General features: G+C 43.4%; 28 protein-coding genes. 16 read left to right on the top strand and 12 right to left on the bottom strand.

The genetic code is table 11. The annotated features are described in order from the left end of the window. Positions 1–82 precede the first annotated feature (82 nt). The 6 genes from EO93_RS09390 to EO93_RS09415 all read right to left on the bottom strand — a co-directional run bounded on the left by EO93_RS09390 (position 83) and on the right by EO93_RS09415 (position 5,652). Entirely contained in the window at positions 83–1,042 is a 960-nt protein-coding gene (locus EO93_RS09390; RefSeq protein ID WP_235284186.1) for an LVIVD repeat-containing protein, read from the bottom strand. A 758-nt stretch (positions 1,043–1,800) separates the two neighbouring features. Next, positions 1,801–2,019 carry a hypothetical protein gene (locus tag EO93_RS17960; RefSeq protein ID WP_200898102.1) on the bottom strand — a complete coding sequence of 73 codons (219 nt, stop codon included), beginning with the start codon at positions 2,017–2,019 and terminating at the stop codon, positions 1,801–1,803. Between the two features lie 101 nt (positions 2,020–2,120). Then, positions 2,121–2,939, bottom strand: a complete 819-nt coding sequence (locus EO93_RS09400; RefSeq protein WP_048162203.1) for a nitroreductase family protein — start codon at positions 2,937–2,939, stop codon at positions 2,121–2,123. A gap of 154 nt (positions 2,940–3,093) precedes the next feature. Beyond that, a complete protein-coding gene (locus tag EO93_RS09405) occupies positions 3,094–3,813 on the bottom strand; it encodes a carboxylesterase (protein ID WP_048162205.1) in 720 nt (239 codons plus the stop codon). Positions 3,814–3,913: 100 nt separating this feature from the next. Further along, on the bottom strand, positions 3,914–4,732 hold the full coding sequence (locus EO93_RS09410) for a nitroreductase family protein (RefSeq protein WP_048162207.1): 819 nt from the start codon (positions 4,730–4,732) through the stop codon (positions 3,914–3,916). A gap of 245 nt (positions 4,733–4,977) precedes the next feature. After that, on the bottom strand, positions 4,978–5,652 hold the full coding sequence (locus tag EO93_RS09415) for a TetR/AcrR family transcriptional regulator (protein ID WP_048162208.1): 675 nt from the start codon (positions 5,650–5,652) through the stop codon (positions 4,978–4,980). Between the two features lie 602 nt (positions 5,653–6,254). On the opposite strand from EO93_RS09415, the gene EO93_RS17965 reads away from it, so the two are divergent. Both EO93_RS17965 and EO93_RS09425 read left to right on the top strand, forming a co-directional pair. Beyond that, positions 6,255–7,022, top strand: coding sequence for a hypothetical protein (locus EO93_RS17965; protein ID WP_200898103.1), 768 nt, complete (start codon positions 6,255–6,257; stop codon positions 7,020–7,022). Between the two features lie 239 nt (positions 7,023–7,261). Continuing rightward, positions 7,262–7,801: a RimK/LysX family protein gene (locus EO93_RS09425; protein WP_048162210.1), complete on the top strand. Its 540-nt coding sequence runs from the start codon at positions 7,262–7,264 to the stop codon at positions 7,799–7,801. A gap of 160 nt (positions 7,802–7,961) precedes the next feature. Here EO93_RS09425 and EO93_RS09430 read toward each other — a convergent pair whose 3' ends face one another. From EO93_RS09430 to EO93_RS09445, 4 genes are all read right to left on the bottom strand, one after another. After that, the gene (locus EO93_RS09430) at positions 7,962–10,166 is read right to left on the bottom strand and encodes a DEAD/DEAH box helicase (RefSeq protein WP_048162212.1); all 2,205 of its coding nucleotides are present in this window, start codon (positions 10,164–10,166) and stop codon (positions 7,962–7,964) included. Between the two features lie 534 nt (positions 10,167–10,700). Then, complete coding sequence (locus tag EO93_RS09435; RefSeq protein WP_048133348.1) at positions 10,701–12,608, bottom strand: threonine--tRNA ligase; 1,908 nt, start codon at positions 12,606–12,608, stop codon at positions 10,701–10,703. Between the two features lie 253 nt (positions 12,609–12,861). Beyond that, positions 12,862–13,959 carry an AI-2E family transporter gene (locus tag EO93_RS09440; RefSeq protein WP_048162213.1) on the bottom strand — a complete coding sequence of 366 codons (1,098 nt, stop codon included), beginning with the start codon at positions 13,957–13,959 and terminating at the stop codon, positions 12,862–12,864. A gap of 663 nt (positions 13,960–14,622) precedes the next feature. Next, positions 14,623–16,911, bottom strand: coding sequence for a phosphoadenosine phosphosulfate reductase family protein (locus EO93_RS09445; RefSeq protein WP_048162214.1), 2,289 nt, complete (start codon positions 16,909–16,911; stop codon positions 14,623–14,625). 340 nt (positions 16,912–17,251) lie between these two features. On the opposite strand from EO93_RS09445, the gene EO93_RS09455 reads away from it, so the two are divergent. After that, entirely contained in the window at positions 17,252–18,517 is a 1,266-nt protein-coding gene (locus EO93_RS09455) for an NAD(P)/FAD-dependent oxidoreductase (RefSeq protein ID WP_048162216.1), read from the top strand. Between the two features lie 139 nt (positions 18,518–18,656). Here the strand turns inward: EO93_RS09455 and EO93_RS09460 are convergent, their stop codons facing one another. Beyond that, positions 18,657–19,802, bottom strand: a complete 1,146-nt coding sequence (locus EO93_RS09460; protein WP_048162218.1) for a tyrosine/phenylalanine carboxypeptidase domain-containing protein — start codon at positions 19,800–19,802, stop codon at positions 18,657–18,659. Positions 19,803–20,400: 598 nt separating this feature from the next. Here EO93_RS09460 and EO93_RS18465 point away from each other — a divergent pair. Then, positions 20,401–20,535 carry a hypothetical protein gene (locus EO93_RS18465; RefSeq protein WP_255350211.1) on the top strand — a complete coding sequence of 45 codons (135 nt, stop codon included), beginning with the start codon at positions 20,401–20,403 and terminating at the stop codon, positions 20,533–20,535. A 37-nt stretch (positions 20,536–20,572) separates the two neighbouring features. On the opposite strand, the gene EO93_RS09465 is transcribed toward EO93_RS18465, so the two are convergent. After that, positions 20,573–20,758, bottom strand: coding sequence for a hypothetical protein (locus EO93_RS09465; protein WP_048162220.1), 186 nt, complete (start codon positions 20,756–20,758; stop codon positions 20,573–20,575). A 418-nt stretch (positions 20,759–21,176) separates the two neighbouring features. Between EO93_RS09465 and EO93_RS09470 the strand changes: the two genes are divergently transcribed. The 12 genes from EO93_RS09470 (at position 21,177) to EO93_RS16535 (ending at position 46,152) form a co-directional block, all read left to right on the top strand. After that, a complete protein-coding gene (locus tag EO93_RS09470) occupies positions 21,177–23,870 on the top strand; it encodes a PAS domain S-box protein (protein ID WP_082107617.1) in 2,694 nt (897 codons plus the stop codon). A gap of 465 nt (positions 23,871–24,335) precedes the next feature. Then, on the top strand, positions 24,336–26,048 hold the full coding sequence (locus EO93_RS09475; protein ID WP_048162224.1) for a hydantoinase/oxoprolinase family protein: 1,713 nt from the start codon (positions 24,336–24,338) through the stop codon (positions 26,046–26,048). Further along, entirely contained in the window at positions 26,045–27,661 is a 1,617-nt protein-coding gene (locus EO93_RS09480) for a histone deacetylase (protein WP_048162226.1), read from the top strand. The genes EO93_RS09475 and EO93_RS09480 overlap by 4 nt, the downstream gene beginning before the upstream one ends. 786 nt (positions 27,662–28,447) lie before the next feature. Continuing rightward, on the top strand, positions 28,448–31,765 hold the full coding sequence (locus EO93_RS09485; RefSeq protein WP_052735420.1) for a NosD domain-containing protein: 3,318 nt from the start codon (positions 28,448–28,450) through the stop codon (positions 31,763–31,765). Between the two features lie 630 nt (positions 31,766–32,395). Further along, entirely contained in the window at positions 32,396–34,435 is a 2,040-nt protein-coding gene (locus tag EO93_RS09495; protein ID WP_235284189.1) for a NosD domain-containing protein, read from the top strand. A gap of 785 nt (positions 34,436–35,220) precedes the next feature. Continuing rightward, positions 35,221–37,902 carry a PGF-pre-PGF domain-containing protein gene (locus tag EO93_RS09500; RefSeq protein WP_048162232.1) on the top strand — a complete coding sequence of 894 codons (2,682 nt, stop codon included), beginning with the start codon at positions 35,221–35,223 and terminating at the stop codon, positions 37,900–37,902. Positions 37,903–38,191: 289 nt separating this feature from the next. Continuing rightward, positions 38,192–39,646 carry a NosD domain-containing protein gene (locus EO93_RS09505; protein ID WP_235284187.1) on the top strand — a complete coding sequence of 485 codons (1,455 nt, stop codon included), beginning with the start codon at positions 38,192–38,194 and terminating at the stop codon, positions 39,644–39,646. 117 nt (positions 39,647–39,763) lie between these two features. Then, on the top strand, positions 39,764–40,417 hold the full coding sequence (locus EO93_RS09510; protein ID WP_255350213.1) for a class I SAM-dependent methyltransferase: 654 nt from the start codon (positions 39,764–39,766) through the stop codon (positions 40,415–40,417). A gap of 263 nt (positions 40,418–40,680) precedes the next feature. Next, positions 40,681–41,250 carry a hypothetical protein gene (locus tag EO93_RS09515; protein WP_235284188.1) on the top strand — a complete coding sequence of 190 codons (570 nt, stop codon included), beginning with the start codon at positions 40,681–40,683 and terminating at the stop codon, positions 41,248–41,250. A 367-nt stretch (positions 41,251–41,617) separates the two neighbouring features. Then, positions 41,618–41,992, top strand: a complete 375-nt coding sequence (locus EO93_RS09520) for a hypothetical protein (RefSeq protein ID WP_048134314.1) — start codon at positions 41,618–41,620, stop codon at positions 41,990–41,992. A gap of 134 nt (positions 41,993–42,126) precedes the next feature. Continuing rightward, positions 42,127–43,590: a C45 family autoproteolytic acyltransferase/hydolase gene (locus tag EO93_RS09525; protein WP_048162235.1), complete on the top strand. Its 1,464-nt coding sequence runs from the start codon at positions 42,127–42,129 to the stop codon at positions 43,588–43,590. A gap of 228 nt (positions 43,591–43,818) precedes the next feature. After that, positions 43,819–46,152: a M4 family metallopeptidase gene (locus tag EO93_RS16535; protein WP_052735421.1), complete on the top strand. Its 2,334-nt coding sequence runs from the start codon at positions 43,819–43,821 to the stop codon at positions 46,150–46,152. Positions 46,153–46,280 lie beyond the last annotated feature (128 nt).

Here is a 46,280-nt window from a genome sequence, read left to right on the forward strand (position 1 = left end):
ACCATAAATCAAGTATTCCTACCACTAATATAAAATTATTATTATATATATCGCGACAGGAAACTCTAATTATCTGCGGTAATTATCGGACAGCCTGTATAGTGTCGTAACTTCCTATGAGAGTGGGGGAAGAAGGACTGCTAATGTCAACAAGCACAAGGCCATTATCTTTATTGGCTACGCAGGCATAATTACCGAAAACCGCAACACTTTTAGCATATCCGGAAGTATCGCAGCTTCCTTTGGGAGCAGGAGAAGAAGGATTGCTGATATCAACGATAACGAGACCATTATCGTTATCGGCTAAATAGGCATAATTGCCGGATACTGCAACACCCAGAGCAATTCCGGGAGTATCGTAACTTCCTTTGAGAATAGGAGAAGAGGGATTGCTGATATCAACAATAACAAGACCGTTATTGCCATCTGCTACGCAGGCGTAATTACCGGAAACTGAAACGCTGTAAACATCTCCTGTAGTATTGTAGCTTCCTTTGGAAATCGGAGAAGCAGGATTGCTGATATCAACAATCATAAGCTCTTCATCAACATCGGTTACATAGGCGTAATTGCCGGAAACCGAAACATCATTAGCATATCCTGAAGTATCGCAGTTTCCTTTGAGAATCGGAGAAGAAGGATTACTAATATCAACAATCGTAAGACCATTATAACGGTCGAGTAAATAGGCGTAATTTCCGGAAACTGCGACATCGTAAACAGATCCTGCATAACGTCCCTTGAAAATCGGAGAAGAGGGATTGCTGATGTCAACAATTAAAAGACCATTATCGTTATCGGCTACATAGGCATAATTCCCGGCAACTTTTATGTCTACTACAAAACCTTTTGTCATAATCTTACCCACCAAAACAGGTGAAGAAGGGTTAGTGATATCCAATATCAAAAGGTCCTGCCCCTGTCCGACGTAGGCGTAATTGCCAGCGATATCAACAGCTTCCGTTGTCCCGCCAAAATGCCCTACCAATTCCATGCTAACATTAAGAGCAGATGCTGCCCCGGTAATCGGTCCTGTAATCATTACCAAAAAAACAATAAATATAAGCGGATGAATTATTTGCCTATTTATCTCCATTAATTATACATCCTGTCCTTCAGATTCTCGTTCTCATATTCTCAAAAATGTTAAACCCTTAACCACTGATATTTTTATAATTCCATTCAAATGAATCAGGATCTCCAATCAAACCTTGAGATAAATGATAAAGGGTTTAGAATTATATTGAAAGCATTTGAATGAAAATCCCGGCGTTTGATTGGCACTGATGCCGATTAACTTACATGGGTATAATTCATGTACTTTAAAAATCGAGAAGGTATACAATGTGTGGGAAAAGGTTGGAAGTGCATTTGAACTCTATGAATTCCTTAAAGTTGCCTCAATATAAATTTTCCGGCCATATCATCAAACTATCCGCTTTTCACACGAATCTCATGTTTGAATTTATTTTTTTAATTTTGATTGTTTGATACTGTGGCCGGAAAACTTATATGTCAATCCCTGCTGCTATTTTTATGAGAATCTCCAAAACATAGAGTAGAAGTGAATATAAGACAACCGGATTGTTTTGGCGATACACACATCCGATTTTTTATAAAATGTTCCCTGAATTTCAGATTTTTGGTTTCCCCGGAGCTGGAAGAGCCGGGTCTTTTCAGGCCACGGGGGGATAATATCGCTCTGGAGCAAATTTGCCCAAGGACCTGAAAAATGCCTCATGGTTGCCGAAAATCCAGGGCCTGTAATCTGTAGCAAAGAAATGTCCATTAATCCTCATGTTACTTTCTCAAACTGCCCTCCACTTGATTTTCTCCTTGTGCCGGGCGGCTGACGTGGAGGTTGTGGAAGAACGGATCGTAAGGGATGGAAATATCTAAACCTCGGCAGACATTTCTGCTGGCATTGATATGGCGCCTGCATTTGTTGAATTCATGACTGACGAAAAAACGGCGGGTAAAATTCAGCTTGGGGCCGGTATTACCCGTCAGGAAGGTCATACGGCATGATGCACAAAATTCCGCAGGCTCCTGAGTATTTGAGAAAGAGGAACTGAAAGTCCCTCAAAACCTCTCAAAACCTCTCAAAACCTTTTAAAGTCTTACTGCCACGTTACTTCAAGAGGTTTCCTGCGAGGGATTCCATACACTTTGTGCTGCGGGTTGCCAAACATCATTGCGTGAGCAATTTTCCTTCCTTCGGGCAGGTTTAGCTCCTTCTGGAGAGGTTCATAAAACATGGTAGCCGCCGCAACAAAGCCGGCCCAGCAGGTTCCGATGCCGAATGCAGGCGCAGCGATATCAAAATGTGTGAGGGCAATTATTGCATCTACAGGTGCAATTGGACTTTCTTCAGGAATATGGGCGAAAAGCAGGTGTGGAGCACCCTGACAGATTACATCGATTCCCTGCTCCCATGCAGAAATAAGTATCGGCACGTAGCCGCTCATGGGGTGGTCGGTGTTCAATAGGGTTTTCATCCATTCCATTGTGAGCTCGGCAATTTTCCTGACTTTCTTCGGGTCATGGATAACAAGCCACTGAACAGGCTGAAAATTGGCACCAGAAGCTGCATAGCGGGCAATATCAAGGACTTCGAGGATTTTCTCCCTTGGCACGGGTTCCCTGGTAAAATACCGAATAGACCTGCGTTTTTTGATGTAGAACTCCATATCTTCAGGAGAGATGTTGCCTGAACCGGCAGGAAGGAGAACTTTTTCCTCAGGACGGAGGTTCAGGATGAGTGCCTGAGACGGACAGAAAGCTTCACAATGCCCGCAGTAGAAACAGCTAAAAACGTTTTCTTCCTGCACCTGAGGGAGATTAGTTCCATCAGCCAGACCGATAACACCTGAAGAGCATATTTTTACACAAATGCCGCATCCTGTGCATCGATCCTGATCAACAATAATGTGAGTCATAATCATCAAATCCTGTTAAAGGTAAATATATAGACCAGTCCGCATTTATTACTTTTCTTTAGTTTTCTACCTGTGAAGCTTCATTAATTTTACAACGTCACAGGCAAAGAATAAAATGCCGGATGCTTCTCTGCTTGCAGTATGTTATCAAGTTTTACAGCAGGTTTTCATCTGCCCACCTATCAAATATCTTCAATTGCTCTTCCGTATGGAAGTAATGCTCCCCATGCTCCAGGACTTTAACTGTTGAGTGGTACCTCTCTGCAAATGCTGAGATCTCGTCCCATTCAGACAGATTATCTTCAGAACCATACAAAATGGCAGTAGGTACTTTCCATTCAAAACAAATTGGGTTTTCTCTCACATAGCAATAATAGTTCCATTCCAGTGTCTGTCCAATCGGCAACCGGATTTCATGCTCTGCTTTTAGCCTTTCTTCACTTACCTGGAAACCTTCCATCATATTGCTTATGATGCGTTCCATATTGACGACGGGAGAGAGAAATAAACTTTGATTTATGTTAAGGTCGTGATAGGCAAGCAGACTGAAATAGGCTCCCATGCTGCACGCAAACAAATGAATGTCAGGTGCAAGCGACTTTGCATATTCATAAACAGCCGCCAGATCACTTACACAATTTTCTGGAATGCAAGTATATTCCTCATTTACACGCTCACCGTGCATAGGCAGGTCAAAGCTTAATGCCTGGTAACCTTTTTCAACGGCCTTTTGTGCCATCATGGAAATAACGGTGTCCTCTTTATTAGAAAGGTTGCCATGAACTTCAATCAACAGCTTTTCACTCTGCTTTCCCCACAGGATGGCAGGAATACGAATTTTATTATTTGAGATATAAAAATGTCTTTTCTCCATTCTCTCACTTCTCTTTGAAGAAAAATAAATTTAATCCGCAACCTTTCGACTCAGTTCCAAAATCTGGTGATAAAGTCAGCGTAACATCACATCCATTCTTTCACATCCATTTGATCTTTACAGGATTGCGTCGCGGGGTACGATAACTTTTGAACTGTGGATAACCGAACATCATCGCATAAGAAATTACACGTCCCTGCGGCAGTGCAAGCTCCTTCTGCAGAGGTTTCCATGACTTTGCCGCTTCTGTCAAAAAACCCGCCCAGCAGGTCCCGATTCCGAACGCAGGTGCAGCAATATCGAAATGAGTGAGAGCGACGATGCCGTCAGTTGCACCGCTTCCGTGGTTCTCAGGGATATGAGCGACCAGGAGGTGGGGTGCATTCCAGCATACGGCATCAATTCTGCGGTCCCAGGCGGTGACCAGTGAGTATAAAGCCGTGCCCAGAGGCTCCTTGTTTTCATAGAGGTGGCGTATCCAGTCTATGGTCAGTCCTGCAAGCTTATGGGTCTCCTGCTCGTCATATACAACAATCCACTCTACGGGCTGAGTATTACAGCCCGATGCTGCATACCTGGAGATTTCAAGCATCTGCTCGATTTTTTCCTTTTCAACTTTTTGGGGCGTGAAACACCTGATGGAACGCCTGCTCTTTAGATAAGTGCCAAGAAGATCTGAGGATATATCATTCAGACCCACATCATCGTCACTTTTTTCATCAAGCGCAAAATTCAATGTGAGTGCCCCTGTCGGGCAGAACGCCTCACAGTGCCCGCATTTAAGACAAAAAGTTGCCGCTTTTTCCAGTGCCTGGGGGAGCCTGGTCTCTTCATCCTCAGACATAAACCCTAAAGGGCATACCGTTGTGCAAATGCCGCACTGTGTGCAGCGATCCTGATCAACAATAATGTAAGTCATAATTATCAAATCCTGCTAAGGGCAGGATATGCTGTCAGTTAACAATTATTTCCTGCTCTTTTTTCCTGCCTGTGAAGCCCTACTCATTGATTATCGCCCGGGCAAAGGCTAAAAAGCTGCATACTTTCCTGTCTTTGTTTACCCTATGGAAGTACATTTTTTAGACTCTTCTGGGATCACTTTCTGAGTTCTGGATAATTACATCGTTGAGTTTTCAGTTTTTCACTGATCTGGTGGCTTAGCGTTTACTGCTGGAAAGATCCGTCCTGATCACAACATTCCTTCCCCGGATCTCGAGCAACTGAGGGGCAGAGAAACTTTGGCAACATCTCAACATATGTGTCGTAGTTTACCCCCTGTAATGCAAAACTGTTTTTTATTGAAGGGTCCGGGGAGACAATATTGAGTGTAATCATCTGGATATACATCCCGAGCAACCTGGGGTCCAGGTCGTTCCTGACAGACCCGTCCTCAATTCCCTCCCTTACAGCGCTGTACACAAGGGGCACATATTTAGTGGAAATTTCCATCATTGTTTGTGCGTTTTCTGCGTCAATTCTCTGAAAGAGTTGCGGCCCGAATGTGGTGGCCATGTCATTATAGTCTGCGTTCTTCTGTGCATATTCAATGAACCACTGGATCAGGATTTGAATTTTTTCGAAGCCATTTTTCCCGTGGCTCATCCTCTCAGCCTGAATCTCACCAATGTCCGTCCATCTCCTGAAGACTATGGCAAAAAAAAGAGAATTTTTGCTTTTGAAATAAAAGTAAAGCGCGCCTTTGCTCAGTTCAACCTCCTGTGCGATTTCATCCATGGAGACTTTATCATAGCCCTTAGAGTAGAACAGTCTCTCGGCCGCGTCTATGATTTCGTTACGTCGCTTCTCTTTTTTGCGTTGTTGCCTGTCTGTAACTACCATAATCTTTCCGTCGTATTTCTACTCAGAGTCATTTTTTAATCATCAGTTGATTTTTGACTCAGAGTCAATATTTTACTTATGGTAGAATTAACTATATAATTAGTATCTTTTAATTGTCTGGCACTCTTCCAAACTGTTAAAAATGATGAAAAGGGCTCTCAAATTCCGATTTCCTGTGCTCTGATTCTCGGATTTTTCGTTTTCATTAAGAGCCAAAAGCATCTACTTCATAAAAAAAACGGTGTCAGGAAAAATTATTAAGAAAATACGAGCTACCTGCCGAATATAAGATGGATTTTGGTTATCTGGAAATTCTTTCGAACTCCACAAATTCCTTTTTATTAACTCCTTATAAGTTTTCCGACCATATCATCTAACAATCAAAGATCCTGGAATAATTATGGATTTGAAAAGGAGATTTGAAAAGGAGATTCAAAAAGTCAATATGAGAATTTGGTCGGAAAATCCTATAACTATTTATCTGGAAGTCGTTAATTTATGTTAAATGTATTAAGTCAAACCCAATTTTAACTCCATAAATCGGAAGCGAAACCGTGAGAACTATTATAAAATATGGGATTTTTTTGTTTGGGGCTCTTTCTTTGCTGACATTAAACGCTTTAGCACTGTCCAATCCTTCAAACGATAATACTGAACTCGAAAATAATAGTAATGAAGCCATTGGTATTGACATATGTATAGACTTCATACCATACACCCATGAAGAATTAAGAGACAAATCCGATACTATTGTAATAGGTACAGTTAAAGAAATACTTCCACCCAGCTGGAATACCATAGACGGAAAAAAGCCGAAGAAATTACTTAATAAACTTGAATATCCTGACGACATCATTTACACTGACATCGTCATAAGTGTTGATGAATACCTGAAAAACCCGTTATCGTCCAGAGAGCTTATTGTAAGAGTCACCGGGGGGACGGTTGGGGATTTTAGCATGACTACAGACGCCGATCCAAGCTTCAACGCTGGTGAAAAGGTTTTGGTCTATCTGAGAAAAGATGAAAGCCCCAGTACTAAGGATATTGGCCCTGAACACTTCATAGTTACAGATTTTTATCGCGGTAAATATACATTAACCGACGATGGGAAAGCTATAACCCCTGATGAAACTGTTACTCTGGAAGAATTGTTGAGTACAATAAATCAAACCGATAATAACACAAATGATACCGAAGTATCAGATAATAAAGAAACAGCAAATAAAGAAACAGCAAATAAAGAAACAGCAGGTAAGCAAGAAGGAGTCGGTTCTACTATTCAATCAAAAAGAATTCCTTTCATGAGCTCTTTCTGGATGCTTGCAGCGGTGTTCGGAGCAGTCATTTGTATAAGGAAAAGGGAGTAATAAATTGCATATGTTTGCTTTCCGCTTTATCAAATTGTTCGTATAAAAGATTATAGAACTGCATCCAAGTTATGCTCGCAAAAAATATTTACAAAAAATTCACAAACTTTGTGATATTAATTTCAGATTTTTGGTTTTCCCCGGGCTGGAAGGGCCCACCAAAAATTTCAAATTTGCTTTTTTGAAAAGAAAACTTAAATAGGCTTCGATATTCAAACTCTTAAGAAGGGGACATGAATATGGATGCTGAAGAAATTCGGGCGATCTTCAGGTTTTCAGCCCAGGAAAAAAGTATAATTTCCAGTTTTGAAATTCAAGAAGAGCTATTTCTTCCTTTTCTGCTTTCGCTAAAATCAGGAGGTTCATGGAGTTATGCCTCCGAAGACACAAAAAGCATTGCAGTAAAGGATGTGATCACTTATTACAATGAAGAGAGCAAGACCGGCTATACTCTGGAAAAGATATACCTCTTTATCGATCCCGAAATCATAAAGGAAGAAGGAGTCGTCCGCAGGCTGGAAAAGTGCGGGGAAAGAGAAGAAAGAGAACTGGTTGAAAGGCCATACTGTATAACTCTGCAGGCTAAAAGGGTGATACTTGCAGAGGTGAATCCGGACCTCAGGGATATAAGAGTCAAGGAGCTGAAGAAAAAACACATACTACTGAAAGGCACCCCGGCATATAGCGCAGCTCATGAGCTGGAACACCTTGAAAAGGGAGAGGTAAAAGGAATTCCGATGTGGAACTTTGAATACGTCAAAGAATATGCAAAAAAATAAGCAAAAGAGGGAAAGTGGAGAAAAGCAAAATTTTCTCCAAAAAAATCATTTTTGCTTGAAATAATCAGTCTGGCTTGAAATAATCCCTTTTACTTGAAATAATCCCCTTTGCTTGAAATAATCCCTTTTGCTTGAAAAAAATCAGTTTTGCCTGACAAAGTTACTTCTGCCGGATAATGTTTTTGACCCGCCTGTCCCATTCCGTGGACTCGAAAAGCTCCCTGAGTTCCGGAGAATCGTCAATAAAGCAGAAGCCCCAGTAAACCGAAGGCAGGAATTCCCTCTTCCACTGTTCTTTCTTCTTTTTATCAAGGAACTGGTAGGTTTCAGAAGATGATAGGCGGCTTACGAACCCGAGAACTTTGACAAGGTCTGGAATGTTCTTCTGGGCAGAACCGAGTTTCAGGCACTTGAGCCTGTAGCTGTCTATCTTCCTGATATCAGGGTCAAATCCCAGGGTCTTTAGAATTCTATTTTTCTCGGGCATCGAAATGCGCTCACCGTGGTACTTCAGGGAATTTAAGGCCTGGAGTTTAAGGAGCCATTCAACTTCCCCGAAGACCTTGGGCTTATGCTGCCTTGAAACATCCCCTAACCTGCGGTCTTCGTAGGCTTCTCTCTTGAGCTTGTTTATCTGGCCGGAAAGGTTCGCGAGCTCTTCTGCGTCTCTGAGTTCCCTGACCCTGAACCTTAAGGCGCCCCGCATAAGTTCCCGCTTTTCCCGTTCAAAGGCTCCGATATCCTTTTCCTCTGTGATGGCAAGAAGGCGCGAGAAATATTTTGCCCTCAGGGCGGTTGGGGGAAGCCTGACAGGGACCTCTACTGCCTGCACATCCTTTCCTTTTCCCTTTCCTTTTCCCTTTCCTTTCCTGAAGTTGCTGAAGTCTACCTTGCTGATTTCGATTTTTCCTTCCTCAATTGCCCGGGCTGCATCTCCTTCGGAGAAAAGCTCTTCGAGGCGGATTTCAGGCTGGAGCATCTGTACCTGGTCAACCTTTTCCCCGTTGAAAACCCCTTCTCCGAAATGCTGATAGAGGGAGTCGATGCTGTCCGCGATTTCAAAGATGTTTCCCCTATACTTCCCGGAAACCGGAGAAAGCCTTGTAACCCTTCCGACCTGCTGTTCAAAGAGCCGCATGCTCAGGGTTGGCCGCAGAAGGATAAGGGTTTCAAGCCCCGGAAAATCAAAGCCTTCGATCAGCATACCGACCGTGCAAAGGACATAGGGCGGCTTTCCTGCTTCCCTGAAAGCTGCAAGAAGAGCACTCTGTTCTTCCTTAGGCAATTCAGAAGTCATAAAAGCAGCATCTGTGAACTCCCCTTCAGGAGTATAATTCTCAAAATCAAGAGGCAATACCGGATCAGAATCCTTTTCCAGCTCCGGGGCAGAGATTTCCCCGTTGAAAACCGAGGCAGTGAGTTTTGCATGAAAAGCGTTGATTTCCTCTCCGTCCTCCCCGGCTCCATAGACACGCTTCCGGACGGGGGCGCAGAAGACAAGGGTCTTTGCATTCCTCTGCTTTACCAGCGAATCGTACACATCTTTTGCGAGCTGGGTTCTACGGATAACTTTTCTCAATTTGTCAACAGTGCTGCAGTCAAGGTAAAGGTCCTGCCTGTCAAGTTCATCCAGCCCTTTCTCAAAGTCAAAGATCTCAAATATATCCTCCGAACTTTCAGCAATCGTGTACTTAAGGGGTGCAAGTTCGTCATCAAGGATACACTCAGGAAGAGTCTTTGCATAGACCTCCCTCATATCCCCGGCAATCTCATCCACGAATTTTACATTTCCGACCACACCCTGGAAAGGAGTTGCAGTCATCCCCAGGATTTTAGTCCGTTCTCCAAACTCATTGAGAAAGTCGTTTCCCCTGTTGTTTATGAAGTTGTGGATCTCATCCACGATTGCAAGGTCGGTATATTCGAGAAGAAGTTCTTTGATTTCGGAGGCCTGTTTTCCTAGTACTGTCTGCAGTGAGGCAAAGAGCACAAAGCCTTCACCTTTTTCCTGCCCGGATTTTCTAAGGGCTTCTGCAATCTCTTTTCTAGCGACCTTTTGTTCGGAAGAGAGGAGCGCACTATTGGGAAAGAGGGGCCTGTTTTTTTTCCTGTCGTAGTATGTCTGACTCAGGAGAGGGTTGTTTTTCGAAATAAGGAAAAGTACAAGTTTTCCTTCCTCGTAATATTTTTTCATTATATGTTTTGAAAGAAAGGTCTTGCCCCAGCCAGTGGGAACTTTGATATAGCCTCTCTGATGGGTTTCAAAATATTCCAGAATATCCTCAAAGATTTTCTTCTTATCTTCCCTCAAGGGCTCGAGCTCGACGGTTTCCATGCCGGCTGAGGCTTCATTTGAAATTGTCATCAGTACGCTGTCCTCACGCTTTTCACTCTATAAAATTTGACTTTGTATATTTTTTTATATTTGATAATATCAGAAAGCTACCTTTCAAAAAGTTTTCCGGGAAACTGCATGCTCCATGCACAGGAAACAGTGCATGCAACTGGAAATATTCTAAGAATTAACTCCCCTGACTGCAAAATTACGGATAAAAAACTTCAGTCCAGAAAACCTGGGTCATCTCCTTTCGTTCCGAAATCGAAAAGAGCATGTTTGAACGGCTTTTAGTTAAAAGGAATACCTTTTCAGTAATAAGAACTACGGCGATATAAGAATTACGGCAGTATAAGAATTACTATAATATAAAGTTGTATATAAAGTTGTGGAATTTTAATTATAAGGAATTCTAAAGAACATGATAACACATGAACTTTGGAAATATTATTCTGCAGAACTCCTGAACTGCAACAATTTATGTACGGAAAAGTCAAAGGAAAAGGCTCTTTGCAGAGGTCCTCTGTCCTTTGATATCTTCCGGAAAAGGAAATTTGAAAGAGTTTAGAAGAACTTTGGTCTTGCAGAAAGATACTTTGCAAGAGGCAGCTTCCTGTAGGGCTTGCCAGCAGTTTCTTCTTTTATGCGGGTATTCAGTTCTTCCGGAGTCATCTGAACTTTTTTAGGCTTATCCTGTTCGGACTCGGCCCGGACGGTTACGTTAATCGTGCCCTCCTCCAGTTCTTTATCTCCAATAACCACAACGTATGGCACCCATTCCCTGCCCGCTTCCCTTACCTTCTTTCCTATGGACAGGTCGCGGTCATCAACATCAACCCTGCAGTCCAGTTTCTTTGAAAGCTCTTCGGCAAAAGCGAGGTGTTTTTCGGAAACCGGCACAACCCTTACCTGGGTGGGAGAAAGCCATAAAGGCAGCATCGGGACTTTTCCTTCTTCTGTTTCCATTGCAGCTTTTTCAAGGAGAGCATAGATACAGCGTTCGATTGCTCCGCTTGGAGAGCAGTGGAGAACGGTCGGTCTCTCCAGTTTGCCGTCTGCGCTCGCATAAGAGATATCGTACCTTTCGGCATTTTCCACATCGATCTGAACAGTGGAAAGGGCGCTTGCCTTGTCAAGGGCATCTACGAAATTAAACTCGAACTTGAGCACGAAGTAGAAGAAACGGGTATCCCACATCTCAACAAGCACGGGCTTGTTGACGGTCTTTGCCATGCTGACTACCAGGTCTTTATTAGACTCATAGAAGTCCCTGGTGAAACGGATGGCAACTTCATAATCATCAATATGGATTCCCACATTTTCAAGCACGTCGATGCAGAGGTCATACTGCTGCTTGAACTGGTTTACAGCCTGGCTCATATCCTCACAGAGAGTGTGCATATCAGGCATAGTAAAAGCCCTAAGTCTTCTCAGGCCCACGAGTTCTCCACGCTGTTCCTTTCTGAAACTGTAGCGGGTCATTTCGATCATCCTTAATGGCAGGTTTTTGTAGGAGATCGTCATGTCGTGGTTCATCAGGAATTGCCCGAAGCAGGCTGCAAAACGCAGGAACATCTGCCGCTTGTCAGACTCAATAGAATACTGCCTTGCAGGGAACCTGTCAAGGTACTTCTTGAGAGTCGGGTGGTTCATGTCGTACATCAGGGGAGTTTCGACTTCCATTGCCCCGAACTCGGTTGCGACATCAAGCACGTAGTTTTCAAGGAGGGACTTAACAAACCTTCCCTTGGGGTAATAGCGCATGTTTCCGGAGTCTGACCCTGGCTCGTAGTCTGCAAGCTCAAGCCTCCGCATGAGTTCAACATGGGGAGGAGCACGCTCAACCGCCCTGCTTTTGGACATTTCATAATTCACAAACTTCTGAAGTTTCGGATGAGGAGTGAGGTCAAAGCCCTCGATTTCATGGAGTTCCCCGTCCGGAGTCAGGATGCGCCAGTAGGACTTGGCAGTACCTTCGGCTTTCAGGGCTTCGGAAACTACCTCTTCTTTTTCCTCGACTGCCACAGTTTTGCATACTGCTTTTGCTGTCCCCTCGGGACGGATGCTCCTGGAAAGTTCGGAGAGGGGGTGTCCCTTACAGCTTACAGTAAAGGCTTTGTACCATCCAAAAGGAGCACGTTTGACCTCATATTTTCCTGAGAGGGCTTTCTCAATGCCTTTTAAGACCTCTACTGCAACTTTCGGAGAGGAAAGGTCAGAGCTCAGGTGGGCATATGGATAAAGCATTATGCGGTCGGTTTTGACCTGAGCTGCAACCTTTTCGATTTCAGATACAGCTTTTTCTATGGCCTCTTCTGGATTGGCTTCATCCACGCTTTCCACAGCCGTAAAAGCGGTGAGGGCTTCCTCAAGTCTGCCTGACTTTAAGGACTCTTCTATTTTTTCAGCAACTGGAGTTTGTTTTTTGGTTTGGTATTCAATATAGTCAGAGTGAATGAGCAATAACTGCATTCTATCACCTGTGTTTTCTAAGCCGAATATGTGTTCCTAATTGGCTTTTGTTCTGGATCAAACAGAGGCTCAAACAGTATTTTATGACTTAGTATTACAACTTAATACCAGGACCTGATTTCTGGACTGTTTGAGGTCTGTACCCGTCAGTAGATCTTGATTAAAGGAAGTTAAGAAGAATATATGACAGTCCTAACATCCTGCAATGATATAAAGCAATCCCTTTCTCCTCATTGAAATCTATTTTTATCAATCAGTCCTGGCAGGATTTTGTCAGATTCTTGAGGTAGAGGTCAGCCTGTGCTGCCATTTCAGGATGAATCTGTTCCTGATAAACTCTGTAAGCTGCAACGAGTGCTCCCAGAAGAATAGGGGCTGCAAAAAAACCTGCAACCCCTCCCACAAAAGCCCCTCCTAAGAAGGCGAGCATGAGCAGCATCGGATGGATCTTTGACCTCATGCCGGTCAGGAAAGGTCTGAGGATCAGTTCGGGAGGGCCATAAATTAGAAGGGAAGAAACCACAAAAAAAAGAAATGCACTTTCAAATCCCTGTTCAAAATAACGTATTAAAGCCAGGGGTACAAGCACCATATACCCGGCAAAAAGAGGTATAACCGATGCTATGAAGATAAGGGTTGCAAGTGCCAGCACATGGGTAAATCCGAAAGCGTAAAAAACGAAAACTGAAGTCACGCTTACTATGAGGGCAGCATAAGCATTGCCTATGAAAACTCCTTTCAGGATAAGGTCCAGATGAGCTGCATAGCGGTTTACAATGTCCTGGTAATCTTCTGGTATCACGCCAAGAAAGGCACAGTAAAGTCTGTCCCCATCGGCAAGCAGAAAATAACAGAAGAAAATCGAAACTATGAAATTAATAACAAAGAGACCGATGCTCTGGGCATATGAGATTAGCCCTATGCTGCCGACTGCAGGGAGCAGGGAAGTAAAGAGGTTCCAGATAGCAGTATTTATCCTTTCAACATATGTTTCCGGAATTTCCAGAGCATTTATAAAGTCTAAAATTCCGCCCATGACTGAAGTCTGGTGTTCAATTATCCAGGAGATCTGGTTAAGGATCTCAACAACTCCGGCTCCTACAATGAATACTATAGGGATGAAAATGAAAAGGCTAGCTATCAAAGCCCCTACTTTTCTATACTTTCCAAATTTAATCTGGATAGGCCGGGCAATATATGCAAAGACTATCCCGAGCACTATTCCGTCTGCCAGGGGCAGCAGGATCAGGAAAGCGAAGAATAAAAGCACAGCTAATGCAATGGCTATTCCTATTTTCCAGCGGCTGGCAATGAGCTGGCTGACTCCGTCGGGTGGGTAATTTAATCGCATTCTTCAGTTCCATTATGATAAATAGATGATAATCATTCAATCAATTAAATAAAGGTAAATATAATCAAATTCATGAACCGGAAACAAAGGTATTAAATGAGTCCGGATGTAAAACATTGTTAAGCTCAAAGTTTGATATAAACATCATTGGCTTCATTAGTATAAAGTTTAGTTAGTACATGGGGAGCTCGGTCAGGTAAATAACATGATAATCAGGTATTATCGGGACGTTTCTAATATGTGTGACCTGAAAGGGCCTGGTAAGATTACAGGTTTAATATGAAAATATAATTAGAAACTATTTAAAAATATCATCGGCTTATGAACAGAACAGCAAATTCAGACCTCAGGATTCGAGTTTTGATCATTCAGGTTTTTGATTATCCAAATTCAGGTTTTTGATTATCCAAAGTACTGGTTACCCGATGACAAACGGTTGATTTTTGATACTTGATTTTTCCAGCATGGTTGAAGATTGCGTTCTAATTTGCTCAAAATCGGTGGGTTTAAGCCGTGCCGGGCGTGGGACAGAACAGATAAAAGATGCCAGTTCAGTTGCCCGGAATGAAACTTCCCGATTAACTGCTGACAATCATAGTATTTATACTCATTTTTTAAGATTCATTTTTTAAGATTCATTTTTTAAGATTCATTTTTTACCGTTCAAACTTTTAGTTTTTCATCCAGACCGGGAACAAGTTTGTCAAAATACCTGGTTACCACGCAGGACTCCATGCATTTTCCACACCTTATACAGGTTTCACTTACATGAGGCTTTCCTTCTTTTATCGAAACCGCTCCGACAGGACAGGCTTTTTCACATATACCGCATCCTGTACAGCGGGAAAGCCTGACAAACTGTTTTGCAGCCTCTTTAAATAGGCAGACAGCTTTTTCCTTTGTTTCCGAGCTTACGAGCAGGTTTCCATTCGAAAAAAACTTCACGGTCCCGGTTCTGGTTTTGACCAGCAGCATGCCCAGTTCTTCTGCATAAACAGTATTTCCAAGCACATTGATGAAATCCGCAGCTTCTTTTTCCCTGATGCCCCGGACTCCTGCCTCGACAGAAAAGCCTCCTGCTTTGCAGGGGGAAATTCCTCCCACCACCTCAATTTCAAAGTCTTCAGCTTTTTCTTCCGCAAGGACAGAGATTCCAAGTTCCTCTGCCAGCCTTAGCATTTTCGGAGGCAGCTCCTTCCAGCGCCAGAACCCATGCTCTACGAACTTTTCCGAAAGCCCGTGCTTTTTTGCCCACTCAAGCAGGAAGGCGTTCCACCTGGCGTGCATCTCAGGATGCAGTTCTTTTACCCTGGAATATTCGGCAGCAAGGGCAGATGGGCAGAGCCAGCACCCAACCCTCTCAAAGCCCTGGTCATAGAGAGGATTGTATGAAAGCCCTCTCCAGTGGATATATAGCCAGACTTCAAGAGCCCGCCAGTCCCTTATAGGGAAGATATTGAGCTGCGCCGGGACGAAGGGGTTTGTCTCACTCGCCGCAATCCTTGCCCTGGAAAAGGATTCATGCTTTCGCTTGCCATCTATTGTCAGATAGGCAACTGCATTTGCAGCCTCCTTTCCTGAAAGGGAACAGGCTCCTTTTCCTGCTTCCAGGTCTCCTGCCGAAGCCAGTTTGCAGACCTTGCAGCACCAGCGGAAATCCTTTGCAGGAGGCCCGAACTTTTCTACCTGCTCCCAAAAAGCGGAGCCGGAACTCATTTCTTCAAGAGGGACTTTCATTTCGCGGCATAAATCCCGTGCAAACTCCACAGTTTCAGGGAATTCGATCCCCGTGTTTAGGAAAAAAGCCTTAAACTCCCTCTGCTTGAGGGCAGACTTTGCCAGGTCCAGTACCACGAGACTGTCTTTCCCCCCGCTGAAGGACACATACACAGGCAGGGCACGATGCTCATTTCTGGAAATAATCCCGCGGATGGTGTTGATGGCATTTTTCCCCAGGACCTGCAGGTGTTTTTTGTTAGCTTCTATGCATGCCCCTAAATCCGGAATCTCGGGATGCAGGAATGCCTCGCTGCTGTCAACCTTTCTGACCCTGATAACTTTTGTTCCGGTTTCGGACGAGGATTCGGCTTCAGAGGGGGATTCGGCTTCAGAGGGGGATTTGGTTTCGGATGAGTATTCGGACTCAGATTGGGCTCTGACTTCAGGTTGAATTACGGTCCCGGATTGAGCTTCGGGCTTTGACAGGCTCTCCATGCCTGCGAAATCCACGCCGTTAATGTAAGAAATTCCATATCCGCTAAGGCTGCCCGCAGTCACAAGGACAAAATCCCCTGCTTTTATGTTGCTGGCAAACGACTCTATAAGCCCCGATGCCACGTTTTTTCCATTAAGGTGTCGGTTTGTTTTCTTAAGCTCGACTTTTCTGCCTTCAGCAGACTTGAGGAGGATTTTTGCTCCCTGAAGAGAAGGCTCAAAGCTGTAGTCCATTTCCGAAAGTTCGAAACGGAGCACTCCGAAAATAAAACCGTCTACGATAACCTCATCAGTTTTGTCTTCTCCGGGAATTTTGTTAAGGAGAACAAATCTGTCTCCCAGAGGATCGCAGCCGAAGGCTGAAATTAGCTGCTCTGCCAGGACTTCCCTCTCATAGGGGGAACAGAACCTGACATCTGCCGGCTGGGAAAGATGGAGTATATCACCTTTACCGCCACAGATCCCGCACTCTTCCCCTATGAGTGGCAGGTTGCACTTCCTGCACCAGAAAATGTAGTCATCTTCATATTCAAAACGAGGTGAGGATTTTTTCTTTGAAAGAGCCGGATCCGGATGTCTTTCAGAGCCAGAGCTCTTTCTGGCAGAGGATTTTTCTTTAAAATCCCGGGACCTGTTTTCTGCTCTTTTTTCATGGGTTTGAGGTCCCTTTCTGTCCGAACTGTTTCGTTTTTGTTTTTGTGAGCTGGAAGTCTGGTATTTTTCTTTTTTCTGATGCATGGAAGCCCTGACCGGTGGTTCGAAGAAATGGTTAAGTATCTTATCGTTCAGTTTTCAGCAAGGATGCGTTTATCGATATATCAATATTTTGAGAGAAAGTATTAATGCTTTGAGTGAAGGGAAAGATCCTATAAAAGAAAACACGATAATACTTTCTAATACTTTCAAAAACCCTTAAAGTATAACTTAAAGTATAACTTAAATCTTATATTTAAATTGTTATTTTAACTGTAATATGAATCAAGAATATATTAAACTTCCTGAGAAGGCATTAAAGTTTCCCTGGAAGGCATTAAAGCTTTCCGCAAATGGTAAGCTTGTTATTCGAATGTGATACTGTATGAAATATGATGTTGTTGTGGTGGGAGCTGGTCCTGTGGGCTCCACTGCCGCCCGCTATGCGGCAATGAATGGGGCAAAGGTCCTTCTGCTCGAAGAGCACTCCTCAATAGGGTCTCCTGTCGGATGTACAGGGCTTCTGAGCACAAGAGCCGTTGAAGAGTGCGGACTCAGGCCTTCGGACGAATTTGTGTTCAATTCCGTGCGCGGGGCTTTTGTGCATGCTCCCGATGGACAGTACCTGCCGATTGATGGAAAGCAGACAAAGGCGTATGTTGTCTCCCGGAAAAACTTTGACCGCACCCTTGCAGTAATGGCTGTAGAAGAAGGTGTTGAGCTCTCCCTGAAAACAAGGGCTATAGGATTTGAAAAAGAGAGCTCTGAAGCCGGAACCGGGACAAAAGAAAATGGAACAAAAAAAAGCTCTCCTGTAAAGCTCAAAGTACTCAGGAACGGAAAGCCTGAAACCATATCCACGTCCGTAGTTATCGGGGCAGACGGGGTAAAAAGCCGCATAGCCAGTTATGCAGGCCTTGGAAAACCTGCGCGCATACTTCCCGGAATTCAGATCGAAGCTCCCTATGCCTCGGATGACAGCGATTTTGTTGAGCTGTTTCCAGGCTCTTCAGCCCCCGGTTTCTTTGCCTGGACCGTGCCCCTTGACGAAAAGGTCTCAAGAATCGGGCTTGCACTTGAACCAGGGCTTGCCTGCAAAAGCGGGCCTGGCGAGAATTCCCCGCTTTCCTATCTTGAAAAACTCCTTTGCTCAAACCCACACATAAAAGAAAGGTACTCAGGAGGCATGCTTGACTTTGTGGTTGGAGGGATTCCAATCGGCCCCCTGGAAAAAACATCTTCTGACGGTGTCCTGCTCGCAGGCGATGCTGCAGGGCAGACTAAACCCACGTCAGGAGGCGGAGTCTATACGGGAGCTTTTGCAGCAAAAATTGCCGGAAAAATTGCAGCTGAGGCCGCCCTTGAAGGAGACACCTCTGCACGCCGGCTTTCCGAATACGACCTGCTCTGGCGAAAGGGCCTGGCAAAAGAACTCGAAATAGGCATGAAAATCCATGACTACATGGGAAAGCTGAAAGACAATCAGTTGAACGAACTCATAGGCTCGTTAAATACCCCTTCGATTCTGAATACAATCACGGAGTACGGGGATATGGACCACCCCTCTGTCCTTATGAGGAAGCTGATGTTTTCAGGAAACTCTTTGAGGCTCATGAAAGCTTTCGGGACATTTGTAAAGACACTCTTTTGAAGAAATCAGCATTTGAAGTGTGAGAAGATGCAGAAAGTGTCGGTATAGAGGTGCTGGCTTTATACTGGAGTGCGGGGCAGGAAATACTGAAGAATACCAGTCCGATTTCCCTGAATAATTTCTCCCACTTAACTAGGGATCACCGAAAAGTAGAGAAAGACGGATTTGCTTCCGGCAGGTAGCGCGGCTGTTTGAGAAATCCTTCTGCCAGCAGGTCCCTTGCCAGTTCGAAGTGCCGGAGCCCTATCTTTCCACAGTAAAGGACCTTTAAAGCCTCCTGTTCAGAGGGCTGTTTTTGTAAAAAGGCACTTACTTTTCGAAAACCGCTCAGGTAAACACAATCTTTGGTGTAACCTCCGGGCAGGGAGGTATCGTGAAGTCCTCTTTTGACTCTCAGGGCAAAGGTAAAAGCCTCTTCGGGGGAGAAATAGCCTGTAAGTTCATCCACAATCTCTGAAAACGAAGCTTCATTACATATCGCAGCAGCCACAACCCTTGCGCTGTATTTTTTAAGGTTTTCCGGCACCAGAAGTCCATTTTTCGATTCATTGTAGGCCGCAAGCCCCTCTTCGGTTTCCATATAACCCGGAAAACCCGAGCGGAAAAGCATAAGAGGCTGGAATTTCCCGTTTTCTGCCCGAAAGACGTGCGTCCCTATTTCATGGCAGAGGTATCCTTTGATTCCGGCTTTTGAAAAATGGGACGAAAAATCGATGTGGATTTCACTGCAGGCCGCATTTACTGCCATTTTCACTCCTCCCCCATCTGCAGGCCTGACTTCCCATTCCAGCCCTAGGCGCTTTAACTCCGTTTCAAAAACACCTCTGACATCTCCAGGGCTCAGGTTTTTCTCCACCTGCTCATTCTTTAAACGCTCCAGGTTTTTCTGAGCCTCCAGGAGAAGGGGTCCGGAGGGGAGTCCGTAAAAGGCCGAAAGCTCGTTCCCGAAATCCGGGGAGTCCCTGTGAATCAGAAGGTCATGAAAGCGAAGGAGGTAATTGATTTTTTTGATGTAGAAAGGAGCAAAAACAGAACCTTTACAGCGCTCAAGTTTTTCCCTGATTTTTTTAAGATCCCTGCAAAAATCCCCTACTTCCGGCCCACAGCTTTCGTACTCGAATACAGGATTGTAAGTTTCGCCTCCAGCGTATGCCCTGAGGAACTTCTCTTTTTCCTTTCTGGCATTCACAGGGTTGAGATAGCGCAGAATATTCAACTGCTTTTCTATATCAAACAAGCGCCTGTCGTATTTAAAAACGCATTTTTCCGACTCTGCTACAAGCATCCGAAACCGTTCCCCTCAGTACATCTTTCGAACTTCGTCTCCGGGTATATTTTTTAGGAGCAATTAAGGGCTAATCAGTAAAGAACTACTCTCTGGCAAGTGGCAAAAATTAAGTAAATTAGCACTTTTTAGTATACATTCACTCTTTTTTGGATAAATCCCAATCTTAAATCGAACCCTAAATTATAAACGAGGACTCTGTTTTTCAAATTTCCTATATTTATATGTCATCCCTGGCAACACGGTTGATACTAAACGGTTGATATTTGGTATCAGGTTTCCAGCCAGCCTAATGCTTTTGTTTTTATCTACTGTACGCAAGCGGGCTCAAGCAGGGCGCAGCACGTGGAAAGAAAGAGAGAGATGCAATTTAAGGTCATTTCGGAATAATACTAACCAATTAACCCGGGAACACCACATTTTTCAAGTTCCTGATTTCCGTGTTTTTAATGGTTAACCTTGAGATTTAAGATTGGGGGAAACCCCGGTACCTGACAATTTTGAGATCTGACAATTCATCTTTTTCATTCTGGGAAGTCTTGATTTTTACTGGGAGGATTATAAATTCCCGAAACCCCTTATATTAAAGGGGATACCTGTGAGTTCCGGTTCTAAACTTCTTGATGACGTAAAACAGCACTTATGTACCTGTTCTGCAGGCCTCAAGCTCACTCCTGAAATGGAATCGTTCCTGGAAATACCCCAGATGAGGAGCTTCCAGGGAAAAATTTAAAAAAATGTGACTATGTGTAACTATGAAAGTGTAAACCTTACTGGCCGGCTTCTTCCAGTTCATTCAGCAGGTTTCTTTCAAAGTTCAGGACTTTCCTGATTACTATCTTTTTGGACCCGAGTGCAAGTTCCTCGTTTTCAGGATATTTTTCTTTTATATACCCGTAAAGTTCCATAACACTCATATCGTCAAGTTTCCTTTTGAGCTGGTTAAAGTCTTCCATAAAAGATACCCTCATTTACAAAAAGCGAAATTAGATTTATTTTTTCACGCAGCTACCAGCGTATTCCCAAACGTATTCCAGAGATCCGTTGCAGGTGCCTGCCAGTATTACATACCCTTAATAACAGGCTTTTTATATATATTCATGTTCAGCTGCAAAGCTGTGAATAATATCACTCCATACCCCCACTCATTTACTTTTTTTAAACTAATTTCCAAAAATTAATATGTCACTTACTTTATAATATCTGTGACTGCCGGATAGGATTTTCATAAAAAAGAATTCAGGAAACCTGGAGCTCTGGGTAAGTAAACTCAAAATCCGGGGAAAAACTAAGAAAAAGAAAGGCAGGAACTTAAATGCTGGGGGTGATAGCATAAATTTTACTGACAGAAAAAGTGAAGCAGAAGAAAACTGGATGGAAGAATTTCTTTTAAACAGCCCCAGCCCTGTCCTGAGGATAGAAAAAGAAGGCGTAATTCTCTATGCTAATGAAGCAGGAAAATCATTACTTGAAGTATGGGAAAGCGGGATCGGAGAAAAAGTTCCCGCAAAAATCCGGAAAACTGTGCGGAAAGCAGCTCTTATGAAAAAGTCCGAATACCTGGAACTTGAAGCAGGCGAAAAAACATATTCAGCCACTTTCACACCTTCTTCTGACGGGAAATCTGCTATTCTCTACGCATCGGATACCACTTTTTCTAAACAAGCCGAAAAAAAACTATCTTTAAAACTATCTCTTATAGATAGGCATCATGAAGTCCTTTTCCAGGTTGCCGAACTGGCTCTCAAGACCCCGGATATCCGGACCCTGCTGGACGAATCCTTAACTTTGATCGCTGCTACGCTTGACGTAGAATATTGCAAAATTTTGAAACTTTTGCCTGATGGAAACTTTCTGTTTGAGACAGGAATCGGATGGAAGATCGAAGATATAGGTAAGGTTATTAAAAGAGATGCAGCTTCGCTTGCCGGGTACACAGTGCTTTCAAAAAAACCTATCCGGATAGATGAATTAAACAGAAAGGGTTCCATTGACGGAATGGGGCTCAAAGGGTATCAGGAAATAACTAGTGGAATAAGTGTCCTGCTCGGAAGTGTTGAAAAGCCCTATGGAGTGCTGATAATTCACAGCACAAAGAAAGAGAAATTTACAAAAGAAGATACTTCTTTTTTGAATGGCGTTGCATCCCTGATCTCGTTAACCTTTGAACGAAATGAGGTAGAGAGTACCCTTCAGGATAAGATCCATTTTCTTGAAATTCTGCTTGATACGATTCCTGCTCCCGTATTTTATAAAGACAGAGAAGGGGTCTACCGCGGCTGCAACGAACTATTTGCGAGAATGATTCTTGGAAGCTCAAAGGAAATAGTAACAGGATGCTCTATAGATAAACTTTCCGATGCGATTCCACCTGAACTTGGAAATGTTTTCAAAAGAGTAGATCGGCAGTTGCTCCAGAGAGGGGGAAGCCAGGTTTATGAGTCCAGAGTCATGTGTTCTGACGGGATAATCCGACAGTTCCTTTTCAATAAAGCCGTATACAGGAGCCTTAATGGGACTGTGGAAGGGCTTGTAGGAGTAATGCTCGATATAACCGGGCGCAAACTTACTGAAGAGAACCTGTTAAAGAGTGAAGAAAGATATCGTTTAGCTACTGAACAGACAGGGCAACTGATATACGAATTTGACCTGCAAAACGGACATGTTGAATGGGCAGGGGCAGTCACGGAACTTACGGGCTACAGCTACAGCGAGATGCAGGATTTTACTTACTATGACTGGCTTGATCACATTCATCCCGAAGACCGCAGAAGAGTGAAGCAGGAATTTAAAAAGTGCTGGAACACAGGAGAAAAGTTCAATGAAGAATTCAGGTTCCGGCGGAAAGATGGAAGCTATTTTTTCGTGGAAAACAAAGGCGTCTATCTGAGGGATGAAGAAGGCTGCGTATGCAAAGCCCTTGGAGTGATGAAAGACATTACTGAAATCAAACTTTCCTCGGAAAAACTGAAGGAAAGCGAAGAACTCTACCGCTCATTCTTACAGAACTTTAAAGGGATCTCATTTAAGCTGGACAGGGATTTTGCCCCTCTCTTTCTGGAAGGGGTTGTTGAGGAAATAACCGGGTACACAGAAGAAGACTTCATCTCCGGCAGAATAAATTTGTCTAATCTCATTGATTCGGAAGACAGGTCACTACTCAGTATAAGCCGGGAAAAAATGAATTCTTCCCCGAACTCCATTATGGAACATGAGTACAGGCTCAGGCGGAAAGATGGAACTGTAAAGTGGGTTCATGAGTTGATCCATAACATCTGTGCCGCCTCAGGAGAAACCGAATTTATCCAGGGCTATGCTTATGATATTACTCTTAAGAAAAAAGCCGAGGAAACCCTTGCAAAAGCCGAAGCTATCGGTATGAGGGAAATTCACCATAGGATCAAGAATAACCTTCAGGTAGTTTCGTCCCTGCTCAGCCTTCAGGCTGATAAGTTCAAAGATAAAGATGTTATTGAAGCCTTCAGAGAAAGCGAAAACCGTGTTATCTCCATGTCTATAATCCATGAGGAGCTTCATAAATCCGAGGATACTACAAGCATAGATTTTGCAGCCTATCTCAGGAAACTAACCTCTGAACTTCTTTACTCTTACAGGGTCGGAAACGAGAAAGTCCGGCTTTTCCTTGATATAGGCCATATATTCCTCGGGATCGACACCGCAATTCCCCTCGGGATAATAATCAACGAACTTTTTTCAAATTCCCTTAAATATGCGTTTCCGAAAGGTGCCGAAGGGGAGATAAGGATTTCACTTTGCAGACAATCTGAAGCCCTGGGGCCTGGCAGTGAACCCCACAGAGACACCCCGATATCCGACAGAGACACCCCTATAACAGATTCAGGGATGTACCCCGGTTTTACACTGGTTTATTCGGATAATGGGGGACGTTTTCCCGAAAATATCGATTTTAAAACCCCCGAGACCCTTGGTTTGCAACTTGTGAATGCTCTGGTTGAACAGATCGATGGCACTATTGAACTTGAGAAAGGAGATGAGACAAAATTTACTATCAGGTTCGATGATAAGGGGCTTCCGGGAAAGAGCTGAAAACAATTCTGCGTACAACCTTATTCGCCATACCGTGTCGTTCGAAAAACGGGTTCCGGGGTTTAAAGGAAGTATCTCTTAGCTCATGATGTATTTTACATAATATCAGGTTTTTTAATAGTATTATAGGCGGTCGTATAGACAGTCATTATTTTCTTTGCAGGCCGCGCACCGCTTAAGTCCGCCTTTGCATTGCAGACAAAAACTAAATTATTAGCTGTGTCAGTGTTTCGAGCCCGGAATATCAAGCTTGTGACCCGGGTATCAGCCCGAATAGGTATGGACTGTACGGGCTCGGGATTACTTCTGGAGGAGATACTGTATAGACCTGCACTGTATCGAAACAAATTACACACTTATTTCTATATAGAAATCATTTGAAACTGGAGAAATTAAATCCAGCTATAAAATACATAAAAAAAGGCGACTGATAAATTCATTCAGGTGAGGATAGGCGAATTGTGAATGCTTATAGGAATTGATGTAGGGGGCACCACCACAGATGCGGTGCTTATCCGGAACGGAGAAGTATACAGTACAGCCAAGGTTTCCACCGAGCGAGGGAATCTTCTGAAGTCTCTGCTCAATGCTCTTGATGAGGTCAGCAGAGGGGTTCCTCCGGAACAGCTCGAAAGGGTGGTTTTCAGTACAACCGTAATAACAAATCTTATTGCCGAGGGCAAAACTGACCGTGTGGCTCTGCTGCTTATTCCGGGTCCGGGTGTTAACCCTTCAAGTTATGTTTTTCCAGACAGTTTCTACCTTAAAGGAGCTATGGACTTCAGGGGAAGGGAAATCCAGCCCCTTGACGAAGCTGAGGTCCGGGAAACGGTGAATCGAATCCGGGAACAGGGTTATTTTAGAGCTGCCGTGGTAAGCAAATTCGGACAGAGGAATCCTTCCCATGAACTCAGGATAGAAGAAATCCTCAGGGAAATGTATCCGGACTGCCAGGTAGGACTCGGGCATAAGGTTTCGGGAAAACTGAATTTCCCGAGAAGAATCGCAACCTCCATGCTGGCCTCTGCAACAGGGGAACGTTACCAGGAGTTCGTTGCAGAGATCAAAAAAGCCCTTGAGGAAAGGGACATCAGGGCTCCCGTATATATCCTTAAAGCCGATGGAGGGACTCTGCCAATTGAAAAATCCGTAGAGTTCCCGGTGGAAACTATTTTTTCGGGTCCCGCAGCAAGCACGATAGGAGCTCTCGCCCTCACCCCTGAGGGACAGACATCTGTTGTAGTGGATATAGGCGGGACCACTACCGACCTTGCCCTTATCCTTTCCGGAAAACCGCTTATCGCTTCCAAAGGCGCAAAACTCGGAAATTTCCTGACCCATGTACGGGCTTTTGCCGTCCGCTCGATAGCGGTAGGAGGGGACAGCACTGTAAGGGTTAGAGAAACTGATACCGGACTCAGGCTGGTAACCATAGGCCCTGAAAGGGCAGGTCCCGCTTACTGCATGGGAGGAGAAGAGCCAACCCCGACGGATGCCCTGAGAGTGCTCGGGCTTGTCGATGTCGGAGACCCTGAACGTGCAAAAGAGGCGGTTGCATCCGTAGCCTCCAGCTTTGGGAAATCCGTAACTGAGACTGCTTCTCTTATAGTGGACACAACTGCAGGGATGATTGAAAAAGCCGTAAGTGAAATGTTTCTTGAATGGGAACAGGAACCTGCTTACAGGATATGGGAAGTCCTGCAGAAGAAAAAAGAAAGACCTGAAAATGTTGTCGGAATCGGGGGGGGAGCAAGGGGCCTGATTTCAGTAGTCGCGGAAAAGCTGAACGCAAAACCGATTACCCCCGAATATTCGGAAGTCGGAAATGCCATAGGGGCAGCTGTTGCAAGGCCCACCCTTACCCTTAACCTGCGCATCGATACTCAGCAGAAGGTCTATTCGGTAGCTGAAGAAGGAGAGATTGTAAACCTTAACTCAACGGATATCGGGAATTTCAATAAAATGCGCTCGGAGGAAGCCGAAGCCCTTGCAACAAAACTCCTCAGGGAACGCGCAAAAAGGTTTGGGATTTCCGAGTATGCAGACGAAGCCGAGATTGCTAACAGTGAGGTCTTTAACGTGGTTGAGGGCTGGTTTACGGCAGGGCGGCTTTTTGATGTAAGTATGCAGATCCCGGCAGGCCTGATTCCCGAATGGAAGAGGGGGGAAAAAGCATGAAGCTTGGGTTTGGGAAAATCAAGGATGCCCTCAAAGGCGGAGCCGAAAAAAATGCCGGGGCAGAGAAAAAAGAACGGATAGAAGAGGAAATTGAGCCTGATAGAGTAGAGGAAGTTACAATAAAAACAAGAACTTCAGAGCAGAAATCTGAAGATGAATCGAGAAATGAACCGAAAAATGAATCGGAAAAAAAACCGGAAAACGAATTGAAAAATGAGCCTGGAAAAATACCGGAAAAAGGACCCATGGTCCCGGCAGACCGGGCAGGAGCAAAAAAGACAGGCCTTATTTTCTTCCCGGCTTTTGACTGGGCAATTTCTCCAACCCATCCGGAAAGAGAGGAGCGTCTCCTCTATACACGGGACCAGATTTTTGAAGAAGGCCTGATGGACCTGCCCCAGATAGAGGAGTATAAGCCCCGCCTTGCAGATTTCAAGGACATTGCAAGGGTTCATTTCTGTGTTCCTGACATAAAAGCCCAGGCTACAACCCCTCACCGGATTTCAGCAGGCAGCTGCCTGGTCCTTGCTGATGCGCTCATGCGGGGAGAGGTTAAAAACGCTTTTGCCCTTGTTCGCCCGCCAGGTCACCATGCAATGACAGTCGCCCACGGAAACCGCGGCTTTTGCAATATAAATAATGAAGCAATCCTTGTTGAGTACCTGAGAAAGAAGTATGGAATCCGCAGGATTGCAATCGTGGATACTGATGTCCATCACGGGGACGGGACACAGGAGATTTTTTACAACGACCCGGATGTGCTTTTTATCTCCTTCCATCAGGACGGGAGGACACTCTATCCTGGATCGGGCTTCATGAACGAACTCGGAGGCCCGAGAGCCCTTGGCAGGACAATCAACATACCTCTGCCGCCGGGTACTCCGGATGAGGGCATTCTCTACGTGCTCGATGCCCTGGTGCTGCCCATTCTCAAGGACTTCAGGCCTGAACTTGTCCTCAATTCTGCAGGACAGGACAACCATTATACTGATCCGCTTGCAAACATGCGCTTTTCTGCACAGGGATATGCTAAACTGAACGAGAAACTTGCCCCTGACATGGCAGTGCTTGAAGGAGGCTATGCTATCCAGAGCGCGCTGCCCTATGTTAATACGGGAATTATCCTTGCAATGGCCGGGCTTGACTACTCCTGCGTAAAGGAACCCGATTTCAAGCCCGGGATGTTTGTCCAGGCTGCAAGAGACAGGCAAATCCTTAAGGAAGTTGTTGCAACCCAGCTCGAAAATTGGAAAAACCGGGAAAGGCTTGTAGAAGCAGAAGTGGCAAAACACGGAGACTTTTACCGCCGGAAAAAACAGATCTTCTATGATACTGATATGATCCAGGAATTCCAGGAAGAAACAGTCAGGATGTGCCCTGACTGTCAGGGTTATGTAACCATAGATTCCCATGCTCACAGGAGCATAAACGATACCAGGATCTTCGGGGTTTCAGTCCCTATCTATGCCTGTGCCAGCTGCCAGGCTGAAGCCCGGGAAGAATACAGGAAGAGGCTCAATTATCCGGAATATGAATACGTTTACCTTCAGGATAAGAAAGCAGACGAATACAGGGCATACAATACCAGGACAAAACAGGAGACCGTTTACTGAAAGGCTCTGTTTTGAGAAGCCTGGGAGGTTTTGAGAGTGGGAAATCATTTCTTGAGGGACTATACAGGCTCTGGTCCCCATCTTCCATCTTTATATTACCCCGGCGGAATTCGGGGACGTCGGAGCTCCTCTCCCCATTTTTAATATATCCATTTTACTTTTCATCTTCTTCATCTTCATTATCTTCTTTATCTTCTTTATCTTCTTTATTTTCTTTATCTTCTTTATCTTCTTTATCTTCTTCAGTCCATCAATTTTTTTACATGTAGCTTTTCCTTTGAGTTGATTTACTTCTTACCTTTTCTTTTCTGGTGTTCTGTGTGTGGTCTATATAAAATATTTTAGATAAGATTCTACTTTTTCAGTGAAAACATTTGAAATATATTAATCTTTCTCTATGGAATAAAAATTTATATGTTGCCCCTAAATGCTAATTCAAAAGTCAAAAAATATTATTTCTCTAGCTGGAAAGCTTACAGCCATCAAAAGAATTATATTTTAACTTCAATAATTAATCACAGTTGCCTGTAGTCAGCATTAAATGACAGGGTAAGTATCCTGGAAAATAATATCTGAGACAGTTTAAAGAAGGGTGCAAAATTGATCCCAATAAATACAGATATGTTTTGTCATAGTATCCTTATTATATTCCTCTTTAAAAATATTATTTCTGACCAATATGTTTATATTGTACATATCTTTAATCCCTAATTAATTGAAGGAAGTGTAATTGCAAATTTCTTCTATTTTTATGGAGGAATGAGAATAAACATATTAAGAATTTTAATGCTAACCACTCTCATAATCACATTAAGCTCCTGTATTGGGGCAGCGGCTGATATTCATGCCAATTCTACGAATTCTATACAGGCCGCAGTGAACAGTGCAAATTCAGGCGATGTAATTATCGTTGAACCCGGAACTTATTCAGAAAATATTTTAATCAGTAATCTTAAAACTGATCTGGTAATCAGGTCAGAATCCGGGAAACCTGCGGACACGATTATTACAGCTAAAGACTCAAACGTATCTGTAATCACCATAAGGGACGTAAATCACATAACAATTAAAGGGCTTAAGATAACAGGTGCAGGAATTAATACTGCAGGAATCTATGTGCTCAGAAGTCCTTACTGTACCATTGAGAACAACATATTATACAACGACGCCCTTGGAATATATTTGGAATATTCCGATTATAATGTCATCCGAAACAACATTGCTACCAAAGATAGTCTGGTAGGCACAGGTCGAGGAATTAATATTGAGTGGTCTAAACATACCACCGTCTCAAACAACACGATTTCTAATCAGAGGTACGGGATATATCTCCAGAATTCCGAATCAAACAACCTTTCAGAAATCACTGAAAGTATGAGCAGTACAGGTATTGCTCTGGAGACCTCCAGTAATAATAATCTGGAAAGCAGCAGCTTTAATTCGAACGCTGTCTCTGGTATATATCTGGTAAATTCCAGTAACAATAAACTGAAGAGTAATACCGCATTTAACAACTCCAATAGCATTTACCTCGTAACATCCAATGAAAACACAATTTCAGGTAACGAGGTAAATCTGAACCGCGACCATGGTATTTTCCTGGACAACTCAAGTAATAACAACATTCTGAGTAATACGGCTTCAAGCAGCCCATACGGGATAGCTGTAAGGTATTCCGATAACAACAACCTGACTGGCAATAATGCGTATAACAATACCCAGGGTTTTTACATAACACTCACATCCAGCGATAATACGCTTTCAGAGAATACGGCAAATTCAAACATCGGCTCTGGGATCAGTCTTTTTAGAGTCAGTGATAATATCCTGGAAAATAATGAAGCAAATTTGAACCCGACTCAAGGCATCATTCTGGACAGTTCAAACAATAATAAGGTGTTCAACAACAACGTATCCCAAAACGGCAAAGGTATTTACTTAAGCTCGTTATCAAGTGGGAACACACTTTCAGGTAATAAGGCAAATTCTAACAGCGGTAATGGTATTGTTCTTGATAATGTTGGCAGCAATAACAACATTACCAGCAATACTGCAAGTTCAAATGTTAATTATGGCATTTACTTTACGAATTCAAACAACACCTACCTGCTCAACAATATAGCTTCGGGCAATTCCAAAGGTATCTACATAATCACTTCAAATGAGAACGTGGTTTCTAATAATACGGTCTCTGATAACAATGCAGAAGGGATAATGCTTTCTTCTTCTAACAATAACAAGCTTTCAAGAAACACGGCTTATAACGACAGCTATGGAATTTCTTTTAGTTCCTCTCGAAGCAACGAGGTCTCAAGCAACAAGGTCACTTTTAGCAGAAATTACGGCCTATTTTTGTGTTCCCAGAGCACTGGTAACCAGATTTTCAACAATTACTTGAATAATACACGTAACACAGATAATAAAAACACCGGAGGTATCTGGAACACAACAAAAGCTCCAGGTGCAAGCATTGTGGGCGGGTCCTATATTGGAGGTAATTACTGGGCAACTCCCCTCGGAACAGGTTTCTCCCAAACTGCAACTGATGCAAACAAGGACGGAATTGCTGATTCACAATATAATGGAGATCACTTAGTAGACTACTATCCGCTTGTAGCTGTCTCTGCACCAGAGCCGGCGTTTCCTGTAGCAGACTTTACTGCCAATCCTACCAGCGGCTCTGCTCCCCTTTCAGTCTCCTTTACTGACCGTTCACAGAACGCAACATCCAGAAGCTGGAACTTTGGAGACGGAGCTACTTCAACCGATACGAATCCACAGCATAATTATTACAGGGCAGGAAACTATACTGTTACCCTTACAGTAAGCAACCTGAAAGGCACAAATTCAAAAACTGCTGTTATAACTGTGTCGGAAGAAGAGGAAGTAGATAATGATGTACTTCCTGTGGCAGACTTTATCGCCAATCCTACCAGCGGCTCTGCTCCCCTTTCAGTCTCCTTTACTGACCGTTCACAGAACGCAACATCCAGAAGCTGGAACTTTGGAGACGGAGCTACTTCAACCGATACGAATCCAACGCATTCTTATTCCCTGGCAGGAAACTATACCGTTAACCTTACAGTAAGTAACCTGAAAGGTACAAATTCAAAAACTGCTGTTATAACTGTGTCGGAAGAAGAGGAAGAACAAAATGATGGACTTCCTGTCGCAAACTTCGAAACCAATGTCACCAGTGGCTATGCTCCCCTTTCAGTCCTCTTTACTGACCGTTCGCAAGACGCAACATCGAGGAGCTGGGACTTTGGAGACGGAGTTACTTCAACTGAGCTGAATCCAACGCATACTTATTCTCTGGTAGGGACTTACCCCGCCAAACTGACAGTAAGCAATGCAAACGGCACGACTTCAAAAACTATTCTGATAGCTGTAGAGAGAAAGAGCAGCGGAGGAAGCAGCAGTGGTGGCGGTGGCGGCGGCTCTCCTGAATTTTCCAGAAACATTGAAGCAAAGGAACTTTCCCAGGTCTTCATTACAAACGGAAAAGCTGTAAAGTTTGATTTCACGAAGGCAGCAACCTGTGTTGTTTATGTGAGCTTTGATGCAAAGAAGACCGCAGGTAAAATCACAACCATTGCCGAGATGCTGAAAGGAAAGTCCTCACTGGTTTCCGAACTGCCTTCGGGTGAGGTCTATAAGTCCTTTAACTTATGGGTCGGAAACGGTGGGTTTGCAACCTCAAATAACATCGAAAACCCTGTCGTCTGCTTCAAGATTGAAAAGGCCTGGTTACAGGATAAAAAGATAGACCGGTCTTCCATTGTCCTGAACAGGTACAGCGATAAAAAATGGGTACAGCTGCCAGTCAGCTTGTTAAAAGAAGATGACAAATACCTGTACTTCACAGCCGAAACCCCGGGCTTCTCTTCCTTTGCAATAACAGGGAAGGCAAATACATCTCCGGAAGAAACTGTAACTGAAATACAGCCTGGAGATGAGTCTGACAACTCTGAAGAGAACACGGAGGATACAGGATCGGAAGCTGATCAGGCACCCGAACAAAAAGAACCTGGCATGCCAGGATTTGAGATGGTTTACGGTGTGGCAGGTCTGCTTACAGTATTCCTGTATAAAAGGAAATAAAACAGCTAAATGAAAGTAAATAAATAGTAAATTTAAGTGCAGAAATAAGAACAGGTGGAGGTTTGATACCTTCATCCTGCTTTTCTTTTTTCTTTTTTGTTCTTTTCTCATACCTTTTCTCATACCTTTTTTTACACACTTTTTTACACACTTTTTTCTACACGTTTTCTTATTAAGTAAAACACCTGCCTGTGATAAACAGCAAATAAGGTTAATTTTAAAGGTTAAACTGTTAGCTTGTTATTATAAAAGCTAATCTGAAACCTCGCAAAAGAGAAAAATATTGAGTTTATTTCAACAGACTGTATTGATCTGCTATTCTTCGTGTATTTTCCATGGTTATCTTCGTGTATTTCCATGGTTATTATTCTGATATTATTTTCTAATACATTTATATTATTTCATGTATATTTTAAATAGAGATTATAAATAGGGAATATAAAAAAATATGTGATGTGGGGGATTTAAATACACAGATTTATCGCTCTATTTTTAGCCTTACTTGTCTTTACGTTAGGCTCTGGTATCGGAACCGCAACTGAGATTATTGTCCAGCCAGGAGAATCAATACAGAATGCGGTTAATAATACTGTTTCAGGTGATGAGATCGTCGTAAGTCCCGGAAACTATATTGAAAATCTTCGAATAACGACGAGTGACCTGGTAATAAGGTCAGCTTCAGGGAATCCAGGAGATACGATAGTTACGGCGAAAAATCAAGCTGAGGATGTATTTTATGTCGAAGCAAATAACATCACAATTACAGGGTTAAGCATTAATGGTGCCGGAACTGACCGTGCGGGGGTTTACCTGATAAGGTCCGGTAACTGTACCATCGAAAATAACGAGTTTTTAAATGACGCTCTCGGAATATACCTTAAGAATTCAAATTACAACCTTATCCTCAACAACACAGCAGTAGAAGGCAAGAGAGCAATTAATATCGAGAGATCAAACTATAACAGGGCTTCAGACAACACAGTTTCTAATCAGAGGTTCGGAATATATCTGCTTGTCTCCGAAGGGAACATGCTCTCGGATAATAAGGTAAGTATGAGCGCTGACCACGGTATTGTCCTGGAAAGCTGCAGTGACACCAGCCTTGAAAACAACACCGCAAGCTCAAATGAAGATTATGGAATCCACCTTGTAGGTTCAAGCAACAACAACCTGACAGGCAATACGGTAGATTCAAACATGGTCTCTGGCATATATCTGAAGGATTCCAGTGGTAACAGCCTGACAAAAAATACAGCATTGAACAGCAGCAGAGGTATTTTCCTGTTAAGTTCAGACGAAAGCATGCTCTCGGGTAATGTGGTTTCAAATAACGAAAGAGGTATCCAGATCGCATCCGCAGGAAACAATAATGTTTCTGAAAATTCAGTTTCGGATAACATTATCTCTGGAATCTCTTTATTATCCTCTTCTAACTGTAATCTAAGTGAAAACATACTATCGAACAACGCAATTGGTATAGACCTGGCGTTTTCCAGCAACAGTACTGTCCTTAATAACAGTATACAAAACGGTGGAAGAGGACTTAACCTGCAGGATTCCAATTATAATATGCTCTTAAACAATACAGCTTTGTACAACAGGTACGGAGCTTACCTGCTGCGCTCAGGATGGAACGTACTCTCTAACAACAATGCAAGCGAAGGCAATGACCATGGTATTGTCCTGGAAAACTCAAGCAACTATAATGACCTTATCAGCAACACAGCAAGGTCTAACCGTGCTTATGGGATATACCTCAAAGGTTCAAGTAACAATAACTTAAACGGCAACGAAGCTTCCGGCAATAATAGGGGAGTTTTCCTTACAACATCGAATGGGAACACTCTTTCGAACAATACTGTTCTGGATAACGGCGATTACGCAATCCTGCTGTCGTATTCCTCAGAAAACAATATCTCAGAAAACGAAGCTTCCAAAAGTAACCGGGGCATCCATCTGAGCACTTCCGGCGATAATAAAATTTCAGGTAATACTATTGTTTCAAACGATGTTTCAGGCATCTATATGGCCTCCACAAGCAACAACAATACCGTATTCAATAACTACCTGAACAACAACTTTAACGCAGATATTAAACCGAGAAGCGTTGGGAACGTCTGGAACACAACAAAAACCGCAGGCATAAATATTGCAGGCGGACCCTACATCGGAGGAAACCTCTGGGCAAAACCCGACGGTACAGGCTTTTCCCAGACTGCAACTGATGCGGATGGCGATGGCATTGCTGATGGAGTGTACAAGATCTCAACCAGCGGCTATACGGATTACCTCCCGCTTGTAGTTGTCTCTGAAACAGAACAGCCCATAACTCCAGTAAATTTAACAGATGATCAAACGGATACCTCCGTAGATGAAAATGATACATCCGTAGATGACTCTGAAACATCCGCAGATGAAAATGATACATCTGTAGATGACTCTGAAACATCCATAGATGATAATGATTCATCTGTAGATGAAAATGATTCATCCGTGGATGACTCTGAAACATCTGTAGATGACTCTGAAACATCCATAGATGATAATGATTCATCTGTAGATGAAAATGATTCATCCGTGGATGACTCTGAAACATCCGTGGATGATTCTGAAACATCCATAGATGAATATGAGGCATCTATAGATGAATCGGAGACGTCTACAAACTAAACAAAAGCAATTACTTCCAAAAATGAAACTAATTACGAAAATGAAACCACAATCAACAAAACGGAGTTGATAATGCCTGGTTTCATAGGGACCATAACGAAATAGCTAAATCAACACTAAAAAAGGCTGGGTGGAGGTATGACTCCTTCATCCCGATTTTTTCATTTTCATTTTCATTTTCTTTTTCTTATTCTTTTTCTTTTATACTTTTTCCCTTACTTTTTCCCTTACTTTTTCATAAGATCTTAATTTTCTGAGTTTTAAAGTCCTTTCTTCAAGTAAGGGAATCGTTAGTTCATCCGGCAGATACCAGAAGCCGTATATTTGTTCTTTTAATATAAAAAAATTTATTTATAAATTCCGATTATTCAAGTTTACTTATTAATAAAAATTATATAAATCTTTGCTACTAAAATTGATTAGTAAGCAGTAGATAACACCTCTTTTGAGGACTGAATAAATCATCTTACAGGTTGAGTACAGTTGATTTTTGAGTATCTGGAAAACGTGCAACTTTAAAGGAGTGAAATTAGATTGAATTTTATCGGTATTTGTTGACACGTGCAATAACTCTAAAGACAAGAAGCTGGCTATTTATACACACAAAATAATTAATTTTAATAAATAAGACTCTTGATTTTAGTATTCTCCCTATTTTTAGATTACAATTATAACTTCTTATTAATATTAGTTCAATTCAATATCTTTATATGGTTAAACGTTTAATTCCGGATTTATTATATGAAGTATCAATATAAAATTTAATTATATGTGGGGGAAATATAATGCACAGGTTAGCCACCTTACTGGTGGGTATGCTGATATTCGTGTCAGTCTCGGGTATCGTGACAGCGGTTGAGATTATTGTCGAGCCCAAGGGCTCGATACAGGCTGCAGTAAGCAGCGCAAGCTCGGGCGATGAAATAATTGTAAAACCCGGAACCTATACTGAGAATATCAGAATCACTACACAAAATCTGGTAATCAGGTCAGAATCAGGTAACCCTGAAGATACTGTGGTTACGGCTAAGGATCTTAGAACAAACGTATTCAGCCTGGACCAGGCAAATAACACGCAAATTAGCGGATTTAAGATAAAAGGGACTGGAGATAAATATGCAGGGGTTTCTCTGGTCAGATGCAGCAAATGTACAATCACTAATAATGAGATTACGGAAAATTATGATGGGATATATTTGAGGTCCTCGGATAACAATAAATTATCTGGCAACAAGGTAAACTCGAACCGCGGATATGGAATGAGTCTCAGCCGCTCCCAAAAGAATGATCTTTCAAACAACGCAGCAAATTTGAACAATTTTGGTATTGTTCTGCAGGAATCGAGCAATTACAACAACCTGCTCAACAACAGGCTGGATTCGAACAGGAACTACGGCATATATCTGGCGAATTCCAACAATTGCAAGCTCACCGACAACACAGCAATCAACAACGATAGAGGCATTTACTTTAGAAATTCAAACACGAACAAAATTTTGGATAATAAGGTCTCGGAAAATAATGTCTACGGGATTTTGATCTCATTCTCGAACTATAATACTATCTCCGGAAACACGGCTAATAAAACCTCCAGAGGCATTCATCTTGACTCCTCTGACGGAAACACTGTCTCAGGTAATACTGTTGCCTCAAATAGCTATTCCGGCTTATTCATGTGTGCTGGAAGCAACGATAACCGTGTTTTCAACAACTATCTCAATAATACCTATAATGCAGACATCTATAATAGAAGAAATACCTGGAACACAACAAGAACCACAGGTACAAACATTGCAGGGGGATCCTATATTGGAGGTAATTTCTGGGCAACTCCTGCAGGAAAGGGTTTTTCCCAGACAGCGCAGGATGTGAACGGAGACGGCATTGCAGATACTGAATATGCCGGAAGGAACTTTACCGACTATCTGCCCCTTGTATCCACATCCACACCGCAGCAGTCTATACTCCCTGTTGCAGATTTTAGCAGCAATGTAACCTCAGGGAATGCCCCGTTAAATGTCTTATTTACTGACAAAAGCACAGGAACTCCCACTGCATGGAACTGGGATTTCGGAGACGGAACGAATTCAGCAGTCCCGAGTCCTGTGCATACATACTCCTCAGCAGGAACTTACACTGTAAAGCTTACAGTAAGTAATCCAAACGGGACGGCTTCAAAAACCGGCGCAATAAATGTTCTTCAAAACTCTGAGCCTGTACCTGAACCTTCTGAGCCAGTGCTTCCTGTTGCAGATTTCAGTACAAGCACTATTCCGGGCCCTGCCCCTCTCGCAGTCCAGTTTACAGACCTTTCACAAAACGCAGATTCGTGGAGCTGGGACTTTGACAATAATGGACAACCTGACTCTGCCATTCAAAGTCCGGTTTATGTGTATGAAGTTCCAGGAGACTATACCGTTAACCTGAGTGTAAGCAATCAGAATGGAACAAGTTCAAAAACTGCTACAATAACCGTACTGGAAGCAGAGAACATCAATAACGGACTTCCTGTTGCAGACTTCAGCATGAACGTTTCTGAAGGCTATGCTCCACTTTCCGTCCTGTATACCGATGTTTCACAAAAAGCAACCGGAATAGGCTGGGATTTTGACAATGACGGCCTGGCTGACGTGAGCTCCGGAACCGTAGTCTATGTGTACCCAGCTCCGGGAGTTTATACAGTTACCCTTACCGCAGCTAACGAAAACGGTACAGCCTCAAAAACTGCTACAATAACTGTACTAAAAGAGAGTAGTTCCGGAGGAAGCAGCCACAGCAGCGGTGGAAGTGTTGGTGGATCCCCTGAACCTGCAAAAAACGTTGAAACCAAAGAGCTCTCACAGGTCTTCATCACAAACGGCAAGGCTGTAAAGTTTGATCTCACAAAGAACACAACCTGCGTTGCATATGTGAGCTTTGACGCAAAGAAGACCCTGGGCAAAACCACGACCATTGTTGAGGACTTAAAAAATAAGTCTGCACTTGTTTCCGAACTGCCTTCGGATGAAGTATATAAATCCTTTAACGTATGGGTCGGAAACGGTGGAATTGCAACTTCAAAGAACATCGAAAACCCTGAAGTCTGCTTCAAGGTTGAAAAGGCCTGGATACAGGATAAAAAGATAGACCGGCCTTCCATTGCTCTGAACAGATACAGTAACAAAACATGGGAACAGCTGCCAGTCAACCTGTTAGGGGAAGATGAAAAATGCCTGTATTTCACAGCTGATGTTCCGGGCTTCTCTTCCTTTGCAATAACAGGAAAGATAGAACCCATGCCAGGAGAAGGTGCAACCGAAATAGAACCTGGGCAAGAAACCGGTTCCATTGAAGAGGAAGGTATGGAAAGTACAGGATCTGAAGTTAAAAAAGGGCCTGAACAGGAAGAAAATGTGAAGGCTCCGGGATTTGAAATAGCTATCGGAATAGCTTGCCTGCTTTCAGTATTCCTGTATAAAAGGACGTAAACAGCTAAACGAGAGCAAAAGTAAAACTGAAAAACTTAGATCTTGAAAAACAACCGGTGAAGGAATGAACCTTCACCTTATTTTTTTATCTCTGATCAATCGGATATTCGCCCGGAACTATGAGCTTATAACTGTAGGATATCAGACTTACTGAATATCTTTTTTATACTTGGTTAAATATTTATAACCGATTATATTTATATTGCTTGTGCGAATTTCCGCCTAACTGTAAAAGTATCATCCATAAATATCTCTGGATGGAGGAGTTAGAATAAACAGACTAATCGTTTTGCTTGCAGCTTTTCTTTTATTTGCATCAATCACGGGTATCGGAACTGCGGCTGAGACCTTCGTCCAGTCAGAAGATTCGATACAGGAAGCAGTGAACAGTGCACGTCCCGGTGATGTAATTATTGTAAAACCTGGAACCTATGCCGAAAATATTGTTGTAACAAAGAATAATCTGGTAATCAGGTCAGAATCCGGGAATCCCGAGGATACGGTAATTGAGCCTTACGACCCGGATACGGATGTGCTCATAATAGAGGCAGATAACATAACAGTTAATGGGTTCATGATTACCGGAGCAGGAGACAACTGTTCAGGCATCTACCTGAATGATTCCAATAATTGCCTTCTCGAGAACAACAAACTTTTCAATAACTCCGAGGGAATACACCTTGAATCCTCTGCGAAGAACAGGGTTTTTAATAACGTAATCCTCAAAGTCAGCAGAGGAATTATCATTGAGCAGTCCGAATATAATTCAGTCGAAAGTAATAAAGCTTCTAAATGCAGATACGGAATTTATCTCCTGAACTCTAAAGGAAACCATATCTCTAAAAATACGATCCTGGAAAACAGAGAATACGGCATCGTGCTTTCGGCTTCGAACGACAACACCCTTTCCGGAAATACTGTTTCTAATAATGGCAGGGGCGTTCATATTGGAACCTCCGACGGCAACGTGCTCTCAGACAATTCTATTTCTTCAAGTGAATTCTACGGGCTTTTTGTCTGCCCGAGAAGCGATAAAAACCTTGTTTTCAACAACTATTTCAATAATACTCTCAACGCAGAGGCTAACAACGGAACAGCAAATGCTTACAATAAGCCAAAGACCGCAGGCACAAATATTGCAGGCGGACCCTACATAGGAGGAAACTTCTGGGCAATGCCTAACGGGACAGGTTTTTCAGAAACAGCATCTGACCTCGACGGAAACGGTATTGCTGATGAGAGGTACAGGCTTGAAAACAGCCATTACATTGATTACCTGCCTCTTGTGGCTTTCAAACCACCAGAACCGGTTTTTCCCGTAGCAAACCTCAGCACCAATATCTCGGAGGGACGTGCTCCGCTTTCAGTCCAGTTTACCGACAGTTCACAAAACGCAACCTCAAGGAGCTGGGACTTTGACAATGACGGAATCATTGACTCTTCAGATGAGACCCCGATTCATACATACTCAGTCCCCGGTACCTGTACAGTTAATTTGACTGTATCCAATGAGAACGGTAAGGATTCAAAACTTATTACAATAACTGTAAAGGACGAGAATGTAAAAGATATACAGCCGGAATCCGAAACTGGCACGCCCGGAGAAGACTATGTGGATACTAGAGGGTCACAGGCTGAGCAGAGTTCCGGGCAGGAAGGAATCAGTAGCATACCTGGCTTTGAAATGATTTATGGAGTCTTCGGTCTGCTTGTCATATTCCTGTATAGAGGAACTGGAAAGTGACCCATCAGCCAGAGAGAATAAATTTAATACGGAGGAACCTTCACACGAAGGAATATTAACAAATAGAAGTATTTTTCATACGGAGGGACCTTTATAAAGCCCTGGGAAGCCTTTGAAATATATGCAGAAGAATACGATGCCTGGTACGAGAATCATAAACCTGCATATGAATCCGAGCTTCTTGCCCTCAAATCCTTCCTCCCCGAAAACCTGGAAAACCTGGAGGTTCTGGAAATCGGGGTAGGTACGGGCAGGTTTGCCTGGCCTATGGGGATCGGATACGGGCTCGATTCTTCCAGGCCAATGGCAGCTTTTGCAAAAAAAAGAGGCATTGAAGTGGTCCAGGGGGTCGCCGAGTCCCTGCCCTTCAAAGGACAGACTTTTGATCTTGTGCTGATTGTTACAGCACTTGCTTTTTTCAAAGATCCGGTGCAGGGGCTCAGGGAAGCTGCACGGGTCCTGAAGCCCGGTGGGCAGCTTGTAACAGGAATCCTTGATAGGGACAGTTTGCTGGGCCAGTATTATAACTTGAAAAAAAAGGAAAGCAAATTTTCTTCCGAAGCCCGGTTTCTTTCGGCGGCGGAGGTGAAGGAGTGGCTGAAGGATCTGGGGTATGAAAACATAGAAACCTGCCAGGCGCTCTTTAATAAGCCAGAGGAGATTAAGGAGATCGAAGCGGTAAAGCAGGGGACTGGAGAAGGGCTTTTAGCTGTGATTTCAGCCTGGAAACCGTTTCATCATAAATTTGGGTTAAGGTCCGGATACAGGTGAATTACCCCTTTATGCCCCGGTTTTTCTGGATTATCTCAGGTTTTATATCTTGCCAGCCCAATATTAATAAGGGATTTCGGGCAGATAATAGAGGATGGGAGGCCTGCCAGGGAAGAGGTTGTGTTCTTTTTCCAGTGTAGATACATGCTTTATGAAACCGGTCCGGGGGAAAAGATATTAGATCAGGCACAAGAGCAGGCAGGAAAAAGAAGTTTTCAGGTGAAGGGACGGAAGCTCTTTACAGGGAGCACGCAGGAAAACCTGTGATTGAACTCGAACTCAAAAGCTTTCTTCAGCTCTTTGATTCTTTTGACCCTGCCCCGTTTCACGAAAAAGAGCTTAATCTGGATGCAGAAGAATACCTCTATAATGCTGTAGACGAATTTCCCCTGAGAAAGCCCCTTGAAATCATGATATACCTTCCTTCTTCCGAGGTCGGTGCGGAAATAGAAAGCGACCTTAAAGAAGCTATAATAAATCATTTTTCTTACAAAAAACTCCTTGCCGAAATCGAACTGAAAAGGTTGCTTTATCAGGGGCGAAGAAACCTTGTAATAGCCCTTACCTTCCTTTTTCTCTGCCTGCTCGTGATCCGGCTGCTTTCGGCTTTTGAAGAAAACCTGATGAACACTCTTTTCTCTGAGGGGCTCCTTATCATCGGTTGGGTTGCAATGTGGGAGCCGGTACATACTTTCCTCTACGGCTGGTGGCCGATTGTCCACAGGCGTAACATTTACGAAAAAATTGTACATATGGATGTCTACATTGGGAAAAGGTCTCCAGCAGGGGAGAGATCTCAAGGGTATCGTTTTACGCCAAAAAAAGCTCCCTGAATGACTTAATGAAAGGTCTTCTCTCAGAGATATCGGTTTTTCAGGAATTCGGGGCTTCCATGAAATTAATGTTTTTTGTTAGGCTCTTTCAGGCAGCAGGACGTGAGGATTTAACTTCGATTGATGATGGTTGAAATGCGGTAAATAAATCGGACTTACGCACTTGAAGTACAAAATCAAATCTAATAGGCGTTGTGGTTATATTTACTATTTAAACAGTTAAAGGTTTAATGCTATTGATTTTCAGTTCAACTACGTAAGCCCTAATAAAATAATGGTAAACGAACTGATAGTAATCTAGGTGATAGTAATCTAGGTGATAGTAAGCGAAATATACGATAAACCCCTAGAATTCTAGGGGGAGTATATGAGGCGCAGGCGGAGGATGAAATCCTTAAAGAAGACTCTAAAAAGCTGGCAGTTTCTGGTTTTTGCATCCGTATCTCTTGTTCCGCACCTCCTTTACACGGCAGGTGCTGATTTTGCAGGCATGTATTCCGTTTACCCATCTTTTCCTGCGGGGATGGGCTTTTTTGCGCTTGCGCAGCTTTATCTTGTTTTTTCCTTCTTTGGGTGGACTTCTCCTCTTGCCTACCTCTCAGCTATCTTCTTTTCCCTGCTCTGGACCAGAGTTTTGCAGTGGGTTGAGAGTATTGACAAATTTGCAGTGGTAATTTTCTATATCTTAGTCTTTTTATCGGTGTGCTGGGGGCTTCTTATGGAGTTCATGCCTCCTGAATGAAATTGTTTTCAGCTGGGACTATCGCTTGCCTGGGAGTGGACAAACGAAGGATCTGAGAGTGGGCACTCATTAATTTAATTCCTAAACTCCTTATATAAACAGTCTTAAATAATTTAAGAAAATATATTTTACTAATGAACAAAAATGACATTCTTAAAAAAGCATGTTTTGAGGAGATAAACAGAGTCAAGGTCCTGCATCTAAAAGGCAAGCCATATGAAATGGGCTATCAGCATGGTTATTTGCTTGCAGATAAAATAGACTTGATGGTCAACAGGACCCTTTTAGCCACGGCCGCTTATGTTGCTGCACAGACCGGGTCGGACCTGGAGAAAGCCGAGGAAATCTTATGGTTGGGGCAAAAGGCGGCTGAACCTTTTTTACCGCAGGAATTCAAAGAAGAAATGAAAGGAATTGCTGATGGGGCTAAAGATGCCGGAGTAAATGTAACCCTGGAGCAGATCCTGCTCTGGAATACCAATTATGACCAGTGGTGTATTTACTGCCATCCTGATTACTGGCAGGGTGAAAATCAGGGGGATAACCAGCTTGCTAATAAAATTGAGGATAAGAGAAGCTCCCAGCAAAACGCAATAAAACCGGCTGGCGGGGGCTGCAGCAGTTTCTGTGCCTGGGGGGAATGGGCTGGAGGCGATGGAAAACTGATCTTCGGAAAAAATGAAGACAATTTCAATATGCCGGAACAATTACCAAACCGGATACTGGTCGTAGCCAGTCCGGATGACGGGATTGGACACGCTTTTTTAACCTATCCGGGTATGATTGGATTGGACGGGGGTATAAATGCGGACGGCCTCGCAATGATGACCCAGTTAAACTCCATGCAGTATGAGAGCATGAAAGGCTGCGGGATCGCCATATTTACTCGTTTGTTGCTGACTCATGCGCGGACGGTGGAAGACGCAATCAGGATTTTCCAGGAACATCCTCGCTGTGCCGGGATCGCCTACCATGTAGCTGATGCAAAGGCTAAAAAGGCAGTCGTGGTAGAAACCTCTTCCCGGAATGTATGCTGCCGTTATCCGATTCAGGATGTTAAAGCCCTGTGGCAGACGAACCATTCCAACTGCTATCCGGGCTGGATGGGCTATTCCGGTTATAACATGGTAGCCGATCAGGTCCTGGTAAACCAGCTTAAGGACATCTCCACGATCGAAAACTGGCAGAACAGTCTGAAAGAGCCTTATAACTTCTATGTCCAGGCGCCCAGCCGTTTTGAACGCTATCAGCAGTTGATTCACAAATATTATGGCAGTATTACGGTTGAAAATGCAATTAAAATCTTAAGCGACTGCTATGATCCTTATACCCGCCTGACCCGTGACAAATTCTTCCCGTCCTGGACAAATAATATCCTCTGTACTATTTGTGCATTGTATCCTGATTTTCCATATAAAGCAAAAGAACCGGTGGGGCCATTTAAAGCACATATAGCTAATATGTGGAGCCTGGTTGCATATCCGGAAACCGGAGACTTCTGGCTTGCAATAAATGACTTCCCTGCACAGTACGGGGGTTATGAACACTTTAATTTGAAGGAATTATTAATGCGTACTTCTGTCCAAACTTCTGTCTAAACAGAAGTTTAAGACTGAAGCATACTTCATTTACTTCCTTTAATAGAATTATTGTTTCAGAAATATTCAAAGATTCACTTTTTCTATTTTTTTCTTCTTTTTTTCGTGGGAAGGGCTTCTCTCCCGTGTAGAGCGTAACAAGACAGGTTGTTCGCTAAGCTCAGGATAAGTTGTTCACTAATTACTTCAGGATGAAAAGAAAATATACTGAGAAGGAAAATAAGATATGTGGCAAATATTGTGGGACTCAATGAGAAGCAAACCAAAGCTGTCGAGAGATTAAAGGAAATAGACCCTGAATCGGAGATTTTCTGGGATTCCGGGATGAAAATTCCGAAATTCATCAAGGGCACTCTTTCAAGACCCTCAGTTAAAAGCCTCGAAGAAATAGCAAGAAAATTTCTGGAAGACTACAGGCAGCTTCTGGACATGCAGCCCGAGCTTGACGAGAGCCTAAAACTTTTCACTGCCGAGACCGATTTTTCCGGATTTCACCATGTTATTTTCCTCCAGCACATAAAAGGCATCCCGGTTTTCGAAGGGTCTGTCCAGGTCCACATAAACCCCGCAGGGGAGGTCATCGCATACAAGGACTTTCGCGTGACAGAGGCACCTGTTGCCCTTGAGCCGAAAATCAAAAGAGAAGAAGCTATTGCAATTGTCCTGCGGGATATTGGCTCAGAGCACGCTGTAGTGGTTCCCCGTTCAAAGCTGATGCTTTTTCGGAACGGTGAAATTCAGCTTCCCATGAAAAAACTCCACCTGAAAAAGCTTCATCTGGTGTGGCAGATTGAGTCCATATTTGCCGAAGGGTTCGCAGGGAAGTTCCATTTCATTGATGCCCATACCGGCGAGCAGCTTTACAAATTTTCCCAGATACGGTCCGCCATTTTTCGAAAGACCTACACTGCGAAAAACGAGGCATTCCTGCCCGGAGAACTGCTGCCCGAAGATCAGATGGCTGTGGATGAAGTAGCCCGGGCAGCTCATGAAAATATGGGCATAGTGTACGATTACTACAAAAATAATTTCGGAAGAGACAGCTACGATAACAGAGGCTCTCCTCTCGTTTCTACGGTTCACTTTCAGCGGAACTACAACAATTCTTTCTGGAGCGACTACCACAAACAGCTTGTTTTCGGGGACGGGGATGGTTTTCGCTGGAGACCCATGGCGTTTGCACTCGACATCGTAGCTCATGAACTTACCCATGCTGTTGCTGCCCAGACAGCCCGATTCGTGTACAGTGAAGAAGCCGGAGCTCTTGATGAGTCCTTTGCAGATGTTTTTGCAGTTTTTATCTCAAACGGAGAAAAGATAACGAACTGGGAAATCGGGGAAGGAGTTTACACCCCTTTCCATGCAGGAGATGCCTTGAGGGACCTTTCCGATCCTCCAAGGTTCGGGCAGCCTGACCACATTGACAATTACATGCGGCTTGCTCCCGGAGAGATCCCTGACCTTCACAGGAATCAGGCCGGGTATATTCATTACAACAGTGGAATCCCTAACAAGGCTGCTTACCTTACCATTGAGGGTGGGACCCACTATGGGATAAAAATCAAAGGAATTTCCAGGGCGAAAGCCGAAAAGATCTATTACCTCGCCCTTACCGCATACATGTGCAGTGCGACCCTTAGCAGGTGGACGTTCCGGGAAGCCAGGTATGCCCTCTTGAACGCCTGCCGCCAGCTGTATGGCGAAAAAGGATCCGAGTACGCTGCAATCAAAAATGCCTGGGCTGCAGTTGGTCTTGGAAAGCCTGCAGAAGACATGATGGACCGTTTTCTTGTTGAAAAGGAGGTTTTTTCCGGGGTCCCTATCCCGGATTTGAGCCCTGAAGGAGTCCTGAGTTCCATTTATGTTCCGGAAGACGGGCTTATAAAAGACATCCGTGTCAGTGTAAATATCGAACACTCCTATCTCAGGGATCTCAGGATTACGCTGTTTACACCTGTGGGAAAACACATTGTCTTGCATAACCGGCTTGCCAGGAAGGACAGGAGCCTTCTCAGAACATATAACTCGGGTTCGGTTCCTGGCCTCAGGGATTGCATAGGAGAACGTGTCTGGGGGAAATGGATTCTTATGGTTGCAGATCTTTCAAAGGAAAATAGAGGTTTTTTCCACAGCTGGGGAATTAAATTTCTGGTGCAGAAGGTAGAAAAGGAAGAACTTAAAAGGGAGATTTTTCCCTTCCTCAAAGTTCCAGGTAATGACCCGGAAGGTATCGAAAGTCTCATTGAGATAGAAAGAAGGGGAAAAATAGTAAACCTCGGTGTGTCTCTGGAAATTACCCATCCTTCGATAGTAGAGCTGAAAGCCGTACTTGTCATGCCTTCCGGGGAAGAACTGGTACTGCATAACAGAGCCGGAAACGGCAGAAAATATCTCAAAAAAACGTTCAGTACCGAATCTGATGAAAACCTCCTGCCTGCTGTGAATAAAGAGATGAAAGGAGTCTGGACCCTGAAGGTCGCAGACCAGGTAGAAGGAAATGAAGGCAGCCTTGACAGCTGGGGGCTGTGCATTATATACGAAAGTGACCCGGAGTTCCTTTAAAGGTTATCCCGATGGATATCGGGATTTACGTATCCTCTTCAAATTGAGTGGAAAGGTCTGACTTTCAACTCAATGAGCTTTTTTCTCTGATGAGTTGAGCCAGAGATGGCATCTTAAATGTGTTTCCC

It is taken from the genome of Methanosarcina sp. 1.H.A.2.2 (assembly GCF_000979975.1).
Classification (GTDB): Archaea; Halobacteriota; Methanosarcinia; order Methanosarcinales; family Methanosarcinaceae; genus Methanosarcina.

Coding starts and splice junctions, on each gene's coding strand:
- EO93_RS09525 (WP_048162235.1), top strand. CDS start 42,127: ATGAACAAAAATGACATTCTTAAAAAAGCATGTTTTGAGGAGATAAAC.
- EO93_RS09415 (WP_048162208.1), bottom strand. CDS start 5,652: ATGGTAGTTACAGACAGGCAACAACGCAAAAAAGAGAAGCGACGTAAC.
- EO93_RS09410 (WP_048162207.1), bottom strand. CDS start 4,732: ATGACTTACATTATTGTTGATCAGGATCGCTGCACACAGTGCGGCATT.
- EO93_RS09445 (WP_048162214.1), bottom strand. CDS start 16,911: ATGCATCAGAAAAAAGAAAAATACCAGACTTCCAGCTCACAAAAACAA.
- EO93_RS09475 (WP_048162224.1), top strand. CDS start 24,336: ATGCTTATAGGAATTGATGTAGGGGGCACCACCACAGATGCGGTGCTT.
- EO93_RS09425 (WP_048162210.1), top strand. CDS start 7,262: ATGGATGCTGAAGAAATTCGGGCGATCTTCAGGTTTTCAGCCCAGGAA.
- EO93_RS09435 (WP_048133348.1), bottom strand. CDS start 12,608: ATGCAGTTATTGCTCATTCACTCTGACTATATTGAATACCAAACCAAA.
- EO93_RS09465 (WP_048162220.1), bottom strand. CDS start 20,758: ATGGAAGACTTTAACCAGCTCAAAAGGAAACTTGACGATATGAGTGTT.
- EO93_RS09455 (WP_048162216.1), top strand. CDS start 17,252: ATGAAATATGATGTTGTTGTGGTGGGAGCTGGTCCTGTGGGCTCCACT.
- EO93_RS17960 (WP_200898102.1), bottom strand. CDS start 2,019: ATGACCTTCCTGACGGGTAATACCGGCCCCAAGCTGAATTTTACCCGC.
- EO93_RS09390 (WP_235284186.1), bottom strand. CDS start 1,042: ATGATTACAGGACCGATTACCGGGGCAGCATCTGCTCTTAATGTTAGC.
- EO93_RS09405 (WP_048162205.1), bottom strand. CDS start 3,813: ATGGAGAAAAGACATTTTTATATCTCAAATAATAAAATTCGTATTCCT.
- EO93_RS09430 (WP_048162212.1), bottom strand. CDS start 10,166: ATGACAATTTCAAATGAAGCCTCAGCCGGCATGGAAACCGTCGAGCTC.
- EO93_RS09500 (WP_048162232.1), top strand. CDS start 35,221: ATGCACAGGTTAGCCACCTTACTGGTGGGTATGCTGATATTCGTGTCA.
- EO93_RS09400 (WP_048162203.1), bottom strand. CDS start 2,939: ATGACTCACATTATTGTTGATCAGGATCGATGCACAGGATGCGGCATT.
- EO93_RS09470 (WP_082107617.1), top strand. CDS start 21,177: ATGGAAGAATTTCTTTTAAACAGCCCCAGCCCTGTCCTGAGGATAGAA.
- EO93_RS09520 (WP_048134314.1), top strand. CDS start 41,618: ATGAGGCGCAGGCGGAGGATGAAATCCTTAAAGAAGACTCTAAAAAGC.
- EO93_RS09480 (WP_048162226.1), top strand. CDS start 26,045: ATGAAGCTTGGGTTTGGGAAAATCAAGGATGCCCTCAAAGGCGGAGCC.
- EO93_RS09440 (WP_048162213.1), bottom strand. CDS start 13,959: ATGCGATTAAATTACCCACCCGACGGAGTCAGCCAGCTCATTGCCAGC.
- EO93_RS09485 (WP_052735420.1), top strand. CDS start 28,448: ATGCTAACCACTCTCATAATCACATTAAGCTCCTGTATTGGGGCAGCG.
- EO93_RS09460 (WP_048162218.1), bottom strand. CDS start 19,802: ATGCTTGTAGCAGAGTCGGAAAAATGCGTTTTTAAATACGACAGGCGC.